We start from the raw sequence: 57,671 nt of genomic DNA on the forward strand, positions 1-57,671 counted from the left end.
TTTAACAGGGCGAAGCCTCAATATTTATTGGCGTGATCCTGAATTTCGCATGTTTATCTTTATACAGCTCGGATTAGCAATTGGGGCGGCGGTTTCTCTTATAAAAGCAATTTTTTCATTGATGTTCATGCTATACATTTTCTTTTCAAAAGATGTAACATCAAAAGTACTACTGTTCGAAGGTGATTTCCCACTATTTGATTGAAATAATACACTTTCTTTTTTTGATACATCTCTAAGAAGTTCAGTATTTAGAACGTTATGAATATCTTGTATTTTTTGTAAGTCATCCGCAAAAGCAAATTGATTTTTTCTATTAGAAAGCATGTTACTGAACATTTCTGATGTAGTAACAAGTGCTTCATTGCCTTTTGTAATAGTTTTTTGAGCTGTGAGTTCTCCTAGCTTTCCAACTTTATCTATACCTTTAGTTCCAATAAGTGCTGTTACAACAGTGGCCAGGGAATAGGTGATCCAACGTGATCTTGACTCTGCGTCTCCGTTTATCATATCACGCTTCCATGAATCGGATAACGCTGCCCATATATTAACTCCCGTAAATGTAACTGTTGCAAGTTGTTGGGTGGGAGAGGAGTTTAAAAATTTGTACACACTGCTAATTGTCTCTGGTGCATTTAAAATCATATCCTTCACACCAAGAGCAGTGTCTTTTCCAAAGTCGTATAATCCCTCACCAATTCCTTTTAAAATTTTAGCATCCTGTTTAGCAGTTTCTAATTGTATCACATACTGTTGTTGATAAGGCTCAAGGTTCTCATACCCAATCTTCTTCGCAATTTTTAAATATTCATCAGGGTCAGATACACCATCCGCAAGCTTTTTCTTCAATTTTTCAATTTCGCGTTCCTTCGCTTCCTCTTTCTTATTCTTTAAGTAAGCCTCAGTCCGCTTTTCAATGTCGCCTTTTTTCTTATGTATGTCGCTCTCACGGTACGCTTCGGCGTTGTAGTGGATGGGTGTGGCGTTTTTGCCTTTGCCCGTTGCTTCTTGGAGCTTTTGGAAATCGGACTTGATGAATTGTTCATTTGGTTCTGACAGGGCGTATTCTGTCTTTAGGTCTTCGTCCAAGGCGTCCAATTTTTCCAGTGTTTTTTTGCGTTTGTCGTTGGCATCTGCCAGCTCGTCGTTGAAGGTTTCTGTTGAAAACAGGTCGAGCGGGAGGATGTCGTCGATATCGTTCAGGATGTCTTTCATCGCTTTTTTCTGTTCGGACATGATGGATTTCGATTTTTTGTGGGCATTTGCCAGTTCGTGCTCCAGGAAGGATTCTTCGATGTATGCGTCAGAGAGACCTTTGTCCTCGGCGGCTCCGGCGATGCTGTTGAAAAATGCGATTTTCATGTCGATGTAGTCGATCCATTGGTCGGTGACGCCAACGTGGTCGTGATAGAAGGCTTTGATGTTGCTGGCGCCTTTTCCTGAGAATTCGCTGTCACTGAGATCAGCGACGCTTTTTAAGGCTTTTCTCAAGTTGACCATTTGCGTTCTTAGTTCTTTATACTCTTTCGCGCGGTCTGTCGCTTCAGAAAGCAGTGTTTTCACTTCAAGTACTTTCATGACCATTTCCCTTCTTTTGTTCGCTCAATATCAAAATTTTACCACGGAGCAGGATAAGAATGGCTGTGGAAACGTGTTTCGATGGAAAAATGAGTCATTTGGCATGTGTCTTTATTCACGAAGGGATTGTGTAAACATAGTCGAAATGATTACTGATAGACAGTTAAAGGAGCATTTTGATGAAGAAAAAACGCATTATATTCGGTTTATTAGGGTTTATGATATGCATCATCCTGTTTGCTCTGTATCTTCAGTTACATAATAAAAGCAATATTCCTGTCAAAACTTCCGCCATTCATCTCGAAGAAGACCGCATCTATTTTATCTATTCCAACCCTCTCATAAAAGAAAGCACGCTGCTCTCAACCTCAACAGGCGAAAGATTTAATAGGCGCACGTTCAAGGTGGCGGATGTGCCGTACATCCAAACGAAGTCTTACGCATCAACAGACATTGTATTATTAGCGGAACATGAGTCCTTTTATTACACGCTGGAGAAGGATGCTTATAAAAAAGCATCCGCTATCAAATCCATTTGCGTTTTGGCATGAGGGGAAGGATGTCTCTGTTAAGGCCTATAACGTTGATACGACGGGGAATGAGATCCACATAAACGACAGAAAAACGAAAAAGAAACATCAGCTCACCTTGCCTTCGCTTGTCACGATGGGGTCGAGTGATGAGAACTATATTTATATCATTCAAAGCATGTCTATTTACGTGATCGACAGAAACACAGAGGAAATCAGAGACCCTGAGCTTAGCCTCATACGCTGATAAATTCGCAGACTCGGAGGAATTTATTGTCGCGAGCTCGCAGCATGAACTGACTGTGATTGAAAAAGGGACATGGAAGACGACATATATTGCGTATCCTGAAGATCTTGAATATGCAGATACTGTGTATTATGACAAAGAAAGCGGCAGTTTTTACGTGGCATACGAGGACAAAGAGGGAGGAGCGAACTTGCTGGAATATGGGGAGGATTTTTCTTTTCACACATACAGCTTGAAGTTTCCTTATATGGAGGCGAAGTTTAAGGGGAATCTATTGTATATAGTTGCCCAGGAAGAGCATAAAAAGGGCATCGGCGGGTATGTGGGTGTGTTTGATATCCATTCTAAGAAGATGCTTTATCAGTTTGATTTGCCTGAGGAACAGGTGAAGGTGCAGGATTTTGTGGTGATTGACATTAAGTGAGAGATGGGACCCTTGCATAAAGGGTTCTTTTTTTACGAAGAAAAACAAATTGACAGGATGAAAAAACATTTTCTTCCTTCTGTGTTGTTTTCAAAATTTGGGATTGATAGAATATGACATATCTCACAGAGAAGGAGGGAAGCCATTGAGTCAAGCCATACCGTCTTCGCGTGTTGGTGTTAAGATTAATGAATGGTATAAAATGATTCGCCAGTTCAGTGTTCCGGATGCTGAGGTTCTGAAAGCGGAGGTTGAGCAGGACATTCAGAAGATGGAAGAGGATCAGGATTTGCTGATCTATTATTCTCTGATGTGTTTTCGGCACCAGCTGATGCTGGATTATTTGGAGCCGGGACAACCTTACGGGAATCGCCCTACCGTGACAGAGCTTCTTGAAACGATTGAGACCCCTCAGAAAAAACTCACAGGCCTTTTGAAATACTACTCTTTGTTTTTCCGCGGCATGTATGAATTTGATCAAAAAGAATATGTTGAAGCAATCGGGTTTTATCGCGAGGCGGAGAAAGAACTGCCGGTTGTGTCTGATGAAATTGAGAAAGCGGAATTCCATTTTAAAGTGGCGGAAGCGTATTATCACATGAAGCAAACCCATGTGTCGATGCATCATATTCTTCAAGCCTTAGACATTTATCAAAACCATCCCTTATACAGCATTAGAACCATACAAAGCTTGTTTGTGATCGCTGGAAATTATGATGATTTCAAACACTATGGCAAAGCGCTCCCGCATTTAGAAGCAGCGCTGAAATTGGCAATGGACATTCAAAACGATCGGTTTATCGCCATTTCTCTATTGAACATCGCGAACAGCTATGATAGATCAGGAGACGATCAGATGGCTGTAGAACATTTCCAAAAAGCGGCGAAAGTGAGCAGAGAGAAAGTGCCTGATCTGCTTCCGAAAGTCTTGTTTGGGTTAAGCTGGACATTATGTAAAGCGGGCCAGACACAGAAAGCGTTTCATTTCATAGAAGAAGGGCTGAACCGTATCACAGCACGTTCTCACAAATGTTATAAAGAATTGTTTCTGTTCTTAGAGGCCGTGTACAAGGAGACTGTTGATGAACGCAAAATTCATGATCTTTTAAGCTATTTCGAAAAAAAGAACCTGCACGCGTACATTGAAGCATGTGCCCGGAGTGCTGCCGCTGTGTTTGAAAGCAGCTGTCACTTTGAACAAGCAGCTGCGTTTTATCGGAAAGTGCTGAAAGCTCAAGAAGATATTCTAAAAGGAGAGTGTTTATATGCCTATTAAGAAAAAAGTGATGATGTGTCTGGCTGTTACTCTAGTTTTCGGAAGCATGTCGTTTCCATTCCTGACAAACTCGGGCGGCGTTAAGGAATCAACAGATCGAAATACGACGTATATTGATCATTCCCCTTACAAACTCAGTGATCAGAAGAAAGCCCTTAGCTAGGGCTTTTTCTTGCTTTACTGAAGACGTTCGATTTTCCCACCACGGCATTCCTTCTATTTCTAACGCAAGACACTCGAAACAACCAAACCATTTGAGGTATAATGGATAAAGTGAATAACAGCATTTAGATTGATATATATGAAAGAGAGTGGAACATCATGGGCCGTAAGTGGAACAATATTAAAGAGAAGAAGGCGTCTAAGGACGCGAATACGAGTCGGATTTATGCGAAGTTTGGCCGTGAGATTTACGTGGCGGCGAAGCAGGGCGAACCTGATCCGGAATCTAACCAGGCGCTGAAGGTTGTGCTTGAGCGCGCGAAGACTTACAGCGTACCGAAAAACATCATTGAACGGGCGATCGAGAAGGCGAAGGGCGGAGCGGAAGAGAATTACGATGAGCTTCGTTATGAGGGCTTCGGGCCGAACGGATCAATGATTATCGTTGATGCGCTGACGAATAATGTAAACCGTACGGCGCCGGAAGTGCGTGCGGCGTTCGGGAAAAACGGCGGAAACATGGGGGTGAGCGGATCTGTTGCTTACATGTTTGACGCGACGGCTGTAATCGGTGTGGAAGGCAAAACTGCTGACGAAGCGCTTGAAATCCTGATGGAAGCGGATGTCGATGTCCGTGACATTTTGGAAGAGGATGACAGTGTGATCGTCTATGCGGAGCCGGATCAATTCCATGCAGTGCAGGAGGCGTTTAAAAACGCGGGCGTTGAGGAATTTACAGTAGCGGAGCTGACAATGCTTGCGCAAAGCGAAGTCACGCTTCCGGATGATGCGAAGGAACAGTTTGAAAAACTGATTGATGCCTTAGAGGATTTGGAAGACGTTCAGCAGGTGTATCATAACGTTGATTTAGGCGAGTAAGGAGTGAGCAGGCTGTTATAGCCTGCTTTCTTTTTTTTGTCCTAGAAATTGTTTTAGCTGTATGTAGGCGGCTGCCTATACGATCTGTAAGATATTCTCATACTCTGGACTGTAACCTAAGTGAAGGAGAGAGTGAATATGACTGATACTGATACTGATACAAGACAGATCTATGGCGGACCTGGTTTTGGCGCTTTTCCAGGCTACGGCATTGGCCGTCCCGGGTTTGGCATGTATGGAGGACTAGGTTATCCGGGCTATGGGATGTACGGAGGCTACCCAGGATACGGCGGCATGTATGGGGGTTACCCAGGTTATGGGATGTCTGGAGGCTACCCGGGCTACGGCATGTCTGGGGGGTATCCAGGCTATGGGATGCATGGAGGAGTCGGCGGCTATCCGGGATATGGCGCGTATGGCGGCGGTTACCCAAGCGGCGGTTATGGAGGCTCTCCGGGAGCTGTAAGCTATCCGGGCATGCACCATGAAAACGATGGACATCATCACTATTATCACCATCACCATGATGGAAAAGATAATCTTCATCACCACCATCATCATGTTGGTAAGGATAATCACCACCATCATCATGATGGTCATTATGGCCACCATCACCACCATATGGGCCATTGGGGAAAAGACGGCTTTAAATAAAAAAGATGATGGTGAAAAGAGGCACTCTTGCAGATCAAGAGTGTTTTTTATTTTTTCTTGACTGTTCAGTGACTGTTCAGTCCGGAAAATGGTAACATTTGTTTCAGGAGGTGATCGTTTTTTGGGGAGGAATAAAGAATTTGATACGGCGCTTGTTCTTCACAGGGCGATAGAGGTTTTCGGAGAGTATGGCTACGAAGGAACGTCTCTTCAGGAACTGCTTTCTCATTTAGGCATTGCCCGCCAGAGCTTGTATGATACGTATGGAACGAAACGTGATTTGTTTTTGTCCGCTGTGAAATCGTATCTTGAAGGAAAAAACACTGCCGTTATGGAAAGGCTTGAAGCGCCAGGATCTGTAATGGAAGCCATTCGTGAAATTTTTCAGGAGGGTGTCAATGCCCTGAGGGATCCGGAACGGGCGAAGGCGTGCTATATCATTAACAGCGCGATTGAACAGATTCCGCATGACCCTGAGCTTGCCCGGTATTTTGAAAGACAATCCAAGCAGCTTGAGGACGCTTTTTATCAGGCGCTTTTAAGGGCGAAGGATCAAGGAGAATTGAATGGCGAAGATCCTGATATATCTGCGCTTGCCCGGTACCTGAATCAAAGCAGGCTGTCACTGACATTTATTGCGAAAGTGACGGCAGATATGGATCGTCTTCAGGACCATGTAGACGTGAGTTTATCAGTGCTTGATTAACATGTGGTAAAGAATTCTTTGCCCATGTGTGCATTTTTTGGACTGAATGGTCTGGAAATAAAAAAAGAGGTGATGATGAATGTTGAATGAATTTGAAAAAGCATGTGAAACTTTGAGAAAGTTTATGGCTTATATGCTTGAGAAGGACATGAAGAGCTGGGTGGAGCTTTGGGATGAGAATGCTGTATTTGAGTTTCCTTATGCGCCGGAGGGATCACCAAAAAGAATAGAAGGGAAAGCGTTTATTTACGATTATATTAAGGATTATCCTAAGCAGATCCATCTTTCTTCATTTACGGCTCCGACAGTGTACCGTTCCGCGGACTCGAATACGATAATTGCGGAATTTCAATGTGACGGCCATGTGATTGAGACTGGACTGCCTTATCGCCAAAGCTATATCAGTGTCATCGAAACGAGAGACGGCCGCATTGTGCGGTATAGGGATTATTGGAATCCGCTTGTTGTAAAAGAGGCCTTTGGAGGATCATTTTTGCAAACAGAGGAGAGTGGAAAATGATGAAACAGAATCCGATTTTAATCACGGGCGGGACCGGCACAGTCGGCAGCCGAATCGCCAGCCGTTTAATCAAGCTGGGATACAGGGTGCGTATTGCAAGCAGAAAAAAGGGCGAGCTTGCAAATGCAGAGTATGTGTATTTTGATTGTAAGGACGCCTCCAGTTATACGCCTGCCCTAGAACAAGTAAAAGACATCTATCTTGTTGCTCCGGTCGGTGTGCTTGATCCGGCTCCCTATGTGCTTCCCTTTTTAAAGGAAGCAAAGCGTCTTGGTGTAAAGCGGGTAGTGATGCAAAGTGCGTCTGTTGTCTCCGAGAATGGCCCTGTGTTTGGCGCGCTTCACCAGGCAGTGCGCGAGTTTCCAGAATGGACGGTGCTGCGGCCCTCATACTTTATGCAAAATTTCATCAATGTCCAGCATCAAATGTCGATTCAAAATGAGGGACGCATCGTCACGGCTTCGGGTGAGGGAAAGCTAGGATTCATTGATGCTGATGACATCGCAGAAACAGCCGTCCGTGCTTTGACTGATGCCGTCCCTCATCAAACACATCATATCCTGACAGGACCCGAGGCGCTGAGCTATGCCGAAGCGGCAGAGATCATCGGTGCTGCCGCGGGACGCCGGGTGAAGCATGTCAGCATTTTTCGTTCTGAGCTGCAAAATAGGATGGCGGCAGCTGGTTTGCCGGCGGATTATGCCAGTTTTATGGCGGGGCTAGATGAAGCAATCAGCCATGGTGCGGAACATCGGGTAACGGATACAGTGAAGCGTGTGACAGGAAAAGAACCTCGTTCGCTCTCAGAGTTTGCAGCTGCTCATGCTGCGTATTGGAACTGACCTCATTTTGGACTGAATAGTCTAGAAAGACCTTCGGCAGAGCCGAAGGTCTTCTTATTGAAAAAGCTAAGTCATGTTTCAGTCATAATCATGCCTCCTGCCTCATACCTATTAAGGTCATTGTTTTTGAGAAAGGAGGAGCCGGAATGAAGGATATGCAGCCGTTTACGCCTGTCAAATCATATACGCCCTTTCACAGCCGTTTTGATCCCTGTCCGCCTATAGGGAAGAAATATTACAGAACGCCCCCTAACCTTTATATGACCTTTCAGCCTGAGCATATGGAGCAGTTTTCGCCGATGGAGGCTTTGAGGAAAGGCACCCTTTGGAAGGATCTCTATGATTTTTATGAAAACCCTTATCGAGGGGGAGACGCACATGGCAAAAAAGGTTGACGCCGAGTATTATCGTCAGCTTGAGCAAATACAGGCCGCGGATTTTGTGCTTGTTGAGCTGAGTCTTTATTTAAATACACATCCTCATGATGAAGATGCGCTGAAGCAATTCAATCAATATTCCGGCTATTCAAGGCACTTAAAAAGACAGTTCGAATCCTCTTACGGGCCGCTTCTGCAGTTCGGCAACAGCCCCGCGGGCGAGGATTGGGATTGGGGCAAAGGGCCATGGCCGTGGCAAGTATAAGGAGGAATGCCTGAATGTGGGTGTATGAAAAGAAGCTGCAGTACCCTGTCAAAGTCAGTACGTGCAACCCGACGCTGGCGAAGTATTTGATTGAGCAGTATGGCGGAGCGGACGGCGAGCTGGCCGCGGCTCTCCGTTATTTGAACCAGCGTTATACGATTCCTGATAAGGTCATCGGCCTTTTAACAGATATCGGTACGGAGGAATTCGCCCATTTGGAAATGATTGCGACCATGGTCTATAAGCTGACGAAAGACGCCACACCGGAGCAGCTGCGTGAAGCTGGCCTTGGCGATCATTACGTCAATCATGACAGCGCGCTATTTTATCACAATGCGGCGGGCGTTCCGTTTACAGCGACTTATATTCAGGCGAAGGGTGATCCGATTGCCGATTTATATGAAGACATTGCCGCAGAGGAAAAGGCGCGGGCCACGTATCAATGGCTGATTGATATCTCGGATGATCCTGATTTAAACGATTCCCTGCGTTTTTTGCGTGAGCGTGAAATCGTACACTCTATGCGCTTCAGGGAAGCGGTTGAAATTTTAAAAGAAGAACGGGATAAAAAGAAGATTTTCTAATAGGCAGATTGGCCTCTCTTTCATACACCCTTTTACATACAGAGAAAATGGTCTGTTTTTGCAGTTTGGTCTGCATTATAATCAAGGTGTGTGTGCAAGCTTACTTTTTGATTGGGAGGCCTTTATGTCAGCTTTTAAGATTGAGAACGAAACGATTGCAGATGGATTTTACGCGTGTCCGGCCGTCTATGAGGATGCAGAATCGATTACTGGATTGCTCGTCCGAACAGCGGAATGGCTCCGGGATCGGGGTTCTAACCAATGGAGCGGACTGCTGGAAGGCCACGATACACATGATATCACGGGTTCAATTGCAGGTGGGCATGTGTTTGTGTTTAAAAAAGATGAAGAGCTTGCGGCTGTCGTGATGCTGCTGCCTGAACCGAGCGAGTGGGACCGGACGCTTTGGGGAGACGATGGGCATGAGGAGTCCATTTATTTGCATCGCCTCGCAGTAAGCCGCCGGTTTGCGGGACAGGGGCTTGGAGCACGCGTCCTTCAATGGGCGGAGACGGGCATACACTTTCCAGGGAAAACGCGGATTCGGCTTGACTGTGTCGCTGATAACGACGCCTTGCATTCCTTTTATCGGCGTATGGGATATGAATTCATGGGTGCTGATGCATCCGGATATCATTTGTTTGAGAAAGAGATTACGACAGAATAAGCGTCCTTTCAAGGAGGCTTTTTTGTCTTTTTCTAAAAGGGAGGGCAGGCGATGTTGTGGCCAATTTTATTTATGACAGGGATCGTGACGGCTTGTTTGTTCACTGGCGTATCTGCTTTGATGCGGATGAAGTTTCCTGACAAAAGCCGGCCGGAATGGATATTGGGCGGGCTGATCGTCCTTGGTGTGTTTCTGATCTGGTACAGCCTCGTGTATGTACGCGGCTGGGAAGGGGCTGCGCTCGGAGTGCTTGGATTCAATGTTGTTTGCGGAGCCATTGCCGGATATTTGATTGATAGAGCCATCCGGCGTTACAGGAAAAGATAAGGCGGCGGATATCTCTCATCATATCGAATTTTTAAGAACGGCAGGAATTTTCTTTCGAAAGGAGAAATACATAGTACTTTAAAATGAAAGCGTTTTCCATAGCAGGAAGGTGATGTTGATGATACACAGTGTGACGAATGGGCTGAATCGTTTTTGTACGTGGGTGATGAGACTGGCCTATTTGAATGTGCTTTGGATTTTGTTTTCTCTTGCAGGCCTGGTTGTGTTTGGGCTGATGCCCGCTACTGCCGCGATGTTTACAGTGGCGAGAGAATGGGCGAAGGGGAATGCGGATGCCCCGGTGTTTTCTGTCTTTATTCGGGCGTTTAAAAAGGAATGGCGGACCTCACAGATCCTCGGGCTCATCGTTGTGACGGCTGCCCTGTTTCTGTTTGCAGATATGCGGATAGCGGCTCAGATGGATCAGCCTGTGCTCGTCAACGTGTTCCTGAGCATCAGCTTGATTTTCGCGTTTGTTGTGCTGTATGTGTTCCCGGTGTTCTCTCATTTTGACGTGAAAATCAAAGAGGTGCTGAGCATCAGCTTTTTGATTGCCTTCAGCCGTCCGGCGGTGACGCTTTTGATGGCGGCGGGCGCTGTCGGTGTGCTTTGTCTCGTTCTGTTTCATGTCACGTTTCTATTGTTTTTCAGCGGGAGTTTACTCAGTCTGATCTTAACGAAGCTGTCCTTTAAAGCGTTTCGGTCAATGGATCAGCGGCAGGAGAAAGAAAAGGCGGCATGAAGAAAAGAGTTGCTGGCTGGTACAGGCGGATGAAGATTAAGGATAAGCTGTTTGTGTTTCTATCGTTGATTATGGCCGTATCCTTTCTGTTTGTATACAGCGGGGTCCAGTATGCCTTTCATGTGTATGATGAGCAGATTTACCGCAAGTCCTCGGAGGTGCTTCGGATGTCTTCTGAAAGGATCGAAGACGAGCTGAAGAAGATAGAGGATGTGTCATATGAAATCATTACAGACGAACAGATTCAGCGCATCCTGAGCATGCAAAATCGGGATGATACGTATGATCAATATCAAATGAAGCAGGAGCTTTGGGATCAGCTTGCGGGATATGCCAGCGATGAAAAGTACATCGATTCCATTCATTTGATTGATGCCCGCGGCTCAGAGTATTCAGCCGGAAGCAGTTCTTCAGATCTTTTGCAGCAGGAGCAGGAAGAGGTATTTAAGCGAGCGAAAGCGAAAAATGGAAGAAATCTTTGGATGACGCTCGGCGGGTCAGATCCTGTCCTGATTTCAGCACGGCAGATCAGGTCCTATCACCAGCTGAGTCTGAACGGCTTGGGCATGGTGCTGATCCAAGTCAATGTAAAACAGATGATTCGTGATGTGCCGCAGGATTGGGGCGATTCAGTCGGAGACATTATGATTGCTGACCAAGGCGGGAATTTGGTGTATACGGCACATGCATCAGCGCATGTTCCTGAGGCAGCAAAAGAGACGCTGAAGCACCCCGGTTATGACTTGATAAAAAAGAATGGCAAACGTTACTTTATTTCTTATCTTCAATCATCCTACCAAAATTGGAGCTACTATAACGTTATCCCCTTTGATCAGATGTTCGCGAAAATTTCCTTTATGAAAACAGTGATCGGCACATGCTTTCTCCTCTTTTTCTGTGTGGTTTTGCTTTTCGGAAGGAAAATCGCCAACAGCATCACGGAGCCGATTGAACAGCTTGTGACCGCGATGAAATCGGTACAGCACGGCGGTATTGAAGCAGGTGTGTCGCTTTCTCTGCCGGAACATACACAGGATGAGGCCGGCATGCTGAACCGCCATTTTACTGTCATGATGAAACGGATTAATAAGCTGATGGAAGAAAATGTGGAAAAACAGCTCATTATTAAAGAAACCGAATTGAAAGCACTGCAAGCCCAGATCAATCCGCATTTTTTATATAACACGCTCGAGTCCATCAATTGGCTGGCCAAGGCGAATCAGCAAAAGCAAATCTCAAAAATGGTGGAATCGCTCGGTTTTCTTCTGAGAAACAGCATACATATGAAAAAGGATATCGTGACCATTCAGGAGGAGGCGGACATTTTACGTCACTATATGACCATTCAGCGATTTCGATTTGAAGAGCGTCTGAACTTCACGTTGGATATTGACGATGAGGTCAAGCATTGCCTCATTCCGAAACTGACGCTCCAGCCGCTTGCGGAAAATGCGATTCAATACGCGCTTGAACCCTTTACAAGGCCGTGTGCCATCCGGATTCAGGCGAAAAAGGTGAAGGACTGTGTCTGTATGACGGTCGAAGATAACGGCCCTGGCATGGATGAACGGATTCTTGAAGCAACGGGCGGAAGAGGAATCGGACTGTGGAATATTCGCGAGCGCATCAGCCTGACATTCGGAGAGCCATACGGCTTGCGTATTCAAAGTAAGCATGAAAAGGGAACGAGGATTGTGATCACAATACCGTGCCGAAATGAGGTGGTGTGATGTATAAAATACTGCTGGCTGATGATGAGAGGATTATCCTTGATGGAATGGCGGGAATCATTGAGTGGGAGGCGCTTGGCGCTTCACTGATCGGTAAAGCGCAGAACGGACATGAAGCGTATGAAAAGATTGTACATAAGCAGCCGCATATCGTCATCACAGACGTCAAAATGCCTGGCATGGACGGGCTTGAGCTAATCAAAAAGGTATCAGCCGTCAGCCCGTCGGTGCAGTTTATCGTCCTGTCCGGGTTTGGAGAGTTTGAGTACGCAAAGGAAGCTATGAAATATGGGGTGAAGCATTATTTGCTGAAGCCCTGCAATGAACAGCAGATTATCAGCTCGCTTGAGGAAATCATTGCTGAGCTGAAGCGGCAAGATGTGCGGAAAAAGAAAACAGACCACCTGATACACGAGCTTGATCATATCCGTTCCTTTGCTGCCGATCAATACTTGGAAGGCTTGATCGCCGGTGTCGCCCAGCTGTCTCCGCCGCCTTCACTTGCCGGAAAAAAGGTCCGCCTCTTGATTTTAAAAGGGGGCCAATCTATTGATACCGCGGCTAGAAAGGCACTCGGGACGGCGCTGACAGCGATTTGCGGCAGCGGAGAATGGACCGTGCTCGCTGTAGAGGAGGACGCCGCTGAAAAGGCGGCGGAGGTTTTTGCGGACCGCAAGATGGTTATCAGTCAGGCGGGAGAACTCCGGCACGCGGGGCAGCTGTTTCGGGACACAGCTGAAGCGGCTGGTGACCTGCATGGGAGCGCAGTGATTTCAAAAATGATCAGGCTTATTGCCGAGGAGCTCGGAAACCCGAATCTGTCCTTAAAATGGGCGGCGAAGGATATGCTGTTTATGAATCCTGATTATCTCGGGAAGTTATTTAAGCAGGAAACAGGCGAGAAGTTTTCCCAATATGTTACACGAGTGCGTCTTGAGCATGCGATGAAGCAGATGAAAATAAGGCGGGACGCGAGTGTATCAGAAATTGCTGAAGAAATTGGGTTTGGCGATAATCCGAAGTATTTCAGTCTTGTTTTTAAAAAATATACCGGTCTGACACCGTCAGAATTCAGAAGAAAACAGGGAGGCGCTTCCACAGGATAGCCATCTCTGTTTTTTTGACTTTCCCCACTGTTTTTTGAGTGTTTCGCCCTATCTGAACGCTTTAAAATAAAATGTAAGCACTTACATTAAAGGGGGGATTGGTTTGAAGAAGATTTGTTACGTGCTGTTATCGCTTGTCTGCGTCTTTTTTTTCAGCGGTTGTTCAGCGGGTGAAGAGGCCTCGGGAAAAAAAGAAGACGTTACACTCAGAATCGCGTGGTGGGGCGGGCAGCCAAGGCATGATTATACAACAAAGGTAATTGAACTTTACGAGAAAAAGAATCCGCACGTCCATATTGAGGCGGAATTTGCGAACTGGGATGACTACTGGAAAAAGCTCGCGCCCATGTCTGCCGCCGGCCAGCTTCCTGATGTCATCCAAATGGATACCGCTTACTTAGCCCAATACGGAAAGAAGAACCAGCTGGAAGATTTAACGCCGTATACAAAGGATGGAACGATTGATGTCAGTTCAATCGACGAGAATATGCTATCGGGCGGAAAAATCGATAATAAGCTCTATGGGTTTACGCTAGGCGTCAACGTGCTGTCTGTGATTGCGAATGAAGATTTGCTGAAAAAAGCCGGTGTGTCTATCAATCAGGAAAACTGGACGTGGGAGGATTACGAGAAGCTGGCGTATGATCTTCAGGAAAAAGCCGGCGTCTACGGCTCCAACGGAATGCATCCCCCTGATATTTTCTTTCCTTATTATTTGCGCACGAAGGGTGAACGTTTTTATAAAGAAGACGGCACTGGCCTCGCGTATCAGGATGATCAGCTGTTTGTCGATTATTTTGAACGGCAGCTGAGGCTGGCGAAAGCGAAAACGTCCCCAACACCTGATGAAAGCGCACAGATTAAAGGGATGGAGGACGATTTTATCGTCAAAGGCAAATCAGCGATTACATGGAACTACTCCAATCAATATTTGGGCTTTGCCCGGTTGACAGATTCGCCGCTGTCTCTCTATCTGCCGCCGGAGCAAATGAAAGAAAAGGCGCTGACACTGAAGCCGAGTATGCTGTTTTCCATTCCGAAAAGCTCTGAGCATAAAAAAGAGGCTGCCAAATTTATTGATTTCTTCGTGAACAATAAAGAGGCAAACATGCTGATCAAAGGCGAGCGGGGAGTGCCAGTATCCGACAAGGTGGCGGATGCGATTAAACCGAAACTGAATGAGGAAGAAGCCAACATTGTGAAGTATGTGGAAACCGCATCAAAAAACATCAGCAAAGCCGATCCGCCGGAGCCTGTGGGAAGCGCGGAGGTCATCAAGCTGCTGAAGGACACGTCTGATCAGATTCTGTATCAGAAGGTATCCCCGGAAAAAGCCGCCAAAACGTTCCGGAAAAAGGCCAATGAGATATTAGAGAGGAATAATTGACGGGAAATGGGGCTGACGCAATGAAACAAAGCCGGAGTATGAGAAAAGACAATCTGGCGGGATATGCTTTTATTTCTCCGTTTATCATTGGGTTCCTATGCTTTACGGTCATTCCGATGGGGGCGTCCCTGTTTCTGTCCTTCACAAGCTATGACTTGTTTACGGCGCCGAAATGGATCGGGCTCGACAACTTTAAGGAAATGTTTACGGGTGACGAAAAGTATTGGCAGTCGTTGAAGGTGACGTTTACGTATGTGCTTGCCGGGGTTCCGCTCCGCCTCGGCTTCGCGCTTTTTATCGCTGTCATCTTAAACAATGCAGCAAAAGGAACGGCCATTTACAGAACGCTCTTTTATCTGCCTTCAATCATCGGCGGGAGCGTGGCTGTGGCGATTATGTGGCGCAATATTTTTGGCAATGACGGGGTCATCAATGCGCTGCTGTTTTTTGTCGGGATTGATCAAAAAATTCTCTGGTATCAGAACCCGACAAGTGCGTTGTGGACACTGATTCTGCTTTCCGTCTGGCAGTTCGGGTCATCAATGCTGATTTTTCTGGCCGGGCTGAAAAACATTCCGTCTGCGTATTTGGAAGCGGCAAGTGTGGACGGGGCGAATCGGGCGCAGCGTTTCTTTAAGATCACGCTTCCGATCCTCACACCGATTATCTTCTTTAATCTTGTGATGCAGACAATTTCAGCATTTATGACATTTACACCTGCCTATATCATATCGAAGGGCGAGGGAGGACCGCTTGACGGGACGCTTCTGTATTCGCTCTATTTGTTCCAGCGGGCGTTTAACTATTTTCAAATGGGCTACGCATCGGCGATGGCGTGGGTCATGCTTATCATTGTCGGGCTGATAACGCTGATACTGTTTAAAACATCGTCCTATTGGGTTCATTACGAGTCAAAGGAGGAATGACGGATGGAGCCGGTCAACCAGCCTGTCAGAGAAGTCCCGGTTTTTGAGAGGAAAAAAACCGGGCGCGTCAGGCCCAAACGCATACTGTTCCATGTTTTTACGGCATCGCTGGCGGTGTTATTGCTGTATCCGGTCATTTGGCTGTTTGTCAGCTCATTTAAGGAAAGCGCCAGTATTTTTACAACCTCTCATTCTCTCATTCCCGATCCTTTTATTCTCAGTAACTATGCTGAGGGATGGAAGGGCATTGCGGGGCAGCCGTTTCTGACCTTTATTAAAAACTCGGCGATTATTGTGGGGCTGTCAACAATCGGCGCCGTCCTGTCATCGGCTGTCATTGCTTACGGATTTGCGCGTATTCCGTTTAAGGGTAAAAAGTTTTGGTTCGCGTGCATGATGGGGACGTTAATGCTGCCCCATGAAGTGCTGATGATTCCGCAGTATATTATGTTTGCGAAATTAGACTGGCTGAATTCCTTTAAACCGATTGTCGTTCCGCAATTTTTCGGGCATGCGTTTTTTATTTTTCTGATGATCCAGTTTATCCGGACGATTCCCGAGGAGCTGGATGAGGCCGCACGAATCGACGGGTGCGGGCGCTTTGCCTGCTTTTGGCGGATCATTCTCCCGCTGATTGCCCCAGCGCTCGCGACGTCTGCGATTTTCTCCTTCTATTGGAAGTGGGAGGAGCTGATTCAGCCGCTTTTGTATTTGAATAAACCGGAGCTTTACCCTGTTTCACTTGCGCTGAAGCTTTTTCTCGATACGGAATCGGCTTCGAACTGGGGCGCGATGTTTGCCATGTCGGCCGTTTCATTATTGCCTGTGATTCTTGTATTCTTTTTGTTTCAGAAATATATCGTTCAGGGCATCAGTACGACCGGATTAAAATAAAAAGGAGTGTTGCAGATGGCACAGCTTATCTTTGATGAAGAAAAGGTGGCGTCCGTCATTGATCGGATCGTGAAACGGACATTTCAGATGGATTTTGCGTGGGATTGGCCGGGCGGCGTCGCATTTTACGGCGTGGCGGAGGCCTACGAGGCGACGGAAAACGAGGAATATATCAATCTGCTAAAAACGTGGGTGGATGAACAGCTGGAGGATGGGCTGCCGCCGCTTTCGATCAATGGCGTTTCTATCGGGCATACGCTTTTGTTCCTCCACAAGGTGACGGGTGATGAGGTGTATTTGGAAACAGCGGGCGAGATGGCGGAATATGTGCTGCATAAGGCTCCGCGCTTTGGCGAGGGCATCCTTCAGCATACGGTGAATGCGGCTGAATATGTATTTCCTGAGCAGGCATGGGCAGATACGCTGATGATGGCGGGGCTGTTTATGCTGAGAATCGGGCGAGTGATGGAGCGTGAGGATTATTTTGAAGATGGTCTGCGCCAGTTTCACGGACATGAGGACGTGCTTCAGGACCCTGTCACGAATTTGTACTACCACGCCTGGGACAACAAAGCGCAAAATCATCTGTCGGGGATTTATTGGGGCAGGGCGAACGGCTGGGCGGCACTCACAATGGCAAAGGCGCTCCCGCTCATTGAGGTGACGCATCCTTCCTTTATGATCATTGACGGATCGCTCAGAGACCAGCTGAGCGCGCTTGTCCGGCTTCAGGATGAATCAGGGCTGTGGCATACGATTTTGGATGATCCGGATTCTTATCTGGAGGTTTCGGCATCGGCCGGTATTGCCTCTGCTCTGCTGTCGAGCGGAAAGCTCTATACAAAATATGTGCAGAAATCGCTTGCCGCCATTTTGGATGCGGTGGAAGAGGACGGACGGGTCAGCAAGGTATCGGCCGGGACAGCTGTCATGAAAAATGCCGAAGGATACAAACAGGTGCCTTACAAACGAATACAAGGATGGGGACAGGGACTTGCGCTGACGTTTCTTGCTGATGTGTTGAGAACGAAAAAACGCGTGTATCAGTAAAGACCAGAGGCGGGGGGAAAGGGATGAAAAAACAGCCTCAACAGAAGGAACGGGTTTCTCGCTGGAAGGGAACGTATTTCAAAAGAAACTTTTTCTTCATTTTGCTGATTGCCTGTATTCCCGGATTACTGACTGGCGGCGCAATCTACTTTCTTTCGATCGACAAGGTGGAGAAAGAGCTGCAGAGATCGCATGAAGCACAGGTGGCGCGTGAGGTCAGCCGAATGGATGAGAAGCTGGGCGTGCTTGAGCTGGCTCTCACCCAGATGGCCTACGATTCTTCGCTGATGAACGGATTGGCCGAGAGGGATTTGGAGAAAGACTTTACGTTTTCCTATCAATTAACGAAAAAGCTGTTTCTTTTGCGGGACCAGCAGCCGCTGATCGAGCGGGCTTCCATCTTTCTGAACAGCCCCCGGCCTCTTGTGCTGAGTCCCGAATACAGCGCTTTGACAGAACGGGAGGCGCTTCGCAAGTATCGCTCGCTGCTTGCCTCAGACCAAAGCATTTATTGGAAACGGTCGGGGAATCAAGCGATGCTGATCCAGCTCATTCCGGGCGCGGCGGAGAAACCGTTTGGCGCGATCATGCTGGCGGTTGATCTGAAAGAAATGGCATCGATCCTGCAAAGCTTGTCCCCTTATCCTGATGGCAGTGCGCTGCTTTTGGATCAAAATCAAGAGGTGCTCTTTCATGAGGGGGAAAAAGATTTTGAAAAGACTTTGCTTCATGAGGTAAAAAAACAGCCGAATGAGAAAGGCCATTTTCAGATGGAATGGGACGGCAAGGTGTATTCCGTTTCCTTTGGAGAAATGAACCGAATGCATCAGCAATGGACCTTTGTGTCAGCGGCGCCTCTTTCTGCCATTACAGCGCCGATGGTGTTTTTATCCAAAGTAATCATTGTGATGCTTGTCATTTGCATCGGTTTGGCGGTATGCATGACATGGTATGCATCAAAAAAAATCTATCGTCCCATCCAGCATTTGCTTGGCTTGTTTACCGGTGGAGAGAAGAAAGTATGGCAGGCATCCGGGCAGGATGAATTCAAGTGGATTGAAAAGAGATGGCAGGATCTATCCCTTGAAAGCCGGAAGCTCCAAGAGCAGCTCCTGCGGCAGACGCCCCATATGAAAAAGAGTTTTTTGCAGCATCTCTTGCAGGGTGATTTTTACTACGACAACGAGGAAAGTCTCAGATCTCGGATGGAGGAGGCCGGCTGGAACATCGGCGAAAACGAGTTTCATGTGCTGGACCTTCAATTGACAGGGCTCCGCTGTGAAAAAAGCATCTTCTGTTGTGATGATGAACAGCTCGCTATGTTTACACTGACTAATATCGCTGAGGAATTGGCGGCTAAACGCATTTTTCAGCTCTCCATACTTGATATCGGCCGGCTTTCTGTCACCGTGCTTGTGGTGACAACAAACAGCTCTGATCTCAAAATGTATATAACGGAGCTGGCACGCCAATTTGGGGATGTAACCGGACTATGCCTGACCGCAACATTGAGCAGCAGGACGGAGCGTGTCACGGAAATCCCTTCTTTATTTCAGGATGTGAAAAGCGGCAAATCCCGCAGGCAGTTTGCCAATCGGAACCAGGTCATTGATTTACAGGCCGACTTCCCGCAGGATAAGCAGTCTGCCCCTTATTACCCTTTTGAGCTGGAAAAACAGATTGTTCAGGCCATCCGGCTGGAAAGAAAACAGGAAGCCCAGGAACTGATAAATAGCTGTATGAAGGAACTCGCGGAAAAGGCGGCCATAGACAGGCATGTGCATTCTGCTCTGATTCAGCTGTTCTCCCGCATTCAGGAGGATATTTTGCATTCCGGTCTTAATCCCAGCGAACTGTTTCAGCATCGGAATCTGCTTCTTGATATTTCAGAATTGCGCGAACCTAATGAAGCGGCAGCCTGGCTGATGGATATTGTGGTGACGCCTTACCTTTCCAAGCTTGAAGGCAGAAAAAACAGACAGCAAAAGCAGCTGGTAGAACGTGTGATAGCGATGATTCACGATCAGTATATGGCGGATATTTCTCTGGAAAGCTGTGCCGATGCGCTTGGCATGAATTCATATACGTTAAGCAAGGCATTTAAGCAAGTAACCGGCATTAACTTTATCGATTATGTGACCCAGATCAGAATCGAAAAGGCGAAAGAACTGCTAGTCAATACGAATAAAAAAATTCATGATGTGTCAGAAGAAGTCGGCTACCGCCACAATTACTTCAATCGGATTTTTAAAAAACAGGTCGGCATGCCGCCGGGTGTCTTCAGGCAAATGTATCAGGAAACGCAGTGAAAGGAGAGAACATGTGATGGAGAAACCGATTCACGTATTTTTGGCCGGGGATTCCACTGTGAGTGACTGCCCGCCTCATGAAGCGCCGATGGCGGGATGGGGGCAGGTATTCGGGCAATTGTTTTCTGAAGAGGTAGTGGTGCACAATCACGCCAAAGGAGGAGCAAGCACCAACTCTTTTGTGGAGGAAGGAAGGCTTCAAGCAATTGCCGAGCGCATGACACAAGGCGATTATTTGTTGATTCAATTCGGCCACAATGACCAAAAACCGCGGGGGACGAAGCCGTACTCCACATTTCAGCAGTTCCTTACCTTGTTTGCAGATACGGCACGCGAAAAGGGCGCGCATCCTGTTTTCGTCACATCGGTGCAGCGCCGCCGCTTTGACGAAAACGGACGGATCGAGCATACGCTCGGTGAGTATCCCGATGCGATGAAAGCACTGGCGAAGGAGTTCGATGTACCTGTGATTGATCTGCTCGCGAAAACAAAGGTGCTGTATGAAGCATACGGTCCTGAGGAGTCAAAGCGATTGTTCGTTTGGTTTCAGCCGAATGAACATCCGAATTATCCGGACGGCATTGAGGACAATACGCATTTTTCGGAAAAAGGAGCAATGGAGGTTGCGAAGCTTGTGGCAGAAGGCATTGAAGAGCTCGGACTTCCGCTGAAGGACCATCTTGTGAGCCGGGAGGGAAAAGAACATGTATAAGAAAGGCGCGTGCCTGTACCGTAATTCGCTCCAGTCAGAAAGCGATGTGAAGAACTGGCGGATGGAGGGTGGCGGACAGGTCTCATTTGATGATCACAGCATGCACCTGTCACATGTCCAGGACGAAGCGCACTTTGTCTTTTGGTGTCCGGAAACCTTTCCAGACGGCATCATAGTGACATGGGATTTCTCCCCGATTGAGCAGCCGGGACTATGTATGCTGTTTTTTTCCGCTGCGGGGATTGGGGGCGAGGATTTATTTGATCCAAGCCTCCAGAAAAGAACGGGAAAATACCCCGAGTATCATTCAGGGGACATCAACACTCTCCACCTGTCATATTTCCGCAGAAAATACCCGGAGGAAAGAGCATTCCGCACCTGCAATTTAAGAAAAAGCCGCGGTTTCCACCTCGCCGCAATGGGAGCCGATCCGCTGCCTTCTCCAGACGACGCTGATTCTCCGTATCGTATGAAGCTCATTAAAGACAAAGGCTATGTGCGCTTTTCAATCAATGATCTGCCCATTCTTGAGTGGATGGACGACGGCAGCACATACGGGCCTGTATTAACTAAAGGAAAAATCGGGTTCCGGCAGATGGCGCCCATGAAAGCCGCTTACAGGGATTTTGCCGTACATCAAGCGGTGAGAAGATGAAGACGGCCGTAACGGATGCGCTCTATGCAGGCTGCGAAGCGGTGGTGAAAATCGCATGGCTCAACGGGCTGTGGCTGTTGTTTACCCTTTTGGGCGGCGTTCTTTTCGGATGGGCGCCGAGCACAGCCGCGATGTGTGCCGTGATAAGAAAATGGCTGATGGGGCAAAAGGATGTACCGGTATTTCCGTTATTTCTCGATACCTATAAAAAAGAGTTTCTCAAAGTTAATGCGATCGGATTGGCGTTTTCGGCTCTTTTGCTCATATTGTCTGCGAACTATCATTATTTTTCGGCCAGTACGGATTGGCTGTCCTTTGCCGTAACAAGCTGCACGCTGCTTGCAGGGCTATTGTATATCATCGCGCTGATGTATGTGTTTCCCCTTTATGTGCATTACCAGCTCCCGCTTCGCAAATATATTCCGCAGGCACTGCTGTTTGGCGCCATGAGCCCGATGACGACCGGCTGTATGCTGATCGGGTGCGGATTTGTCCTTTATTTGCTGTATACGCTTCCCGGCCTGATTCCATTTTACGGCCCATGTTTATTTGGGCTTGTGATGATGTTTTTTGCTCTTAGGGGATTTCAAAAGGCGGAGGCCCAGCATCACCAAGCCGGGTAACAAAAAAATGACACATATGCAAAAAAGTGCAGTGGCCGAAATAGGCAGATGCAAAAAAGTGAAATTGAAGACAGCTCACACAGCGCATAAAATCCAATTTAGGTAAGCGCTTACAGAAAAATAAGAAGGAGCTGTCTGATGATTACACGAAGGAAACGCATGTTTACCACTGTTACGTTGCTGGTCTTGTTGGTGATGGGAGCCTCTGTATATCCTGTGAAAGCTGAAGGGGCAGCGCGGCAGATGGAAGCGCTGAACCGGGGGCTTGTCGCGGTCAAGACGGACGGAGGCATTTTTGTCAGCTGGCGGTTTCTTGGCATCGAAAACGCATCTGTTTCGTTCAATGTGTACAGAGACGGGCAAAAGCTGAATGCTTCGCCTGTCAAAGCCACGAACTATGTGGATAAAAACGGATCAGCCGGCTCAACGTATACGGTTCGGGCCGTCGTTAACGGTACCGAACAGGCGGCATCTGAAAAAGCCTCCGTATGGGCGCAGCCGTATCATTCTGTCCCGCTGGATAAACCGGCTGGCGGCACGACGCCAAAAGGTGAAGCTTACACCTACATCGCCAATGACGCAAGTGTTGGCGATGTGGATGGTGACGGGCAATACGAGCTAATCCTGAAATGGGACCCATCTAACTCAAAAGACAACTCGCAGGATGGCTATACAGGTGACGTGCTGATTGACGCGTATAAACTGGACGGAACGAAGCTATGGCGGATCAATCTCGGCAAAAACATCAGAGCGGGCGCGCACTACACCCAGTTTATGGTGTATGACCTTGATGGTGACGGAAAAGCGGAAGTGGCGATGAAAACGGCGGACGGGACAAAAGACGGCACTGGAAAAGTGATTGGAAATGCCAATGCTGATTACAGAAATGAACAGGGGCGTGTGCTGTCAGGGCCGGAATACCTTACTGTGTTCCAGGGAGCAACCGGGAAAGAACTTGTTACATCAAATTTTGAGCCGGCACGCGGCAATGTATCGGATTGGGGAGACAGCTACGGCAACCGTGTTGACCGTTTTCTCGCCGGCATCGCCTACCTTGATGGACAGCGGCCGAGTCTGATCATGACCAGAGGGTATTATGCCAAAACCATGCTAGTCGCTTATAACTTCAGGGACGGAAAGCTGTCAAAGCTTTGGACGCTTGACTCCTCAAAGTCAGGAAATGAAGCGTTCGCAGGACAAGGGAATCACAACCTGAGCATTGCGGACGTTGACGGGGATGGAAAAGATGAGATTATTTTCGGCTCAATGGCTGTTGATCATGACGGCAAAGGCATGTACTCAACGGGCTTAGGCCATGGGGATGCCCTCCATGCCGGGGATCTTGATCCGAGCCGGCCGGGGCTTGAGGTGTTTCAGGTACATGAGGACAAAAACGCCAAATACGGCTTATCCTTCCGTGATGCGGCAACCGGAAAAATCCTTTGGGGCATCTATGCCGGCAAGGACGTAGGCCGCGGAATGGCTGCTGATATCGACCCGCGTTATCCGGGGCAGGAAGTGTGGGCCAACGGTTCCCTTTACTCAGCGAAAGGGGCCAAAATCGGAAGCGGGGCTCCGTCCTCGACCAACTTCGGCATATGGTGGGACGGCGACCTGCTGCGGGAACAGCTGGACAGCAACCGAATTGATAAATGGGATTATCAAAACGGCGCATCGAAAAATGTGCTGACCGCATCAGGCGCAGCCGCAAACAACGGCACAAAAGCAACGCCGTCACTTCAGGCTGACCTGCTTGGTGACTGGCGTGAGGAAGTGGTGTGGAGAACGGAGGACAGCAGTGCGCTCCGCATTTATACGACGACCATTCCGACTGAGCACAGGCTGTACACGCTGATGCATGATCCTGTGTACCGGCTTGGCATCGCCTGGCAAAATGTCGCCTATAACCAGCCGCCGCACACAAGCTTCTTTTTAGGAGACGGCATGGCGGAACAGCCAAAACCAAATATGTATACGCCTTAACTGAAAGGGGGAAGGAACGGGCTGCGTGCAGCCCGTTCCCATCAAATGAAACCAAAAAAGAGGCAAATGGAATACTTGACCAGAGGTTTGATTGCGGTACAGACAGAACAGGGCGTGTTTGTCAGCTGGCGTTTTCTCGGAACGGATCATGAGACGACGGCTTTTCACCTTTATCGGGATGGAAAGCGAATCACCCGCGATCCGATCGCTGACAGCACTAATTTTCTTGATCAAAACGGAACGGCAGACTCTGTTTATCAAGTGGCGGCTGTCAATAAAGGACGGGAAGAAAAGCTTTCCAAGGAAGCACGTGTTTGGCAGGAAAATGTTCTTGAGGTTCCGCTTGCCAAACCGGAAGGCGGTGTGACGCCGGACGGAAAGCCGTACACTTACAGCGCCAATGATGCCAGTGTCGGAGATGTAGATGGGGATGGAGAATATGAAATAATCCTGAAGTGGGATCCGTCCAATTCAAAAGACAACGCTCATGACGGTTATACCGGGGAGGTGCTCATAGATGCCTATAAACTGGACGGCACCTTTTTGTGGCGCATCAACCTCGGCAGAAACATCAGAGCGGGCGCTCATTATACGCAATTTATGGTGTATGACCTGGACGGTGACGGAAAAGCAGAAATCACTATGAAAACAGCTGACGGCACAACAGACGGGAAAGGACATATCATCGGTGATGAGCATGCCGATTTTAGGAACGAACAGGGCAGAATTCTGTCCGGACCGGAATATTTGACCGTGTTTAAAGGAGAAACCGGTGAGGCGCTCACCACTGTTGAATATGAACCGCCCCGCGGCAAGCTGGAGGATTGGGGAGACGGCTATGGAAACCGGATGGACCGTTTTCTCGCCGGAATCGCTTACTTGGATGTGGAGCGGCCGAGCCTTGTAATGGCACGCGGCTACTATACGAGAGCGGTGCTCGTGGCATACGATTTCAGAAACGGAAGGCTCAAAAAACGCTGGGTATTTGACTCCAACCAGCCGGGACATGAAGCGTACGCAGGACAGGGGAACCACAGCTTGAGCGTGGCAGATGTGGACGGAGACGGAAAGGATGAAATCATCTATGGCGCAATGGCGGTCGATCATGACGGAACCGGCCTGTACTCAACGGGGCTCGGACACGGAGACGCGATGCATGTAGGGGATCTGGACCCGTCACGAAAAGGGCTTGAGGTGTTCCAGGTGCATGAGGATGCCGCGAAGCCGTACGGACTGTCACTGCGGGATGCCGGAACCGGTGAGATATTATGGGGCGTCCACGCTGGAACTGATGTTGGCCGGGGCATGGCGGCTCATATTGATCCAAGCTACAAAGGGTCGCTCGTCTGGGGAATTGATCCGCCGGGCAATGATGGTATGTCGTATGGGCTTTTTACGAGCAAAGGAGAAAAAATCAGCGACAAAGCGCCCGCTTCAGCCAATTTCGCCATCTGGTGGGACGGAGATTTGGTCAGAGAACTGCTTGATCATGACTGGGACGGAACGATTGGCAGGCCAAAGATTGAAAAATGGGATGCTGAAAACAGCTGTCTGAAGACGATATTTCGGCCGGACGGCGTGCTGTCCAACAATGGCACGAAAGGAAATCCGGTTCTTCAGGCCAACCTGTTCGGGGACTGGCGGGAAGAAGTGATATGGAGAACGGAAGACAGCAGCGCACTCCGTATCTATACAACGACACATCTCACTCGCCACCGTTTTTACACGCTGATGCACGATCCGGTTTACAGGCTCGGCATCGCCTGGCAGAATACCGCCTACAACCAGCCGCCGCACACGAGCTTTTATCTCGGTACAGGGATGAAAAAGCCGCCGAAGCCCGAACTGTACATAGCGGGCAGTAAAGCTGAGGCATCACTGTAAGAGGACTAAGGGATAAGAAGCAGCCGTATAAAAAACGAGGAGGAATGAAAAAATGGCAAATCATATTTATCTTGCCGGCGATTCGACTGTTCAAACGTATGGAGACAGCACAAATCAAGGGGGCTGGGGGCAGTTTCTCGGCTCGCATCTGCCGGAGCATATTCTAGTAATCAACAGAGCGATTGGGGGAAGAAGCTCGAAAACATTTGTGGAAGAGGGCAGGCTTCAGGCGATCCTTGATGTGATCGAGCCGGATGATTGGCTGTTTGTGCAGATGGGCCATAATGACGCATCGAAAAATAAGCCGGAGCGCTACACCGAGCCCTATACTACCTATAAACAATATTTAAAACAGTACATCGCAGGCGCGCGGGAAAAAGGCGCCCATCCGCTTCTCATTACCCCTGTAGCGAGATTTCACTACGAAAACGGCGTGTTTTTGAACGATTTTCCTGATTATTGCATTGCCATGAAGCAGACGGCTGCTGAGGAGAATGTCCAGCTCATAGATCTGATGGAGAAAAGCCTTGCTTTCTTTACTGAGAAGGGCGAGGAAAAGGTGTACACCTATTTTATGGTGTCAGAAGGGATTAACGATTACACGCATTTTACAAAAAAAGGCGCAAATGAAATGGCGAAACTTGTGGCAAGAGGCATAAAGGAGCTCGGCCTGCCATTGATAGAATCGATCATCAAAGAAGGGTGAAGAATGTGAGGAGAAAACTATATCATGGGGCTTGCTATTATCCGGAATTATGGGATGAAGAGACGATTCAGCAGGACATTGACATCATGCGTGAAGTTGGCGTGAATGTTGTGCGGATTGGCGAATTTGCCTGGTCTGTCATGGAACCTGAAGAAGGAAAAATTGACATCGGTTTTTTCAAAGAAATCATCATCCGGCTGTATGATAGCGGCATCGAGACGATCATGTGCACGCCGACGCCTACCCCGCCGATTTGGCTGTCACACGGCTGGCCCGAACGCATGCATGTCAATGAAAAAAGAGAGATCATGGGGCATGGCTCCCGTCAGCACGCCTGTACGAACAACCCATACTTCCGAAAAAGAGCCGCCATCATCACGACAGCCATCGCCAAGGAGCTTGGCAGGCTCCCGGGGCTGATCGGCTGGCAGCTAGACAATGAGTTTAAATGCCATGTCGCAGAATGCATGTGTGAGACATGCTTGCGCTTATGGCATGACTGGCTCAGAAACCGCTATGGCGTGATTGAGCGGTTAAACGAAGCATGGGGAACCGGTGTGTGGAGCGAAACCTATCAGACGTTTGAGCAAGTGCCGCAGCCGGGGCCGGCCCCGTTTCTGCATCACGCCTCTTTAAGGACCATGTATCAGCTGTTTTCGATGGAGATGATCGCTTCGTTTGCGGATGAACAGGCCAAAATCATCCGCTGCTATTCAGATGCGCCGATCACGCATAACGGATCAGTCATGTTCAGCGTGGACAATGAGCGAATGTTTCAGAATCTCGATTTTGCCTCCTATGATACGTACGCTTCGCAGGAAAACGCCTCTGCCTTTTTATTGAACTGTGATTTATGGAGAAACCTGAAACAGGGGCGCCCATTTTGGATTTTGGAAACGAGTCCGTCGTATGCCGCCTCGCTTGAAAGCTCCGCTTACCCGCACGCCGACGGGTATTTGCAGGCCGAAGCCGTATCGTCCTACGCCTTAGGAAGCCAGGGGTTTTGCTACTGGCTGTGGAGGCAGCAGCGTTCAGGCAGCGAGATTTCCCACGGTTCGGTTCTCAGTGCCTGGGGCGAGCCCACCATCGGCTACCCAAATGTGCTGGCGGTTGAGCGGGCAAGAAAGGAAATCGAACCGATTATTCTATCGACTGAACCCGTTCAAGCCGAGGCAGCGATGACGTACTCTGACAGAGCAAAAGCATTTATCAAAACTGAGCCTCACCGGGGACTCCGGCACCGTTCGCTTGTGACGCATTTTTATGAACGCCTTCTCAATACGGGGATTCTCCGTGACCTCATTCCGGAAGGCGCTCCGCTGGACGGCTATCGTTTGCTGTTTACGCCATTTGTGCCGCATTTGTCTTCTGAATTTATCCAAAAGGCTTCGGCGTTCGCTGAAGCCGGCGGCATCTGGATCGCCGGGCCGCTGACAGGAGGGCGCACATGCGAGCATACGATTCATACCGATTGCGGACTTGGCGAACTTGAGAAAACGTCAGGGATCAAAACGCTGTTCACCTTTCCGATGAACGAGAACATGAATACAGGAAAAGCGTTTGGCATCACGGCGCCGCTCGGGCTGTGGAGCGCGGTGTTTGACACAGAGAGCGGAAACACCCTTGGCACGGTTGAATCGGGACCGGGAGCGGGCCATGCTTTTTTGACGGAACGAAATTACGGCGAGGGGAAAATCGTCATGCTGGGCTCGCTTCCAACCGGGAAAGACGGGGATGCGATGCTGGAGGCGCTTGTCAGGCATTACGCCGCTGAGGCAGCCATTTCTGTCCGCTCGGATGTGACACCCGGCACGATCGTTGCCCCGCGCAAAGGCGATAACGGCCTCGTGTGGATCATCGTGAATATGGATGGAAAAGGCGGAAGCGTGACACTGCCGGAAGCGGGAACGGATCTGTTGAAAAAACGTTTGGAAAAGGCGGGGAGGCTGGCGGTGGGACCGCATGAATACCGTGTAATTCAGTTTGACAATCACAGCTGATTCTTTGCATCGAATCAGCTTTTTTCTATGGAGGGAGAGGACCGATGAAAAGGATCAAATGGTTATCAGAACAGCCAAAGGTGACAAGCGGTGTGACGTGGGGCGTGCCCTGGAAAAAAGCAGAATGTAAAAAAGGAGACCGTTTGGCGCTTCTGAATGAAAACGCGGAAATGCGATATGTGCAAAGCGAACCGTCGGCCTATTGGCCGGACGGGAGCATCAAGTGGACGAAGCACGCGGCGGTGTTTGGCGGTCGGGAGAACCAAAGCTTTACAGTACAAAAAGGAGAAGCACCGCAGCCGACAAAATCGATCAGCATTCACGAGTCAGCGCATGACATCCAAGTGGATACAGGAACGCTCGTCTGTACCATTCATAAAACAGGCTTTGATTTCATTCAATCGCTGCAGATCAACGGAAAGCCGATCGCCGCAGGCGGGAGGCTCGTTGCCATAAGAGAAACGAGAAAGGAGTCAGCGGCGGAAACGGTTCTTTTTCAAGAAACATCTGTCAGCCTTATCAAACAGGCGGCGATTGAGCAAAGCGGTCCTGTCAAAGCAGTGGTCAAAATCGAGGGAGTTCATGTGCTCCATAAAACGAATGAAGAATGGCTGCCGTTTGTCATCCGTTTGACGTTTTATGCCGGGCTGTCTGAGATCGGCCTTGTGCACACGCAGCTGATTGACAGGAGCGGTAAACAAGAATTCATTAAGGGGCTCGGCATCGAATTTGACCTTTTTTTGGAGGGAGAGCCGTACAACCGCCATTTTCGTTTTGCGGGAGAGAAAGGGATGTACAAAGAACCCGCCCAACTGTTTGGCACACGTAAATTCAATGAACGGTATCCGCTTTATGAAAAACAAATCAATGGCGAAACGCTGTCACCAGATGAAGAGCATAAGGAATGGTTTGCGCACGGAACACAGAATGCGGTATGGGACGATGTGAAGCTTGTTCAGGATTCAAGCGATCATTACAGCCTGTCAAAACGGACCGGAAAAGATTATGCGTGGGTCGGCATGCTGCATGGCAGCCGGGCGAAGGGGCTTTGCTATGCGGGCGGCGAAAATGGCGGTGTGGCTCTCGGCCTGCGGTATTTCTTTGAGAAATATCCGTCAGCTCTAGAAATCACAGGTCTTGCCGGCAGCAGTACAAAAATGACCGTCTGGCTTTGGTCCCCGGACGGCGAAGCGATGGATTTGCGGCATTATACAGGAAATACCCATGTGGCCAGCGCGTATGAAGGCTTTGATGAAATGCGCTCTGATCCGACCGGCATTGCGAACACGAATGAAATCAGCCTGGCGTGCTTTTCGCACATGCCGTCTGATGATGTCCTGAATGCGCTCGCTGACAAATGGCAGGCGCCGCCGCTCTTGGTATGCGAGCCGAACGTCTATTACGAATCAAAAGCGCTCGGGGTTTGGAGCATCATTGACACATCCCATCCGCTCAAAAAAGAGCTGGAGGAACAGCTTGACGCCGCCTTTCTGTTTTATAAAAAGGAAGTAGAGCAGCGCAAATGGTACGGATTTTGGCATTATGGCGATGTCATGCATACGTATGATCCAATTCGGCACATGTGGCGATATGATCTCGGCGGATACGCATGGCAAAACAATGAGCTCGTTCCGACCGTATGGCTGTGGCAGGCGTTTTTCCGCTCAGGCAGAGAGGATATCTTCCGAATGGCAGAAGCCATGACCCGCCACACGAGTGAAACGGACAGCTTTCATCTCGGTGAATACGCCGGGCTTGGCTCACGGCATAACGTTGTGCACTGGGGATGCGGCTGCAAGGAAGCGAGAATCAGCATGGCCGGACTTTATAAATTCTATTATTATCTGACGGGTGATGAACGGACGGGAGATCTTTTGACAGAAGTGAAGGATGCCGATTATGCCCTTGTCAAAACCGATCCGATGCGCGCTTTTTACGAGAAAGGCAAGCACCCGACCCACGTGAGAACGGGGCCGGACTGGACGGCGTTTTGCTCGAACTGGCTGGCGGAATGGGAGCGTACCGAAAATCCGGAATATCTCAAAAAAATCGAAACGGGCATCAACTGTCTAAAGCAGCTGCCGCTCCGCTTATTATCCGGCCCGACATTTGAATATGATCCGGCGACTTCGATGCTTCATCACATGGGAGACGGCATTGCGGGCGGATATCATATGATCATTGCCTTCGGCGCGCCGCAAGTGTGGATGGAGCTGGCTGAGCTTCTTGATGACCGGGAATGGGAGGATATGCTGAGTGAATTCGGCGAATTTTACACCCTCAGTGATGAGGAAAAACGCAAAAAAAGCGGAGGCGCGCTTCATGACGGGCATTTTCACTGGCCGATGTTCGCCGCCGGTATGACAGCCTACGCCGCGAGAAAAAAACAAGATCCTCATCTCGCCGCCAAAGCGTGGAATCTTTTGCTCGATGATAAGCTCAGCCATACGCCGCTTCCGATCAAACCCGAGCACATCGAGACATGGGCGCAGCTGGAGGAGCTTCCATGGGTGACAACGAACACCGTCTCCCAATGGTGTTTGAACGTCATAACAGCGCTGGAACTGATCGGAGATTCCCTTCCGGCAAAAAAAGAAACGTCGGGCAAAAAAGGATAACAGCCGGAATTTCATAGGAGAAACGAAGCAAAAAATGAAGATTGCAAGAATTTATGTAAGCGCTTTATATTGAGAGGGGCAAAGGGGAAATGCAAAGTGGAAAAAAGGGGGACTTACGCATCATGAAAATAAAAATGCGAAAAAAATGGCTGGCCTTGCCGCTTGCTGCCATGATGATCGCCGGATGCAGCAATTCGGAAACATCCAGTTCAGCGGGCGGTTCGAAAGACACGATTAACATTATGGCGCCGCTCTTATCGCCGGAAAGCCCGAGTGAAAAGAGCCCTTCATTAAAAGCGCTCGAAAAATACACAGGCAAAGAGATTAAGGTGACATGGGTGCCTGATTCATCCTACAACGATAAATTCAACATCGTCATGGCTTCAGGAGAGATGCCTCACGCGATTGTCATTAAAGATAAGTCAGCCGGCTTTATCAAGTCTGTCAAAGCAGGGGCATTTTGGGAGCTGTCTCCTTATTTAAAAGACTACAAGAATTTAAGTCAGGCAGATGAAAAGATTTTGAAGAACAGCTCGGTGAACGGCGAGGTGTACGGAGTCTACAGAACGAGGGACCTGATCAGGGCGTGTATGATCATCAGAACCGACTGGCTGAAAAATGTCGGCCTGGATATGCCGGAAACGCTTGATGATTTCTATGAAGTGCTGAAAGCTTTTAAGGAAAAAGATCCTGACGGGAACGGCAAGGATGACACGTACGGAATGGTCGTGCCGAAATGGATGGGGCTCGGCAACGGAAGCCCGTGGGATGTTCTGCAAATCTGGTTCGGCGCCCCGAACCGCTACGGTGTTGAAAACGGAAAGCTGATTCCTGATTTTACAACGAAGGAATACATGGAGGCGCTCAAGTTTTTTAAAAAGCTCTATGATGAGGGTTTGATCAATAAGGATTTTGCGGTCATGGATTCAGCAAAGTGGAATGATCCGGTTGTGAAAGGAAAAGCGGGTGTCATCGTTGATACAGGCTCCAGAGCGTCTCAGATCCAAAGCGCGATGGAGGAGGCGGATGAATCGAACAAGGATATCATTGATATTGTCGGCTCGCTTGAGGGGCCGAATGGCAAGCGCACCTTCCCGACATCCGGTTATTCAGGCATGATCGCGATACCAAAATCAAGCGTCAAAACCGAAAAAGAGCTGAAAGAGGTGCTGTCCTTCCTCGATAAAATGAATGATAAGGAAGCGCAGATTCTCACGAACAACGGAGTGGAGGGGCGCAATTACGAGCTCAAGGACGGCGTATTCACCTCACTTGAAAAAAACAACAAATCCCTCCTATATGAGCATGAAGGCTTGGCGCAGTTCAGCATGTCGATCCCGAAAAGCGAGTATTACATCGAAGAGCAGAAAACAAAGCTCTTTCAACATCGCAAAGACATCATAACTGAAGGAGAAAAAATAGCCGTCTTTAACCCGGCTGAGTCGCTTGTATCTGATGTCTATACCCAAAAAGGAGCCCAGCTTGACAACATCATTCTCGACGCGAGAACACAATTTATCATTGGAGAAATTGATGAAAAAGGGTTCGAGGATGCGGTGGAGCTTTGGAAAAAAAGCGGCGGCAATGACCTGATGAAGGACTTGAACAAATTGTATCAATCGTCAAAATAAACCGATGCGCCTGCTACTCGGCGGGCGCGCCGGTACCACGAAAGGAGAACAGATATGGAAACAGTGCCGAAGAAGGGAGATTCACCTGTTCTCACTGCTGGAAAAGGCATCAGCTGGATGGCTGCGCTCAAACGGGACAAATGGCTTTATCTTCTTCTTATTCCAGGTCTGCTTTATTTTTTGATTTTCAAATACTTGCCGATGTGGGGCGTCCTGATCGCATTTAAAGACTATTCGCCATATCTCGGCTTCTGGAAAAGCGAATGGGTCGGCTTTGATTACTTCAAAGACTTTTTTATGAATCCGGATTTTTTCCGGCTGCTGCGCAACACCCTCATGCTGGCGAGCTTGGATCTTCTGTTTGCCTTTCCCGCGCCGCTCATTTTGGCATTGCTTTTGAATGAGGTGAGAAAGGCCGTGTATAAAAGATGTATCCAAACCTTTATTTACGTGCCCCATTTTGTATCCTGGACAATTGTGGTCAGCATCACCTTCGTTTTCTTTACTGTCGATACAGGTGTGATCAACAAAATGATCATGAGCCTGACAGGTGAGCAAATTTCTTTCTTGTCGGATGCAGACTGGTTCCGCCCGATGATTGTGATGCAAAGCATTTGGAAGGAGACAGGCTGGGGGACGATTCTATTTTTGGCCGCGCTGGCAACTGTTGACCAAGAGCAGTATGAAGCCGCCATCATGGACGGAGCGGGCCGGTTCAGGAGAATGTGGCATATTACACTGCCGGCAATCAGAAGCACCATTATCGTTTTGTTGATTTTAAGAATCGGTAGCTTTTTGAATCTCGGCTTTGAACAGGTGTATTTGATGACGAACTCGCTCAACCGCAGCGTGGCTGATATTTTTGACACGTACGTGTACATGATGGGGATTACCCAAGGCGCGTACAGCTACAGCACGGCGGTGGGGTTGTTTAAATCGCTTGTCGGAATCATCTTGATTTTCGGCGCCAATTACATTGCGAAAAAGTTTGACCAGGAAGGATTGTTTTAGAGGAGGGAGAGGTATGGCTGAAATTCACACGATGCATAACACCAAAGCCGGACGGGTGTTTGACGTCTGCAACATTCTGTTTCTCGGCGGTGTCGGCGCGATTACCATTTTGCCGTTTTTGTACATTATCGCTGGTTCCTTTGCGACAGAAGCGGAACTTGCCCAGCGGAGCTTCTTTATTTTTCCGAAAACCTTTACACTCGATGCTTACAAGTATGTGTTTTCGACACCGACGTTCATTCGAAGCATGGGCGTGTCCATCTTCATCACCGTGGTCGGGACGGCTGTGCAGCTGTTTTTCACCTTCACGATGGCATATCCGCTTGCGAAGCGGCATGTGAAGGGACGGAACCTGCTGTTGAATCTGGTAATTTTCTCGATGCTGTTTTCCGGCGGCATGATCCCAACGTACCTTGTCGTAAAATCACTCGGCCTTTTGGATACGTATTGGGCATTGATTCTGCCGATGGCAATTAATCCGTTCAACCTCATTATTATCAAAAACTTCTTTCAGCAGCTGCCGCGCGAGCTGGAGGAGTCGGCAAAAATTGACGGGTGTTCCGAAATCGGCGTCTTCTGGCGGATCGCCCTGCCGCTGTCAAAGCCGGTCATCGCGACCTTTGCGCTGTTTTATGCGGTCGGGATTTGGAATGATTTCTTCCACGCTCTCTTATATATCAATGACAGTGCAAAATGGCCGCTGCAAATGGTGCTTCGCCAAGTCACGATTTTATCGGATTTAACGGCGACCAATGGCGATACGTTGCAACATGCCGTTCCGCCTGAGCAAGGTATAAAGCTCGCCGTCATTGTCATTGCGACGCTGCCGATTTTGGCGGTCTATCCATTTTTACAAAAACACTTTGCAAAGGGTATGCTGATTGGCTCGGTGAAAGGCTGAGAAAGGGAGTGTTTCATATGAGTACGTTACATCAGATTAAAATTGCCTATATCGGCGGGGGGTCTCAAGGCTGGGCCAGAAGCCTGATGAGTGATTTGGCGATTGATGAGCGAATGTCAGGCACGGTGGCGCTCTATGATCTTGATTTTGAGGCCGCCCAGAGAAACGAAGTGATCGGCAATTACAGCGGGAACGGCAGATGGAGATATGAGGCCGTTTCTACTTTGAAAAAAGCGCTATCTGGCGCGGATATCGTCATTATTTCCATTTTGCCGGGTTCTCTGGATGATATGGAAATTGATGTTCACTTGCCAGAGCGCTGCGGTATTTATCAGTCTGTAGGTGATACTGTCGGGCCGGGCGGAATCATCAGAGGCTTGCGTGCTGTCCCGATATTTGCGGAAATTGCCCGGGCAATAAGAGACTACGCACCAGAGTCCTGGGTCATTAATTATACAAACCCGATGTCTGTCTGTACTAGAACGCTGTATAAAGTATTTCCCGGAATCAAAGCGATTGGCTGCTGCCACGAGGTGTTCGGGACGCAAAAGCTATTGGCGGAAATGGTCACGGAAAGGCTAGGAATAGAGGCGCCGCGGCGTGAAGAGATCCGCATTAATGTGCTCGGCATTAACCATTTTACATGGATCACGGAAGCCTCTTACCGCCATATTGACCTGCTGCCTATATTCCGTGAATTCAGCTCGCACTATGGGGAATCAGGATATGAGCTGGAGGGGGAAAGCTGGAGGGACAGCGTCTTTCATTCGGCACACCGTGTTGCGTTTGATTTATTTGAAACATATGGCGCGATCCCTGCTGCCGGTGACAGGCATCTGGCAGAGTTTCTTCCCGGCCCATATCTTAAACAGTTTGAGGCATGGAAATTCCATCTCACACCTATATCATTCAGAAAACAAGACAGAGCACTGAAACGAAAAGAAACAGAACGGTTCATTCAGCAACAACGGGGTGTTGCTGGGAAAGCTTCGGGAGAAGAAGGCGTGAACATCATAGCGGCCCTTCTCGGATTGGGTGAACTCGTCACGAATGTAAATATGCCGAATCAAGGCCAGGTTTCAAACCTTCCTATACAAGCCATTATCGAAACAAACGCATTCATCACAAGGAACAGTGTCAAGCCGATTTTTTCCGGAGCGCTTCCAAAAGGTGTGGAAATGCTTGCGGCTAGGCATGTATCCAATCAGGAGGCAGTGGCGGAAGCCGGTTTAACAAAGGATACCGGCCTCGCGTTTCAAGCCTTCCTCAATGACCCGCTTGTCATGATTGACCGCAATGATGCAGAGCAGCTTTTCGATGACATGCATCAAAGCACCATACAAAGCTGAGGGGGAGCTTTGAGCTTCTTTCGCGGTTTAGAAAGGAAAGCATTGACCATACTGATAGTATTATCAAGAAGTAGGTGCTATCAATATGGGAAATTATTTAAGCGTTGCGGTAGAACTGGTCTGCGGTTTAGGCATTTTATTTATCATCTTAAAGCTTCTCGGGAAAACCCAATTTTCTCAAATTACGCCGTTTGACTTTATTTCTGCTTTAATTTTAGGAGAATTGGTCGGAAATGCCGTCTACGATCATGATATCAAAATCAAAGAAATCATTTTTGCTTCGCTGCTGTGGGGTGTGCTGATTTATGTTATTGAATTTATCACGCAAAAAATGAAATCATCGCGAAAGTTCTTGGAGGGTGAGCCGAATATCGTCATCCGCAAAGGAGAGCTTCAATATAAAGTAATGAAGAAAAATAAGATAGACATTAACCAGCTGCAAAGCCTTTTGAGGCAAGCGGGGTGCTTTTCGATCCAAGAAGTAGAATATGCGATTCTTGAAACAAACGGGATGGTCAGCGTGCTCCCCAAATCCGACTTTGACAAACCGATAAATAAGGATTTGCAGATTCCTTCGAAGTCTGTTTCTCTGCCGATCACTTTAATCTTAGATGGAGAGATTGTGCAAGATAATTTGAAGGAAGCAGGTGTGGATGAACAGTGGCTGAAGCAAGAATTGAAAAAGAAGAACATTGATAAGACGGAGGACGTGTTATTTGCGGAGTGGCACAAAAATAATCCGCTGTATACCGTAACCTACGAACAAAGCAGATCAACATGACTCTTTGAAAAAAAGCTTGCAGCGAGGCGCAAGCTTTTTATTGATTGTATGTCCCTTGTTTGACAGCACGTACATGGTACATGCTCACTTCAGTGTTGATCAGATAGTCAGGCTTTGGTTTGCCTTTGTTTGCTTTATGGCCGGCGATATGCGCATCGCTTTTTTCCCATTGTTTCCAGTGAGCCTCTGATTCCCAGCGAATCATGACAACAACTTCTTCATCACCGCGGCGCACATTTTTCTCAAGCACTGTCACATCAATTAAACCTTCTTGTTTTTCAATGATTCCTTCAGCACTGAAACGTTCTATGACTTTATCTGCAAAGCCTTCTTTAACCGTCATTTTTCTCAACTGTACAAACATTTGTCTCACTCCAATCATTCTCACATATGAATAATTGTAAATGAAATTCATTCTCAATGTCAAAGAAAGCGCAGGGCGTAATCGAACCGCCGTGCGCCACAGTTTATTCTTTTAATAAAAACACATTTCCGTCTTCGTCCTTAAATTGAACGAAGGTGCCCCACTCCATTTGATTGGGCTCACCGAGAAATTCTACACCGTTTGTCTTCATTTTCTCGTATGTACCGAAAATGTCCTCACATTCAAACACGATAGAAGCCTTCATTTGCTCAGAGCCTTTCATCATGGCCTTCGGGTAAATGACTAAACGAGTCTGAGCACCTTTTGGCGCAACCTCCAGCCAGCTTGCTTCAGGTCCCATCGGGTGGTCGGCTGCAATATCAAAGCCTACCTTCTCAGTCCAAAATTGTTTCGCTTTCTGCTGGTCTTCAACATATACAGCTACAGTGCCAATTTGTTTGATCATAGGGAAACCTCCAAGTTGCAAAGATAATAATACTATAACCTGTTTACGGCCGAAGTAACATAAAAAAAATCAGCCGGGAAAACCGGCTGATTTTTGATTAAAATGAGCAGCTCACAACATCGATCTGATTTGTGTCTAAGGCGAAATAAACCCAGCGGCGCCGTGAATGATCCCAGTAAAAGCCGCCGACGGATCTTCTGCCAAGGATAATTGGGTAGAACCAAAATGAGCGGCCATTGGTTAACCAAACATAGGTAAACCGGAAAAGGCAAGGACGAATGGTGATTGGTTCAACTAACAAAACGGCTCCTTGAGAACTCTGCGGTTTTTTTGGTTTCGCTGGTATTTGGGAAGGAGGAGGTCCCTGTGGCGCACCGCCGAATCCCGGAACGGCACCGCCGCCAATGCCAGGGCCAGAGCCGCCGCCGAATCCCGGAACAGCGCCGCTGCCAATGCCAGGGCCGGAGCCGCCGCCGAATCCCGGAACAGCGCCGCTGCCAATGCCAGGCCATGGATATCGATATTCATATTCAAAAGCAGGCCAAGGCTCATAAAAATGTCCCGCAAACATATAAGGATCAACATAATACATGTGATAACGCCCTTTCTCATTGTAAACTGTACACTGCAGTTTATGCGGGCAGACTCTTATTGGTGCATTCGCCTATGGATATAAACTGGAATGCGTTCAGGGAGCAGATTCATTTGATTTTTCCCTAGTCTTATTCACAATTTCGATTTATCATTTTATAATGAAAGTGCTTCTATTACGAAAAAGGAGACAGACCGTGAATATCGATCAATTATTATATCAATATATCATAGACCACACTGCGGACATTACTGAGAAATGGTTCAGTTTACGCTGCCAGCTACAAGGCGAGCTGTATTCCGCCGACGATTTAAGTGCAGAAACGAAAACGCTTTTAACCGAGCAGCATACATTTACCAATATAACTATCGCAAGCGCATTTCTGGAGGATCAAACCGATTTTCAAGAAAATATGGCGAAATGGGCGCAAACCGTTGCGAAAAACAGGGTAGAGCAGGATGTTCAGGTGCATGAGGTCGTAGAAGCCATATCCAATTCTAGAATCTCATTCTGGGACGCAGTCGCCACATTTATAAAAGAGAATCAGGAGATCGTCACAAATGAAGATGCAGACCGATGGAACCGCATTGTGAATCAGTCATTCGATAAGCTGATTATTGAATTCTCCGAGCAGTACCAAAAATTCATGCTGATGAGGCTTACATCTCAGCAGGAACTGATCTCAGAGCTTGGCTGTCCGGTCATTTCCATTGCCGATGGAATCGGGATATTGCCGCTTATCGGCTCAGTTGATACAAAACGGGCACAGGTCATTTTAGAAACAGTGCCGGTCCGCTGTGTCGAGAGAAAAATCACAAGCCTAGTCGTTGATCTTTCGGGTGTTCCGATTGTGGATACCATGGTGGCGCAGCAATTGTACAACCTGTCTAAAACGCTTTTCTTATTAGGCGTCAAAGCCGTATTTTCAGGGATTCGCCCGGATGTGGCCCAAACATCGATTCAATTGGGGCTTGATTTTAGTGAATATGAAACGTATGGCACGCTGAAGCAGGCATTAGAAAACATGGGTGTCCGCTGTATTGTTGAGGAATTGGAAGAAAACAAATAGGAAGTTTCCAGGCATATGATTGTCCATCATCGGGTGATCATATGCCTTTTTGATTTGAAGAGAAATCACCATTGATTTATCAAAAAAAACATAATATTATAATTCTTATAAGAATACTGTGAATTAAAATCTATTCAACAGGGGGGAAGGTCTTTTGGTTTCAAAATCAACGATTGATCCGGAAGTGATTGAAAAAATCATCAGTTCGCTGGAAACGCTCGATTTCGGCACCGTTCAGATTACGGTTCATGATTCTCAGATTACCCAAATTGAGATAATAGAAAAGCATCGTTTTTCGCTGAAAAGGAAAGAATCAAAATGATAACGTAAAGGGCGTTTGTTTTCATTAAATTCTCCTTAAAACATATACATATTTCATCCAATTTTTATATAATAGACCTTTAAGATCATTTTTTAGGAGGATTTTTGACATGCAAGCTACGGTTCACGAGAGTAAGCAATCGATCATGCAGCGCATTTTGACAGTCTTTGTCTTCACATTGCTGATCGCGACTGTCGGCCTTTTTATCGGCCAATTTGTTCCTGTCGCTTTGATGCTGCCGCTTTCTATTCTTGAAGTGGTGATGATTATTCTGGCCTTCTGGATGCGCAGAAGAAAAGCGGTCGGGTATGCGTTTGTATATACATTCGCGTTCGTTTCCGGCATTACCTTATTTCCGATCGTCAGCCATTACGCTTCCATTGCCGGCGCCTATGTCGTGCTTGAAGCCTTTGGTTCTACATTTGTCATTTTTGCCGTCTTAGGCACAATCGGCGCAAAAATGAAGAAGGATTTATCCTTCCTGTGGTCATTTCTGATGGTAGCGGTGCTCGCCCTCGTTGTGGTTGGCATTTTCAACATTTTCAGCCCGTTAAACTCAGCGGCGATGATGGCGTATTCCGTGATTGGAACCATCGTCTTTTCCCTTTACATTTTGTATGATTTGAACCAAATCAAGCACCGCCACATTACGGAAGACTTAATTCCCGTTATGGCATTATCGCTGTACCTTGACTTTATCAACTTATTCATCAACCTGCTCCGCTTCTTCGGCATTTTGAGCAGTGATGATTAATAAAAAAGCGCCTGTCATGAGATAGGCGTTTTTTGCCATACATCAAAAAGGCAGGTGGAGTATTGGTGAAAAAACAAATGGGCGCATATGTATCTTTGGCAGCAGCTATGGCGATCGTCGGCAGCTCTGTCGTTGTCGGCAAGCTGATGGTCGAACGGATTCCGGTCTTTCTTTCCTCAGGATTGCGTTTTTTGATCGCTTCTGTCGTATTGCTCACGCTGCTGTTTTGCATTGAAAAAGGGTTTCCGGCTTTAACGAAAAAAGATGTGCTCGTCTTGCTGGTGCAATCATTCACAGGTGTGTTTTTGTTCAGTATTTGCCTGCTGTATGGGGTTCAATATACGACGGGAACGGAAAGCGGCATTTTGACAAGCACAACCCCGATGGTAATCGGTATTTTATCCTTTTTCCTGCTGAGAGAAAAAATTGAGAAAAAGATGCTGATCGGCATTATGCTGGCGGTTTGCGGCGTGATGGCGATTAATCTATTTGGAGCGGGGAGCCAAGACGGGGCGCCGCACGCCTTATTCGGGAACATGCTGATCATTGCTGCAGTCATTGGCGAAGCGTTGTTTACATTGATGGCCAAGCTGCTATCCCCGCATATTTCGGCTCTGGCGATTTCGACCTTCGTATCGCTCTTCGGCTTCCTGTTTTTTCTCCCGTTTGCTTTGTTTGAGGCCTCTTCATTTGATTACAGCGTGCCGACTGTTTTGGATTGGTCGTACGTGCTGTATTACGCGCTTTTTGTTACCGTTTTAGCATTTTACTTATGGTATAGCGGGGTGACGAAGGTGCCTGCGGGTGTATCGGGCATTTTCACATCCGTTCTTCCGGTCTCCGCTGTTATTTTGTCAGGCGTAATATTGAAGGAGCCGTTTGAGTTTGTGCATTTCATCGGCATTGCATGTGTCATCGGCGGCATATTTGTTACGGTCATAAAGAAAAAACAGCCGGATGCGTATCCGGTTGCAGAAGAAAAGACGCTGTAGCCTGTCCGGATCGGACGGGTTTTTTAGTCTTTAAACACGTTCAGCCTTTCAAAAAGATCACCAAGCATCTTACGAACATATCTTTTTCCTCATCGTTGTAGTTTTCCATGACCGCGGAGATTTTGCGGCAAAAATTGCTCAAGGAGTGCTTTGCCTTCCGTTGTCAGTTCAATGCTGATTTTTTGTTTATCCTCTGTGTGATACCTCCGGCTGACAAAACCGTCTCTCGCCAGCCCGTCCAGCAGACCTGTAATCGTCGCTTTCGTGACGTTTGACTGTTTGGCAAGCTCTGTCGGACTTAACCTATGATCCCTGGCATCAAAGAGGAGCATCAGGCGATCGAGGATGCCATCGTCCTCGCCGAAGAGTCGGGAGCGGAAGAACTGATTGGGGAGTGCTATGCGGTGTTGAGGGAAGGGTATTAAATAGGAAAAGCCCAGAAAGTGATTTCTGGACTTTTTAGTCTTGCTCTGTTTTATTCCTTATCCGCTCAATCACCTCATGCAGCCCCTCAGGCTTATAAAACTCCACCGGCGAACTGCCCTTCTCAAACGAAATTGTCTCGGCTTCAATCAGCGCGACATAGCGCCCGTTTACTTTTGCGAGATGAATAGAATCGCCAAAATCCGCTAGCAATCCCTTAATCTCTGTTTCTCCGACTTTCATTTTCAGCTGGGCCTCTGGCGTGTGCTCGATGATTTGGGCGGAGGCTTCGATCACTTGATGGGTGTCGAGGCGCTCTTGGATCTCCCGCTTTTCGCTCGCTTCCCAAATCTCAATGTCGTGCTCGAACTGCTTGAGCTCTTCGCTATTGTCTTCAAATGTCTCGTAGACGTGCTCCTGCACCATGTTCATGACCTGGTTTTTCATGATTTCCGGCATCGATTCGCCGTACTCGACGAATTTCAGAAAGTCCTCAAAATAGCGGGCGTGCGAGGCCTGGTGGATTTTCAGCTCGCCTTCCTCGACCATTCCTTCCTCGGGCATGTACGGGTATTGGATGCTTTTCATGTTTTTTGTCGTGATCGCCATTTCGACTTTTTTAATGAGAGAAGACGCGTCAGAGATGCGGGCGACCTTCGGCTCAAAGTCACATTTCATAATGAAGACAAATGACTCGTCAAAGTATTTTCTCGGCACGGCTGAAGCGACGAGAAACACGCCGCCGCGGACTGCGCTTGTGTCGAGGTACGTGCGGACGAACTGCTCGCTCAGCTCATTGAAGTCTTCTTTTGTTGCCGCCAGACGCGCGCGGTTGAACATGTTGTAGTTTGGGTTGGAATCAAGCTCGTGGCCGGGCTCGACGATAAAATGGCCGATTTTCGTCGGCACCTGCTCAGACTGCGGATGACGTTCTGCTTTCCGTTTGACGATTTTTTTCAGTTCCCCGTCGAGAAAGTCCTTCAGCTCGCTTTCTTCAAATTCGCCCGTATCAAGGGTCTGAAAGTGCTTGAACTGTTTGTTCGCCTGCTCATCCTTGCCTTCCACCTGTATGACATAAAAGGATAAAAACCGAATTTCAAAATCCATATGTGAACTCACCTTATTCGCGTATTGTACAGCTTCTCAAGTATAGAAAAAACAGCGATCATGCGTCAATTGGGAGAACGGAATAATCATGACCATGAAAGGGAAATGTAGTCAAATAGAAGGCATTTCATACGGAAAGGAATGGTTCGATGAAGGAAACAAGCCCGATTCCTCAGCCGAAGACGTTTGGGCCGCTTGGCAATTTGCCTTTAATTGATAAAGACAAACCGACGCTTTCACTGATCAAGCTAGCGGAAGAACAGGGTCCGATTTTTCAAATCCATACACCCGCGGGCACGACGATTGTGGTGTCCGGCCATGAATTGGTGAAAGAGGTTTGTGATGAAGGACGGTTTGATAAAAGCATTGAAGGCGCCTTGGAGAAGGTTCGCGCGTTTTCCGGTGACGGATTGTTTACGAGCTGGACGCATGAGCCTAACTGGAGAAAAGCGCACAACATTCTGATGCCGACGTTCAGCCAGCGGGCCATGAAGGACTATCATGAGAAAATGGTCGATATCGCTGTTCAGCTCATTCAAAAATGGGCCAGGCTCAATCCGAATGAAGCTGTTGATGTCCCGGGAGATATGACCCGGCTGACGCTCGACACCATTGGGCTGTGCGGGTTTAACTACCGCTTTAACAGCTACTACAGAGAAACGCCCCACCCGTTTATCAACAGCATGGTGCGGGCGCTTGATGAAGCGATGCATCAAATGCAGCGGCTTGATTTCCAAGATAAGCTTATGGTCAGAACAAAGCGGCAATTCCACCATGATATTCAAACGATGTTTTCGTTAGTCGACAGCATTATTGCAGAGCGCAGGGCGAATGGAGACCAGGATGAAAAAGATTTGCTCGCCCGCATGCTGAATGTGGAAGATCCGGAAACGGGTGAAAAGCTCGACGACGAAAATATCCGCTTTCAAATCATTACGTTTTTGATTGCTGGCCATGAAACAACGAGCGGCCTGCTGTCCTTTGCGACCTACTTTTTATTGAAGCATCCTGACAAACTGAAAAAGGCGTATGAAGAGGTAGATCGGGTGCTGACAGATGCAGCGCCGACCTATAAACAAGTGCTCGAGCTTAAATACATACGGATGATTTTAAATGAATCACTGCGCTTATGGCCGACAGCTCCGGCTTTTAGCCTTTATCCAAAAGAAGACACAGTCATTGGCGGAAAGTTCCCGATCACGACGAAGGACAGAATTTCTGTGCTGATTCCGCAGCTTCATCGTGATCGAGACGCTTGGGGAAAGGACGCCGAGGAATTCCGGCCGGAACGGTTCGAACATCAGGACCAAGTGCCTCATTATGCGTACAAACCGTTCGGAAATGGGCAACGGGCCTGTATCGGCATGCAGTTTGCCCTTCATGAAGCCACACTTGTGCTGGGCATGATTTTAAAATATTTTACGCTGATTGATCATGAGAATTATGAGCTTGATATCAAACAAACCTTAACGCTCAAGCCCGGCGATTTTCGCATCAGGGTTCAAACCCGTCATCAGGAAGCCATTCATGCTGACATCCATGCAACAGAAAAGCCGGGGCCTGATAAGCAAAAAGAAGAAACGGAGACAAAGGACGCATCGGTCATCGGCCTTAACAACCGCCCGCTTCTCGTGCTGTACGGCTCTGATACCGGCACCGCAGAAGGCGTCGCCCGGGAGCTTGCAGATACAGCCAGTCTTCACGGCGTCAGGACCGAAGTGTCACCTCTGAACGATCAGATTGGCAAGCTGCCGACAGAGGGAGCGGTTGTCATTGTGACCTCGTCCTATAACGGAAAACCGCCAAGCAACGCGAGACAGTTTGTCCAGTGGCTCCAAGAAATCAAACCCGGTGAGCTTGAGGGCGTCCATTACGCGGTATTTGGCTGCGGCGACCACAATTGGGTGAGCACGTATCAAGACGTGCCGAGATTCATTGATGAACAGCTTGCAGAGAAAGGCGCGACTCGGTTTTCTGCGCGCGGGGAAGGTGATGTCAGCGGTGATTTCGAAGGGCAGCTTGATGAGTGGAAAAAGAGCATGTGGGCGGACGCCATCAAAGCATTCGGACTGGAGCTTAATGAAAACGCCGATAAGGAACGAAGTACGCTGAGCCTTCAGTTTGTCAGAGGGCTGGGAGAGTCTCCGCTTGCCCGATCGTATGAAGCGGCTCACGCATCCATCGCCGAAAATCGTGAGCTTCAGTCCGCGGACAGCGATCGAAGCACCCGCCATATCGAAATCGCATTGCCGCCGGATGTTGAATATCAAGAGGGCGACCACCTTGGCGTATTGCCTAAAAACAGTCCAACCAATGTCAGCCGGATTCTCCATAGATTCGGTCTGAAGGGAACAGACCAAGTGACATTGTCGGCAAGCGGCCGCAGTGCGGGGCATCTGCCATTGGGCCGTCCTGTCAGCCTGAATGATCTTCTCAGCTACAGCGTTGAGGTTCAGGAAGCAGCCACAAGAGCGCAAATACGTGAACTGGCCGCTTTTACAGTGTGTCCGCCGCATAAGCGCGAATTAGAAGAACTGACAGCAGAGGGTGTTTATCAGGAACAAATATTGAAAAAACGAATTTCCATGCTGGATCTGCTTGAAAAGTACGAAGCATGCGACATGCCGTTTGAACGATTTTTAGAGCTATTACGCCCGTTAAAACCGAGATATTATTCGATTTCAAGCTCTCCAAGAGTGAATCCGGGGCAAGCATCAATCACAGTCGGCGTTGTGCGCGGCCCGGCGTGGAGCGGCCGTGGCGAATACAGGGGTGTGGCATCAAATGATTTAGCTGAGCGTCAAGCCGGTGATGATGTCGTGATGTTTATCCGCACACCGGAATCCCGGTTTCAGCTTCCGAAAGACCCTGAAACTCCAATTATTATGGTTGGGCCAGGCACGGGAGTCGCGCCATTCCGTGGCTTCCTTCAAGCCCGCGATGTTTTAAAGCGGGAGGGGAAAACGCTCGGTGAGGCTCATCTCTATTTTGGATGCAGGAACGATCGGGATTTTATTTACCGAGATGAGCTTGAGCGATTTGAAAAAGACGGAATCGTCACTGTCCACACAGCCTTTTCCCGAAAAGAGGGCATGCAGAAAACATATGTCCAGCATCTCATGGCTGAACATGCAGAAACCTTAATATCGATTCTTGACCGCGGAGGCAGGCTTTATGTATGCGGTGACGGCAGCAAAATGGCCCCGGATGTGGAGGCGGCACTTCAAAAAGCGTATCAGTCTGTTCATGGAACCGGGGAACAAGAAGCGCAAAACTGGCTGAGACACCTGCAGGATACCGGCATGTACGCCAAAGATGTCTGGGCAGGGATATAGATAAAGAAGACTGGAGACATCCAGTCTTTTTTGTCCTTTCGAAAAAATGGTGATCACGTTAAACATTAGTGCATACAATAACTTCAGTCCGCCTTAAAGGGCGGGCTGTCTGCAAAACCTATTTTTCGTTTTTGCTAGTTTATGTTATTCTTATACTCGGTATCTATTTCTTTTTTCAAAGGCACACATGACAAAAGAAATCCTTTTTTTATTTCTGAGGAAAAAAGTGAAACGAAATGAAGGTTTCTTTCGTCCAGTGATTGGTTTCCAAATGGTTGTAATAAAAATGGTATGGTGCGAAACATAAATATTCCGGCTTGCCGCGGTGTATTTATTGTTGTGTGATGCCTTGATTTTGTTTGGAAAGAAGAAATGAGAAGGCAGGATATAAAGAGCAGGTAAATATGAATGAAGAACTTAAAGTGTTTAAGAAAGTAGAGGTTGCCATGAAGAAACTTTTTTCTTACAAACTTAGCTTTTTTGTGCTGGCTGTTATACTGTTTTGGGCAAAAACGTATTTATCCTACAAGACTGAGTTTAATCTTGGGGTAAAAGGCACAACCCAGGAGATCCTCCTGATATTTAACCCATTCTCAAGCGCCGTCTTCTTTTTAGGACTGGCTTTGCTGGCGAAAGGGCGTAAATCAGCCATTATTATGCTGATTATCGATTTCTTGATGACATTTGTGTTATATGCAAATATTTTATTCTATCGTTTCTTTGACGATTTCTTGACGTTCCCGAACATTAAGCAGTCCGGAAACGTTGGAAACATGGGAGACGGTATTTTCAGTATCATGGCCGGTCATGATATTTTCTATTTCTTAGATATTATCATTTTGATTGCGGTATTGATCTGGAGACCTGAATTAAAAGAATACAAAATGAAAAAACGCTTTGCATCTTTAGTGATCCTTTCTGGGGTCGCACTGTTTTTCATCAACCTGCACTATGCGGAAAAAGACCGTCCGCAGCTGCTGACAAGAACGTTTGACCGCAATTATATCGTGAAATATTTAGGTCTTTACAACTACACCATTTATGACGGTGTACAGACGGCTCAAACAGAAACGCAAAGAGCCTATGCAAGCAGCGATGATTTAACAAGCGTCGAGAATTACACGACGTCTCATTATGCGAAACCGAACGCCGAGTACTTCGGCTCTGCCAAAGGCAAAAATATCATTAAAATTCACCTCGAAAGCTTCCAGTCATTCCTGATTGACTACAAGCTGAACGGTGAAGAGGTAACGCCTTTCTTAAATAAACTTGCGCACGGCGGAGAAGATGTGACGTATTTTGATAACTTCTTCCATCAGACAGGCCAGGGAAAAACATCTGACGCCGAGCTGACAATGGATAACTCGATCTTCGGCCTTCCAGAAGGCTCCGCGTTTGTGACGAAAGGCGAAAACACTTACCAGTCGCTTCCGGCGATTTTAGACCAGAAGGAAGGCTATACAAGCGCCGTCCTGCATGGTGATTACAAATCGTTCTGGAACCGTGACCAGATTTACAAACATATCGGATACGACAAGTTCTTCGATGCAAGCACGTATGATATGTCAGATGAAAATGTCATTAATATGGGACTGAAGGATAAGCCGTTCTTTACAGAATCGATTCCAAAGCTTGAGTCTCTTAAACAGCCGTTTTACGCGCATTTGATTACATTGACAAACCATTATCCGTTTAACCTGGATGAAAAAGACGCGTCTCTTAAAAAAGCGACAACCGGCGATAACACAGTAGACAGCTACTTCCAAACAGCGCGTTACCTTGACGAAGCGCTTGAGCAATTCTTCAAGGAGCTGAAGGAAGCCGGCCTGTATGACAACTCAGTCATTATGATTTATGGTGACCATAACGGTATTTCAGAAAACCATAACCGAGCGATGAAAGAGATTCTTGGAAAAGAGATCACAGATTATCAAAACGCACAGAACCAGCGTGTGCCGCTGATGATCCGCGTTCCTGGCAAAAAAGGCGGAGTGAACCATACGTATGGCGGCGAAATTGACGTTATGCCGACACTTCTGCACTTAGAAGGAATTGATTCTCAGAAATATATCAACTTTGGTACTGACTTATTCTCTAAAGACCACGACGATACAGTGGCATTCAGAAACGGAGACTTCGTAACGCCGAAGTACACATCAGTCGACAATGTCATTTACGATACGAAGACTGGTGAAAAATTGAAAGCGAATGAAGAAACGAAGAATCTGAAAACAAGAGTGAACCAGCAGCTGAGCCTTTCAGACAGTGTCCTGTACAAAGACTTGCTGAGGTTCCATAAACTAAATGATTTCACAGCCGTTGATCCGTCAGACTATCATTACGGCAAGGAAAAAGAAATCAAATAAGATGAAAAAGAGCCTTGAGCGGGCGCATTGCCTTCGCTCAAGGCTCTTTTTTTGGTTATATAACCAACTTGAAAAAATAGATTCCATTTGGTCACCAAGGCCGTCTTTCTCTCATATCATTACAGTAGATTTTGAAACCGGTATTGAAATCGGACAAATTATCGGGGAAATGCCTTGATAGATTGTAAAGACGTACCAGGTTTCGAACTCAATATTCATAGAGATGAGGGGTAGAGATGAAAGCGGTCATTCTCTGCGGCGGAAAAGGAACGAGAATGAGTGAAATCACGAATGACATTCCTAAACCGCTCGCCATGATAGGCGGCAAACCGATTCTATGGCATATTATGAAAATCTATCAGTACTACGGAGTAAACGAGTTTATTCTGCTTTTGGGCTATAAAGGCGAAAAAATCAAAGAATACTTTCTCGACTATGAATGGAAGCACAACAGCCTGACACTTGACAGCGCTACGGGAGAGGTACAGATGCTGGGGCAGCCTGAAACGTGGAAAATTACGTTTTTGGAGACTGGGGAAGATACGCTGACAGCCGGAAGAATCTTGCAGGCGAAAGACTATATCGGTGATGAAACATTTCTGCTCACCTATGGGGACGGGCTGGCCAATATCAATCTTTTCCATCTCATCAGCTATCATCAGACAAAAGGTGCTGCCGCGACTGTCACGGGCATTGACAAAGTCTCGCAGTTTGGCACCTTGACGGTTGAGGACGGCATGGCGAAAACATTTTCTGAGAAGACATCAAGTGACGGAATCATCAATGGCGGATTCTTCGTTCTCAGTCCCAAGGTTTTCGATTATTTGCCGAAGGACGGGAACACAATGTTCGAAGATGAACCGCTGAAGAACCTTGCCAAAGACGGAGAGCTTGCCGTGTACCGCCATTATGGATTTTGGACGGCCATCGATACGTATAAAAATCTCTTAGAAGTCAACAAGATGTGGGATCAAGGACAACAAGTATGGAAGGTATGGTGAACCGATTTGAGTTTCTGGAAAAATAAAAACGTATTTGTTACGGGGTGTACAGGTCTTTTAGGAAGCTATTTGGTGAAAGAGCTGATCGAACAGGGCGCAAACGTGACGGGGCTTGTCAGGGATCATGTGCCCCAATCCAATCTGTATCAGGGAGACCATATCAAGAAAATGAACATCGTGCGGGGCTCTCTTGAAGATTTGGCTGTCATTGAACGCGCGCTTGGAGAGTACGAGATCGACACTGTCTTTCACCTCGCTGCACAAGCGATTGTCGGGGTGGCAAACCGCAACCCGATTTCTACCTTTGAAGCAAATATTCTCGGCACATGGAATATTCTCGAAGCCTGCCGCAAGCATCCGTTAATTAAGCGGGTCATTGTCGCTTCAAGTGATAAAGCTTACGGCGATCAAGAAAACCTTCCGTACGACGAAAACATGCCGCTGCAGGGCAAGCACCCGTACGACGTCTCAAAAAGCTGCGCAGATCTGATCAGCCACACCTATTTTCACACGTACGGGCTTCCGGTCTGTATTACGCGCTGCGGAAACTTATACGGCGGCGGGGATTTAAACTTCAACCGCATCATTCCTCAGACGATTCAGCTTGTGCTGAACGGGGAAGCGCCGGAAATCCGAAGCGATGGCACCTTTGTCCGGGACTACTTCTATATTGAAGATGCCGTTCAGGCTTATTTGCTTCTTGCAGAGAAAATGGAAGAAAACAATCTTGCCGGAGAGGCCTTTAACTTCAGCAATGAGATCCAACTGACCGTCCTTGAACTGGTAGAGAAAATTTTGAAGAAAATGAACAGTACACTGAAACCTAAGGTGCTGAATCAGGGAAGCAATGAAATCAAACATCAATATTTATCCGCGGAAAAAGCGAGAAAGCTGCTGAATTGGACACCGGCCTACACCATTGATGAAGGACTTGAAAAAACGATTGAGTGGTATACGGAATTCTTCAAAAAGTAATGTGAAACGAGGTGAACATGACTGTGACCAGCGCGTATTGCACCGTTTTATCAAAAGGAAGATTATATCAGGCAGTCGCCTTATTTAAGTCATTAGAGCGAGTAGACCAAGACAGTCCCATTTTTACGCTGTGCATGGACGAAGATACGCACCGCGTGTTACAGAAGCTGAAGATGAAGCAGCTGAACCTTGTGCCGGTAGCCGCTCTTGAAAATGAAATGCTTCTAAAGCTGAAGGAAACTAGAGATCAAAGTGAGTATTGCTGGACGATGAAGCCGATCTTTCTGCAAGCTGTGCTGAACAGCAATCCCGAGCTGGAGCGTGTGACATACATTGACGGGGATCTTTTTTTCTACGCAGATCCATCGCCGATTTTTGAAAACCAGCCGGACTGTTCGGTGCTGCTTTCACGGGGGGATATTGTCATTCCTTCTTTTGAGAAAGAACAGATTGACATGCTGCAGCGTCTTTTAGGTAGATATAATTCTGGGTTTATCAGCTTCAAGCATGATGATGCAGGCACGGATTGCTTGGAGTGGTGGAAGGAACGCTGTCTTGAGGAATGCAAAAATGCACCGGGTGAAGGGAAATTCGGTGATCAGGGCTATTTGGATTATATGTCTGGGCTGTTTCCGAATGTGTGTGACATTACAACACCCGGCGTGAACATCGGCCATTGGAATTATGGACAGCATACGTTTTCCTGGAAAGATGGCCGGATCGTGCTGGAGGATGGCAGTCCGCTGATCTTTTATCATTTCAGCGGATACCGAATCGTCAGCATCAATGAAATCAAACAGATTCATGAAACAACCCGCACAGATCTGCCGTTTGTGCATGAACTGTATCAAGAGACACTGCCGCATATCATTCAGCACATCAAAACGTTAGACCCTGAATTTAACGGTTTTGCTTCAAAAGATGACAACAAATAAATGAGTAAATACAGGAAGTGAAAATGAAGTGAAAGCAAGCGTTATTATTCCTGCATATAATTCAAAGGAGCGTCTTTACAACAGCCTTCTGTCATTAAACCAGCAGGAGTGCGATGAAGAATTCGAAGTCATTGTAGCGGACAATGGCTCTGAGGACGGGACGCTCTCGATGCTTGAGTCATTTCAAGCTGATTTTCCGCTGATCTTTACACGGATTAAAGAAAACAGGGGCATTGCGTACGGACGAAATCAGGCGCTGCGCAATGCCAGAGGAGATATCCTGATTTTCCATGACAGCGATATGCTTGCGGCAAAGGACCTTGTGGCAAAACATATTAAAGCCCATGAGAATGAAGAGAATCTCGTCGTGTGCGGGTTGTTTTGGAAGAGGATCTACAGTTTTTATTATGAACGATTTGAAGAAGAACATAAGGAACAGCTCGCAAAGCTCACAGATGAAATGCCGAAAAAAGACAAACAAAAGCTGCTGGAGGAAGCGGACATTAAAAACGGAAGCTTTCTTGATAAAAGCTTTGACCTTAATACCGACTTTATTGACGTGCTCAAGCAGATTTTAGATGAGTACGGAGATGATCTGGAAGGCTATCATATGCCATGGCGCTTTTTTATCACGAATAATTCCTCTGTGAAACGCAAGCATGTCGTTGATCTCGGTTTATTTGATGAGGGCATTGTGCGGTACGGGTTTGAGGATTATGATCTCGGCATCAGGCTTCATCAGGCCGGATTGACCTTCAGGCTTCGGCGCGATATTGTCAGTGTTCATCAGGAGCATCCAAGCAATTGTAAGTCTGTAGACGATATTCGGGCAAACATTGCCTATATGTGCGATAAATACAACAATATCCGCTCCTTAGACGTTCATCTCGCTTTTAATGGGCCGTTCCCGCCTGACATGACGAACAGAATCATGGATGATATTCAAAAGCTGCTGGAATCTCAGAAATATGATCTGCTGCTGAATCTATTTCTTGAGCTTCTGCATGTTGTTAAAGAGCGCAATATTGATCCGGATTGGCGAAAGAAATCCCCAAGGGTGACGGCGGAAAGCTTTGATTTACAAACTGTCCGCAAGCTTCTGCCAAAAGCGAAGAAAAAGCTAGGCGTGAACGATTTCGCCAACGCACTGTATGCGCTTGTCAACGATTTGCTGCACGTGGATCTTAGATCATTGGATGTGGTATAAGTGAGTACATTTCATTTTTCAACGATAGTGTCAAGGACACATATCTTTAAGCTCATGCCTATGATTCATTCTCTCCATGAGCATTGCGATGATTTTCATTTATATGTGCTGTGTGTCGACCAGAAAGCGTACGAATTGCTTCAGCACGTTCCATGGGAGCATGTCACCTTTGTGCAGCTGCATGAAATGGAAGACCCGGAGCTGCTGAAAGCGAAAAGCAACAGAACGTTTCATGAATATTGCTGGACGTTAAAACCCGCCTTTTTGTTTCATGTGATGAGCAAGTGGGATGACGCTGAATACTTTGCCCATATGGATACGGATCTATTTTTCTTTTCTGATCCGGCACGTATTTTTGCAGAAAACCCAACGGCGTCTCTGTATTTGACTGATCATCGTAATTCGCCGCGCTTCACGTCCTACTACGACCGAACCGGACGCTTTAATACAGGCTTTGTCGGTGCCGGTAATACAAAGGAAGCATATGAAGCGGTATGGCAGTGGAGACAGGACTGTATTGCATTTTGCACAGTCGAAATGGATACGGAACGAAAGACATATGGTGATCAAAGATATGTGGAGAAATGGCCGGCGCAGTTTAAAGGTGTTCATGTTGTCAAATCAATAGGAGCCAATACAGCGCTTTGGAATATCGAAAACTATAAGGTCGGGCAAAAGGACGGCCGCGTGTATATAGATGAAACGCCGCTCATTTTCTATCATTTCTCTGGGTTTACACTTGTGACAGAAAAAGAGTTTAATCTTTGCTGGTACTACCGGATTGAAGATGAAGCGACAATTGAGATGATTTATATGCCGTATATATTAAATCTGAAAAAATGGATTGATGAAATACAGTCGGCGTTTCCGGACTTTGCGGATGGCTTTATCCCGAAGCACGCAGTGCCTGACACTCATTTTATACAGCTGGATTAAAAAACCCCTGCCGCTGGGCAGGGTTTTTAGCTATGCCATTCTCTCACCTTCTGGTCACTTGGCAATAGGAAGGCAAGGATGCCGAGGACAGGGAGAAAGGCAATGGCGATCATCGTCGGGGTCAGTCCCGCTGCATCAATCAGAGCGCCCAGCGCCACAGCGCCGATCGCGCCCATCCCGAAGGCAAGCCCGACGGTTAACCCAGACATTGTGCCGATTTTTCCAGGAACTAGTTCCTGTGCATAGACAACCGTTACGGAAAAGCTCGACATCAGGACCACGCCAATCAATGCGAGCACGCCATAGGCGAGAACCGGGCCGGCAAATGGCAGCAAAATCGCCAGCGGCGCCGAGCATAACAGCGAACCGAGGATAACGAAGCGTTTTCCAAAACGGTCTGCAAGCGGGCCGCCGAGAAATGTGCCGATTGCGCCAAACAGCAAGAAGACAAAAATATAGCTTTGTGCCTGCTGAATGCTTACGTGATATGTATCCATCGCGTAAAACGTGTAAAAGTTGCCGATCGCACTCGTATACCAGGAACGCGCAAAAATGAGAAATATAATAATAATAAGAGCAGATACAACAGATTTGGTGATGGCTGTGTTTTCAGCCGTTTTCTTTTGCTTGCCTGATTTCTGGGCGAGACTGCCAAGACGTGAGGCGTACCATTTCGCAATATACATGAGAAACATAACAGCAAGCGCGGCGACAAGCGTGAACCAAACAGCGCCGAATTGCCCGAGCGGCACAAGGATCAGCGCGGTGATCAGCGGCGCCATCGCCTGGCCTGAGTTTCCGCCCACTTGATAAATCGACTGGGCGAGTCCGCGTTTTGTGCCGGCGGCCATATACGCCACACGAGAGCCCTCCGGATGGAAAATGGCTGAGCCTAATCCAATGAAAAACACACAGCATAAGATCGTGATGAATGACGGGGCGAATGCAAGACCCAAAATGCCAAGCATGCTGGCGGTCAAACCGACTGGAAGCGCGTACGGCCGCGGCCGTTTATCAGTATACCAGCCGACGACAGGCTGCATCACGGATGACACCATGTTTAATGTGAAAGCGATGATGCCGAGCTGTGTAAACGTCAGGCTCATGGAGCGTTCCAAAATAGGAAACATGGCCGGAATCACGGCCTGCAGCGAATCGTTGAGCATATGGCAGATTCCGATAATAATCAAAATCGGATACACCGTGGTGCCGGGTTTTTGAACTGTTTTTTCTTTTAACGGGGCGGCGATAGCCAATTGAGTCTCCTCCTTACATATATAGCCAAAGCATACCATCATATTATTCATAAGGTGAAGAATTTATCAAGAGGAAAAAAGACTTTTATGAAAGAAACGCCGTCAGCCGATTAGCAGCTGACGGTATTTTCGATATTCAAAATGTGATATAGCTCTTCAAGCTTACGAATCTCATAGGTTGGGATGATCTCTGGCACATTCGGCTTCATCTCAGGGTTCATCCAGCAAGTATCAAGCCCGGCGAGCTGGCCGCCTTTAATGTCAGCAGTCAACGAATCCCCAATGATTAATGTGTGCTCTGCTGAAAATTGGGGAATCCGTTCAAACACGTAATCGAAATATTCTTTCATCGGCTTTTGGAAGCCTGTGTCTTCAGAAACGAAAATGTCCTTGAAGAACGGAAATAATCCTGAGTCACGGAGACGCTTGTATTGTGTGTTAGACACGCCGTTTGTCACGATGTACAAATCAAACTGATGCTGCAAATTTGAGATGAGAGCAAAAGCACCGTCTATCAGCTGATGTCCTTCTTCAAGAAAGCTGCGGTATTTTTGCTCAAGCAAAGCGCCGTCCGCCTCGTAACCGTACTCCTCGAGCAAAGCGGAAAAACGCGTATTCACGACTTCATCCCGTGTTATCTTTCCTTCTTCAAAGGCTCTCCAGAGACCTTGATTGATGGCTTTATATTGCGTCTTCATGTCACTTGTTAAAGGAATGTTTTGATCTTCAAACAGCAAACGCAGGGCCAAATCTTCTGTCGCTTTAAAATCAAGGATGGTATCATCTACATCAAATAATAAAGTGCGGTATTGTTTCATCTGTGTGTCTTCCCTTCTCATATGTACTCAAAGTATAGCACATAAAAAAAGGAAAAAGCCGGCGGATGAGTGAGGCACCGCCGGCTGAAAAAGAGATTATTTGTTTAATAAACTGTGTTTTCTCGAATATAGGAAGTAAACCAGTGTTCCGACAGCGATCCAGATGACAAATGAAAGCCATGTGACGCCGGGAAGGCTGTACATGAACCAGAGGCAGATGCCTGCGCTGATAATCGGCACAACCGGAACGAATGGCACTCTGAAGGACGCTTTGATTTCAGGATGTTTCTTTCTTAACACAATGACAGCAATGGAAATGACCGTAAACGCGGCAAGTGTTCCCATGTTCACCAGATGAGCCAGCGTTCCTAGGTTAATAAACCCAGCGATTCCCGCTGCAACGATCCCTGTGAGCCATGTATTGCGAAACGGCGTTTTAAATGACGGATGAACCTTTGCGAACAAGCCAGGCAGAAGGCCGTCTCTGCTCATGGCAAATGTCAAGCGGACCTGAGCGTACAGCAAAGCGAGCATCACCGTCGTAATCCCGATAATCGCACCAACAGAAATAATTCCGGCGACAGTGTCCTGTCCGACGAATTTCAGCGCGAAGGACACCGGATCTCCGACATTCAATTTGGCATAAGGCATCATGCCTGTCAGCACAAGCGATACCGCGATGTACAGAACCGTACAGACGGCTAGAGCTGAAATAATGCCGACGGGCATGTTTTTTTGTGGATTTTTCACTTCCTCTGAAGCGTTAGAAACCGCGTCAAACCCAAGGTACGCGAAGAAAACAGTGGCAGCGCTCAGAATGACGCCTTTCATCCCAAATGGCATAAAAGGAGACCAGTTGTCCGGTTTCACATAGCCGATGCCGACAATAATGAATAATAAAATGATCGCGATTTTCATCAGTACGATGACGTTGTTAAAGCGTGTGCTTTCCTTGACGCCTCTGCTGACAATCGCAGTGATGAGGAGAATGATCACTGCAGCCGGAAGATTAAATACGGCATCCGGCGTGCTTCCGGGTGCTCCTGTCAGTGCAGCCGGAAGATGGAGATTAAAGCCGGCAAGCAGCGATTGAAAGTAGGAAGACCAGCCGGTGGCAACCGCCGACAGTGCAATGACATATTCAAGCATGAGATCCCATCCGATCAAAAAGGCGAGCAGCTCTCCAAGTGTCACGTATGAGTATGAGTACACGCTCCCCGAAATCGGAATGGAAGACGAAAACTCAGCATAACAGAATGCAGCCAGCGCACAGGCGAGCCCTGCTAAAATAAACGATATGATGAGGGCGGGACCTGCACCGGTCGCTGCCACTGTTCCTGTTATGACAAAAATCCCTGTACCGATGACACAACCTATACCGAGCAAGGTTAAATCAAATGCGCTTAACGTACGGGCAAGGCTTTTTGACTTGCTCTGCACACTCAATGTTTCAAGCGGTTTTTTTCTAAATAATGAACTCATCAAAAGTTCCTCCTGAAAATATTCAAAATATTCTAATCATTATATACAGTTCTTGTTGTATTATATTGTCGAAATTTGACGCAGTCAATAAAATATTTTTCTGCTTTAAACGATAGAAGCGAAACAGCGTTGTCGTATCATAGGATAGCAATTTTTACTAATCTAATATTCAATTTTATGCAGGATGAACCGATAGAAAAAATAGATTCGCCCATATTTTGATTTGCGGTTATAA

50 protein-coding genes and 4 pseudogenes are annotated in these 57,671 nt (G+C 47.5%); 45 read left to right on the forward strand and 9 right to left on the reverse strand.

The annotated features are described in order from the left end of the window. Positions 1-420: 420 nt before the first annotated feature. Positions 421-1,578: pseudogene (locus tag C1T29_RS04465) on the reverse strand (ribonuclease YeeF family protein); the annotation flags it as partial. 179 nt (positions 1,579-1,757) lie between these two features. Here C1T29_RS04465 and C1T29_RS04470 point away from each other — a divergent pair. The 34 genes and pseudogenes from C1T29_RS04470 to C1T29_RS04635 all read left to right on the forward strand — a co-directional run bounded on the left by C1T29_RS04470 (position 1,758) and on the right by C1T29_RS04635 (position 37,036). Next, a pseudogene (locus tag C1T29_RS04470) lies at positions 1,758-2,779 on the forward strand (hypothetical protein). Positions 2,780-2,924: 145 nt separating this feature from the next. Then, positions 2,925-4,055, forward strand: a complete 1,131-nt coding sequence (gene rapH / locus C1T29_RS04475) for a response regulator aspartate phosphatase RapH (protein ID WP_103750042.1) — start codon at positions 2,925-2,927, stop codon at positions 4,053-4,055. Further along, positions 4,045-4,218 carry a phosphatase RapH inhibitor PhrH gene (gene phrH, locus C1T29_RS04480; RefSeq protein WP_014663108.1) on the forward strand — a complete coding sequence of 58 codons (174 nt, stop codon included), beginning with the start codon at positions 4,045-4,047 and terminating at the stop codon, positions 4,216-4,218. The genes rapH and phrH overlap by 11 nt, the downstream gene beginning before the upstream one ends. A gap of 158 nt (positions 4,219-4,376) precedes the next feature. Continuing rightward, positions 4,377-5,096 (forward strand): YebC/PmpR family DNA-binding transcriptional regulator, encoded by a 720-nt coding sequence (locus C1T29_RS04485; RefSeq protein ID WP_003233863.1) that lies wholly within the window; start codon positions 4,377-4,379, stop codon positions 5,094-5,096. 138 nt (positions 5,097-5,234) lie between these two features. Next, positions 5,235-5,750 (forward strand): spore coat protein, encoded by a 516-nt coding sequence (locus C1T29_RS04490; protein WP_103750041.1) that lies wholly within the window; start codon positions 5,235-5,237, stop codon positions 5,748-5,750. A 121-nt stretch (positions 5,751-5,871) separates the two neighbouring features. Further along, the gene (locus tag C1T29_RS04495) at positions 5,872-6,456 is read left to right on the forward strand and encodes a TetR/AcrR family transcriptional regulator (RefSeq protein ID WP_069840031.1); all 585 of its coding nucleotides are present in this window, start codon (positions 5,872-5,874) and stop codon (positions 6,454-6,456) included. 79 nt (positions 6,457-6,535) lie between these two features. Then, complete coding sequence (locus C1T29_RS04500; protein ID WP_103750040.1) at positions 6,536-6,976, forward strand: nuclear transport factor 2 family protein; 441 nt, start codon at positions 6,536-6,538, stop codon at positions 6,974-6,976. After that, positions 6,973-7,838: pseudogene (locus C1T29_RS04505) on the forward strand (NmrA family NAD(P)-binding protein). Before C1T29_RS04500 ends, C1T29_RS04505 begins: the two are co-directional and overlap by 4 nt. 126 nt (positions 7,839-7,964) lie before the next feature. Next, entirely contained in the window at positions 7,965-8,213 is a 249-nt protein-coding gene (gene cotJA, locus C1T29_RS04510; protein WP_003219489.1) for a spore coat-associated protein CotJA, read from the forward strand. Next, positions 8,197-8,460, forward strand: a complete 264-nt coding sequence (gene cotJB, locus C1T29_RS04515; RefSeq protein WP_014663114.1) for a spore coat protein CotJB — start codon at positions 8,197-8,199, stop codon at positions 8,458-8,460. The genes cotJA and cotJB overlap by 17 nt, the downstream gene beginning before the upstream one ends. A gap of 14 nt (positions 8,461-8,474) precedes the next feature. Beyond that, on the forward strand, positions 8,475-9,044 hold the full coding sequence (gene cotJC, locus C1T29_RS04520; RefSeq protein WP_071582170.1) for a spore coat protein CotJC: 570 nt from the start codon (positions 8,475-8,477) through the stop codon (positions 9,042-9,044). Positions 9,045-9,168: 124 nt separating this feature from the next. Then, entirely contained in the window at positions 9,169-9,711 is a 543-nt protein-coding gene (locus C1T29_RS04525) for a GNAT family N-acetyltransferase (RefSeq protein WP_095432157.1), read from the forward strand. Between the two features lie 51 nt (positions 9,712-9,762). Then, positions 9,763-10,038: a YesK-like family protein gene (locus C1T29_RS04530; RefSeq protein WP_071582171.1), complete on the forward strand. Its 276-nt coding sequence runs from the start codon at positions 9,763-9,765 to the stop codon at positions 10,036-10,038. Between the two features lie 112 nt (positions 10,039-10,150). Beyond that, positions 10,151-10,780: a YesL family protein gene (locus C1T29_RS04535; RefSeq protein ID WP_080488060.1), complete on the forward strand. Its 630-nt coding sequence runs from the start codon at positions 10,151-10,153 to the stop codon at positions 10,778-10,780. Next, complete coding sequence (gene yesM / locus C1T29_RS04540; RefSeq protein WP_103750038.1) at positions 10,777-12,510, forward strand: two-component system sensor histidine kinase YesM; 1,734 nt, start codon at positions 10,777-10,779, stop codon at positions 12,508-12,510. Before C1T29_RS04535 ends, yesM begins: the two co-directional genes overlap by 4 nt. Further along, the gene (gene yesN, locus C1T29_RS04545) at positions 12,510-13,616 is read left to right on the forward strand and encodes a two-component system response regulator YesN (RefSeq protein WP_103750037.1); all 1,107 of its coding nucleotides are present in this window, start codon (positions 12,510-12,512) and stop codon (positions 13,614-13,616) included. The genes yesM and yesN overlap by 1 nt, the downstream gene beginning before the upstream one ends. 103 nt (positions 13,617-13,719) lie before the next feature. Beyond that, positions 13,720-15,003: an ABC transporter substrate-binding protein gene (locus C1T29_RS04550; protein WP_095432161.1), complete on the forward strand. Its 1,284-nt coding sequence runs from the start codon at positions 13,720-13,722 to the stop codon at positions 15,001-15,003. Continuing rightward, positions 15,000-15,929, forward strand: coding sequence for a carbohydrate ABC transporter permease (locus C1T29_RS04555; protein WP_082033060.1), 930 nt, complete (start codon positions 15,000-15,002; stop codon positions 15,927-15,929). The genes C1T29_RS04550 and C1T29_RS04555 overlap by 4 nt, the downstream gene beginning before the upstream one ends. A gap of 3 nt (positions 15,930-15,932) precedes the next feature. Beyond that, the gene (locus C1T29_RS04560) at positions 15,933-16,823 is read left to right on the forward strand and encodes a carbohydrate ABC transporter permease (protein WP_014663123.1); all 891 of its coding nucleotides are present in this window, start codon (positions 15,933-15,935) and stop codon (positions 16,821-16,823) included. A gap of 15 nt (positions 16,824-16,838) precedes the next feature. Next, entirely contained in the window at positions 16,839-17,873 is a 1,035-nt protein-coding gene (gene yesR, locus C1T29_RS04565) for a rhamnogalacturonyl hydrolase YesR (protein ID WP_040083904.1), read from the forward strand. A gap of 23 nt (positions 17,874-17,896) precedes the next feature. Further along, the gene (gene yesS, locus C1T29_RS04570; protein ID WP_103750036.1) at positions 17,897-20,182 is read left to right on the forward strand and encodes a transcriptional regulator YesS; all 2,286 of its coding nucleotides are present in this window, start codon (positions 17,897-17,899) and stop codon (positions 20,180-20,182) included. A 13-nt stretch (positions 20,183-20,195) separates the two neighbouring features. Further along, positions 20,196-20,894, forward strand: a complete 699-nt coding sequence (gene rhgT, locus C1T29_RS04575) for a rhamnogalacturonan acetylesterase (RefSeq protein ID WP_103750035.1) — start codon at positions 20,196-20,198, stop codon at positions 20,892-20,894. Beyond that, positions 20,887-21,549 (forward strand): YesU family protein, encoded by a 663-nt coding sequence (locus C1T29_RS04580; RefSeq protein ID WP_103750034.1) that lies wholly within the window; start codon positions 20,887-20,889, stop codon positions 21,547-21,549. The genes rhgT and C1T29_RS04580 overlap by 8 nt, the downstream gene beginning before the upstream one ends. After that, the gene (locus tag C1T29_RS04585) at positions 21,546-22,172 is read left to right on the forward strand and encodes a YesL family protein (protein ID WP_103750033.1); all 627 of its coding nucleotides are present in this window, start codon (positions 21,546-21,548) and stop codon (positions 22,170-22,172) included. The genes C1T29_RS04580 and C1T29_RS04585 overlap by 4 nt, the downstream gene beginning before the upstream one ends. 120 nt (positions 22,173-22,292) lie before the next feature. Further along, the gene (gene rhgW, locus C1T29_RS04590) at positions 22,293-24,155 is read left to right on the forward strand and encodes a rhamnogalacturonan lyase (protein ID WP_103750032.1); all 1,863 of its coding nucleotides are present in this window, start codon (positions 22,293-22,295) and stop codon (positions 24,153-24,155) included. Positions 24,156-24,200: 45 nt separating this feature from the next. Then, on the forward strand, positions 24,201-26,039 hold the full coding sequence (gene rhgX, locus C1T29_RS04595; protein ID WP_095432170.1) for a rhamnogalacturonan exolyase: 1,839 nt from the start codon (positions 24,201-24,203) through the stop codon (positions 26,037-26,039). A 52-nt stretch (positions 26,040-26,091) separates the two neighbouring features. Next, positions 26,092-26,745: a rhamnogalacturonan acetylesterase gene (locus tag C1T29_RS04600; RefSeq protein ID WP_095432171.1), complete on the forward strand. Its 654-nt coding sequence runs from the start codon at positions 26,092-26,094 to the stop codon at positions 26,743-26,745. A 5-nt stretch (positions 26,746-26,750) separates the two neighbouring features. Then, positions 26,751-28,745: a beta-galactosidase YesZ gene (gene yesZ, locus C1T29_RS04605; protein ID WP_103750031.1), complete on the forward strand. Its 1,995-nt coding sequence runs from the start codon at positions 26,751-26,753 to the stop codon at positions 28,743-28,745. Between the two features lie 44 nt (positions 28,746-28,789). Further along, complete coding sequence (locus C1T29_RS04610; protein ID WP_103750030.1) at positions 28,790-31,363, forward strand: exo-rhamnogalacturonan lyase family protein; 2,574 nt, start codon at positions 28,790-28,792, stop codon at positions 31,361-31,363. A gap of 122 nt (positions 31,364-31,485) precedes the next feature. Next, positions 31,486-32,994 (forward strand): extracellular solute-binding protein, encoded by a 1,509-nt coding sequence (locus C1T29_RS04615; protein WP_103750092.1) that lies wholly within the window; start codon positions 31,486-31,488, stop codon positions 32,992-32,994. Positions 32,995-33,048: 54 nt separating this feature from the next. Then, positions 33,049-34,005: an ABC transporter permease gene (locus C1T29_RS04620; protein WP_040083891.1), complete on the forward strand. Its 957-nt coding sequence runs from the start codon at positions 33,049-33,051 to the stop codon at positions 34,003-34,005. 13 nt (positions 34,006-34,018) lie between these two features. Then, positions 34,019-34,906: a carbohydrate ABC transporter permease gene (locus C1T29_RS04625; RefSeq protein WP_014663136.1), complete on the forward strand. Its 888-nt coding sequence runs from the start codon at positions 34,019-34,021 to the stop codon at positions 34,904-34,906. A gap of 8 nt (positions 34,907-34,914) precedes the next feature. Next, entirely contained in the window at positions 34,915-36,255 is a 1,341-nt protein-coding gene (lplD, locus tag C1T29_RS04630; RefSeq protein ID WP_103750029.1) for an alpha-galacturonidase LplD, read from the forward strand. An 85-nt stretch (positions 36,256-36,340) separates the two neighbouring features. Beyond that, positions 36,341-37,036, forward strand: coding sequence for a DUF421 domain-containing protein (locus tag C1T29_RS04635; protein ID WP_069840010.1), 696 nt, complete (start codon positions 36,341-36,343; stop codon positions 37,034-37,036). Positions 37,037-37,073: 37 nt separating this feature from the next. Here C1T29_RS04635 and hmoA read toward each other — a convergent pair whose 3' ends face one another. The 3 genes from hmoA to C1T29_RS04650 all read right to left on the reverse strand — a co-directional run bounded on the left by hmoA (position 37,074) and on the right by C1T29_RS04650 (position 38,458). Next, complete coding sequence (gene hmoA, locus C1T29_RS04640; protein ID WP_069840009.1) at positions 37,074-37,400, reverse strand: heme-degrading oxygenase HmoA; 327 nt, start codon at positions 37,398-37,400, stop codon at positions 37,074-37,076. Between the two features lie 103 nt (positions 37,401-37,503). Further along, a complete protein-coding gene (locus C1T29_RS04645; RefSeq protein ID WP_024573448.1) occupies positions 37,504-37,866 on the reverse strand; it encodes a VOC family protein in 363 nt (120 codons plus the stop codon). 97 nt (positions 37,867-37,963) lie between these two features. Further along, the gene (locus C1T29_RS04650; protein WP_069840008.1) at positions 37,964-38,458 is read right to left on the reverse strand and encodes a hypothetical protein; all 495 of its coding nucleotides are present in this window, start codon (positions 38,456-38,458) and stop codon (positions 37,964-37,966) included. 196 nt (positions 38,459-38,654) lie between these two features. Here C1T29_RS04650 and C1T29_RS04655 point away from each other — a divergent pair, with 196 nt between their 5' ends. From C1T29_RS04655 to C1T29_RS04670, 4 genes are all read left to right on the forward strand, one after another. After that, entirely contained in the window at positions 38,655-39,527 is an 873-nt protein-coding gene (locus tag C1T29_RS04655) for an STAS domain-containing protein (protein WP_069840007.1), read from the forward strand. A gap of 154 nt (positions 39,528-39,681) precedes the next feature. Further along, complete coding sequence (locus C1T29_RS04660; protein ID WP_069840006.1) at positions 39,682-39,849, forward strand: YezD family protein; 168 nt, start codon at positions 39,682-39,684, stop codon at positions 39,847-39,849. 109 nt (positions 39,850-39,958) lie between these two features. Further along, the gene (locus C1T29_RS04665) at positions 39,959-40,603 is read left to right on the forward strand and encodes a Bax inhibitor-1/YccA family protein (RefSeq protein ID WP_069840005.1); all 645 of its coding nucleotides are present in this window, start codon (positions 39,959-39,961) and stop codon (positions 40,601-40,603) included. Between the two features lie 77 nt (positions 40,604-40,680). Continuing rightward, a complete protein-coding gene (locus C1T29_RS04670) occupies positions 40,681-41,595 on the forward strand; it encodes a DMT family transporter (RefSeq protein WP_069840099.1) in 915 nt (304 codons plus the stop codon). Positions 41,596-41,618: 23 nt separating this feature from the next. Here the strand turns inward: C1T29_RS04670 and C1T29_RS04675 are convergent. Continuing rightward, a pseudogene (locus C1T29_RS04675) lies at positions 41,619-41,930 on the reverse strand (MarR family transcriptional regulator); the annotation flags it as partial. A gap of 124 nt (positions 41,931-42,054) precedes the next feature. Continuing rightward, on the reverse strand, positions 42,055-43,125 hold the full coding sequence (locus C1T29_RS04680; protein ID WP_014663147.1) for a DUF3900 domain-containing protein: 1,071 nt from the start codon (positions 43,123-43,125) through the stop codon (positions 42,055-42,057). A 149-nt stretch (positions 43,126-43,274) separates the two neighbouring features. Between C1T29_RS04680 and cypD the strand changes: the two genes are divergently transcribed. The 7 genes from cypD (at position 43,275) to C1T29_RS04715 (ending at position 53,880) form a co-directional block, all read left to right on the forward strand. Beyond that, positions 43,275-46,460 carry a bifunctional P-450/NADPH--P450 reductase gene (cypD, locus tag C1T29_RS04685; RefSeq protein ID WP_069840004.1) on the forward strand — a complete coding sequence of 1,062 codons (3,186 nt, stop codon included), beginning with the start codon at positions 43,275-43,277 and terminating at the stop codon, positions 46,458-46,460. A 446-nt stretch (positions 46,461-46,906) separates the two neighbouring features. Then, positions 46,907-48,826: a lipoteichoic acid synthase LtaS1 gene (ltaS1, locus tag C1T29_RS04690; protein WP_069840098.1), complete on the forward strand. Its 1,920-nt coding sequence runs from the start codon at positions 46,907-46,909 to the stop codon at positions 48,824-48,826. Positions 48,827-49,062: 236 nt separating this feature from the next. Continuing rightward, entirely contained in the window at positions 49,063-49,827 is a 765-nt protein-coding gene (locus C1T29_RS04695; protein WP_014663152.1) for a glucose-1-phosphate cytidylyltransferase, read from the forward strand. Between the two features lie 6 nt (positions 49,828-49,833). Beyond that, entirely contained in the window at positions 49,834-50,802 is a 969-nt protein-coding gene (locus C1T29_RS04700; RefSeq protein ID WP_071580775.1) for a GDP-mannose 4,6-dehydratase, read from the forward strand. 23 nt (positions 50,803-50,825) lie between these two features. Beyond that, on the forward strand, positions 50,826-51,737 hold the full coding sequence (locus C1T29_RS04705; RefSeq protein WP_071580774.1) for a putative nucleotide-diphospho-sugar transferase: 912 nt from the start codon (positions 50,826-50,828) through the stop codon (positions 51,735-51,737). Between the two features lie 28 nt (positions 51,738-51,765). Next, on the forward strand, positions 51,766-52,944 hold the full coding sequence (locus C1T29_RS04710; RefSeq protein ID WP_014663155.1) for a glycosyltransferase family 2 protein: 1,179 nt from the start codon (positions 51,766-51,768) through the stop codon (positions 52,942-52,944). Beyond that, complete coding sequence (locus C1T29_RS04715) at positions 52,945-53,880, forward strand: putative nucleotide-diphospho-sugar transferase (protein WP_071580773.1); 936 nt, start codon at positions 52,945-52,947, stop codon at positions 53,878-53,880. A gap of 26 nt (positions 53,881-53,906) precedes the next feature. Here C1T29_RS04715 and C1T29_RS04720 read toward each other — a convergent pair whose 3' ends face one another. From C1T29_RS04720 to C1T29_RS04730, 3 genes are all read right to left on the reverse strand, one after another. Next, positions 53,907-55,136, reverse strand: coding sequence for an MFS transporter (locus tag C1T29_RS04720; protein ID WP_069149148.1), 1,230 nt, complete (start codon positions 55,134-55,136; stop codon positions 53,907-53,909). Positions 55,137-55,246: 110 nt separating this feature from the next. Beyond that, positions 55,247-55,954 (reverse strand): YjjG family noncanonical pyrimidine nucleotidase, encoded by a 708-nt coding sequence (locus tag C1T29_RS04725; RefSeq protein ID WP_071580771.1) that lies wholly within the window; start codon positions 55,952-55,954, stop codon positions 55,247-55,249. A gap of 96 nt (positions 55,955-56,050) precedes the next feature. Further along, the gene (locus C1T29_RS04730) at positions 56,051-57,436 is read right to left on the reverse strand and encodes a branched-chain amino acid transporter BcaP (RefSeq protein WP_103750028.1); all 1,386 of its coding nucleotides are present in this window, start codon (positions 57,434-57,436) and stop codon (positions 56,051-56,053) included. Positions 57,437-57,671: the final 235 nt, after the last annotated feature.

This window comes from Bacillus sp. MBGLi79 (assembly GCF_002953915.1).

Bases quoted from the DNA above. Each gene is read 5' to 3' on its own strand.
- C1T29_RS04635 (WP_069840010.1), top strand. From the start codon at position 36,341: ATGGGAAATTATTTAAGCGTTGCGGTAGAACTGGTCTGCGGTTTAGGC.
- C1T29_RS04585 (WP_103750033.1), top strand. From the start codon at position 21,546: ATGAAGACGGCCGTAACGGATGCGCTCTATGCAGGCTGCGAAGCGGTG.
- C1T29_RS04500 (WP_103750040.1), top strand. From the start codon at position 6,536: ATGTTGAATGAATTTGAAAAAGCATGTGAAACTTTGAGAAAGTTTATG.
- C1T29_RS04695 (WP_014663152.1), top strand. From the start codon at position 49,063: ATGAAAGCGGTCATTCTCTGCGGCGGAAAAGGAACGAGAATGAGTGAA.
- cotJB (WP_014663114.1), top strand. From the start codon at position 8,197: ATGGCAAAAAAGGTTGACGCCGAGTATTATCGTCAGCTTGAGCAAATA.
- C1T29_RS04530 (WP_071582171.1), top strand. From the start codon at position 9,763: ATGTTGTGGCCAATTTTATTTATGACAGGGATCGTGACGGCTTGTTTG.
- yesN (WP_103750037.1), top strand. From the start codon at position 12,510: ATGTATAAAATACTGCTGGCTGATGATGAGAGGATTATCCTTGATGGA.
- C1T29_RS04525 (WP_095432157.1), top strand. From the start codon at position 9,169: ATGTCAGCTTTTAAGATTGAGAACGAAACGATTGCAGATGGATTTTAC.
- yesM (WP_103750038.1), top strand. From the start codon at position 10,777: ATGAAGAAAAGAGTTGCTGGCTGGTACAGGCGGATGAAGATTAAGGAT.
- C1T29_RS04615 (WP_103750092.1), top strand. From the start codon at position 31,486: ATGAAAATAAAAATGCGAAAAAAATGGCTGGCCTTGCCGCTTGCTGCC.
- C1T29_RS04560 (WP_014663123.1), top strand. From the start codon at position 15,933: ATGGAGCCGGTCAACCAGCCTGTCAGAGAAGTCCCGGTTTTTGAGAGG.
- C1T29_RS04625 (WP_014663136.1), top strand. From the start codon at position 34,019: ATGGCTGAAATTCACACGATGCATAACACCAAAGCCGGACGGGTGTTT.
- yesR (WP_040083904.1), top strand. From the start codon at position 16,839: ATGGCACAGCTTATCTTTGATGAAGAAAAGGTGGCGTCCGTCATTGAT.
- rhgX (WP_095432170.1), top strand. From the start codon at position 24,201: ATGAAACCAAAAAAGAGGCAAATGGAATACTTGACCAGAGGTTTGATT.
- C1T29_RS04665 (WP_069840005.1), top strand. From the start codon at position 39,959: ATGCAAGCTACGGTTCACGAGAGTAAGCAATCGATCATGCAGCGCATT.
- C1T29_RS04610 (WP_103750030.1), top strand. From the start codon at position 28,790: ATGAAAAGGATCAAATGGTTATCAGAACAGCCAAAGGTGACAAGCGGT.
- hmoA (WP_069840009.1), bottom strand. From the start codon at position 37,400: ATGTTTGTACAGTTGAGAAAAATGACGGTTAAAGAAGGCTTTGCAGAT.
- cotJC (WP_071582170.1), top strand. From the start codon at position 8,475: ATGTGGGTGTATGAAAAGAAGCTGCAGTACCCTGTCAAAGTCAGTACG.
- yesS (WP_103750036.1), top strand. From the start codon at position 17,897: ATGAAAAAACAGCCTCAACAGAAGGAACGGGTTTCTCGCTGGAAGGGA.
- cotJA (WP_003219489.1), top strand. From the start codon at position 7,965: ATGAAGGATATGCAGCCGTTTACGCCTGTCAAATCATATACGCCCTTT.
- C1T29_RS04680 (WP_014663147.1), bottom strand. From the start codon at position 43,125: ATGGATTTTGAAATTCGGTTTTTATCCTTTTATGTCATACAGGTGGAA.
- ltaS1 (WP_069840098.1), top strand. From the start codon at position 46,907: ATGAAGAAACTTTTTTCTTACAAACTTAGCTTTTTTGTGCTGGCTGTT.
- C1T29_RS04490 (WP_103750041.1), top strand. From the start codon at position 5,235: ATGACTGATACTGATACTGATACAAGACAGATCTATGGCGGACCTGGT.
- C1T29_RS04580 (WP_103750034.1), top strand. From the start codon at position 20,887: ATGTATAAGAAAGGCGCGTGCCTGTACCGTAATTCGCTCCAGTCAGAA.
- cypD (WP_069840004.1), top strand. From the start codon at position 43,275: ATGAAGGAAACAAGCCCGATTCCTCAGCCGAAGACGTTTGGGCCGCTT.
- C1T29_RS04730 (WP_103750028.1), bottom strand. From the start codon at position 57,436: ATGAGTTCATTATTTAGAAAAAAACCGCTTGAAACATTGAGTGTGCAG.
- phrH (WP_014663108.1), top strand. From the start codon at position 4,045: ATGCCTATTAAGAAAAAAGTGATGATGTGTCTGGCTGTTACTCTAGTT.
- C1T29_RS04670 (WP_069840099.1), top strand. From the start codon at position 40,681: ATGGGCGCATATGTATCTTTGGCAGCAGCTATGGCGATCGTCGGCAGC.
- C1T29_RS04485 (WP_003233863.1), top strand. From the start codon at position 4,377: ATGGGCCGTAAGTGGAACAATATTAAAGAGAAGAAGGCGTCTAAGGAC.
- C1T29_RS04535 (WP_080488060.1), top strand. From the start codon at position 10,151: ATGTTGATGATACACAGTGTGACGAATGGGCTGAATCGTTTTTGTACG.
- C1T29_RS04650 (WP_069840008.1), bottom strand. From the start codon at position 38,458: ATGTATTATGTTGATCCTTATATGTTTGCGGGACATTTTTATGAGCCT.
- C1T29_RS04600 (WP_095432171.1), top strand. From the start codon at position 26,092: ATGGCAAATCATATTTATCTTGCCGGCGATTCGACTGTTCAAACGTAT.
- C1T29_RS04620 (WP_040083891.1), top strand. From the start codon at position 33,049: ATGGAAACAGTGCCGAAGAAGGGAGATTCACCTGTTCTCACTGCTGGA.
- C1T29_RS04725 (WP_071580771.1), bottom strand. From the start codon at position 55,954: ATGAAACAATACCGCACTTTATTATTTGATGTAGATGATACCATCCTT.
- C1T29_RS04645 (WP_024573448.1), bottom strand. From the start codon at position 37,866: ATGATCAAACAAATTGGCACTGTAGCTGTATATGTTGAAGACCAGCAG.